The 42,652-nt window shown below is 67.3% G+C and carries 38 protein-coding genes and 13 pseudogenes; 23 read left to right on the top strand and 28 right to left on the bottom strand.

Features of this window, described 5'->3' with window-relative positions:
- The 3 genes from ACH4DZ_RS43755 to ACH4DZ_RS43745 all read left to right on the top strand — a co-directional run.
- Nucleotides 1-999, top strand: a 999-nt coding sequence (locus ACH4DZ_RS43755) for a DEAD/DEAH box helicase family protein (RefSeq protein ID WP_398295258.1), incomplete at its 5' end; no start/stop codon positions are given.
- Between the two features lie 903 nt (nt 1,000-1,902).
- The gene (locus ACH4DZ_RS43750; protein ID WP_398295256.1) at nt 1,903-2,325 is read left to right on the top strand and encodes a MarR family winged helix-turn-helix transcriptional regulator; all 423 of its coding nucleotides are present in this window, start codon (nt 1,903-1,905) and stop codon (nt 2,323-2,325) included.
- A complete protein-coding gene (locus tag ACH4DZ_RS43745) occupies nt 2,322-3,623 on the top strand; it encodes an MFS transporter (RefSeq protein ID WP_398295254.1) in 1,302 nt (433 codons plus the stop codon). The genes ACH4DZ_RS43750 and ACH4DZ_RS43745 overlap by 4 nt, the downstream gene beginning before the upstream one ends.
- 138 nt (nt 3,624-3,761) lie before the next feature.
- On the opposite strand, the gene ACH4DZ_RS43740 is transcribed toward ACH4DZ_RS43745, so the two are convergent.
- The 8 genes and pseudogenes from ACH4DZ_RS43740 to ACH4DZ_RS43705 form a co-directional block, all read right to left on the bottom strand.
- The gene (locus ACH4DZ_RS43740) at nt 3,762-3,917 is read right to left on the bottom strand and encodes a hypothetical protein (RefSeq protein ID WP_398295252.1); all 156 of its coding nucleotides are present in this window, start codon (nt 3,915-3,917) and stop codon (nt 3,762-3,764) included.
- Nucleotides 3,914-4,297: a hypothetical protein gene (locus ACH4DZ_RS43735; protein WP_398295250.1), complete on the bottom strand. Its 384-nt coding sequence runs from the start codon at nt 4,295-4,297 to the stop codon at nt 3,914-3,916. Before ACH4DZ_RS43735 ends, ACH4DZ_RS43740 begins: the two co-directional genes overlap by 4 nt.
- Nucleotides 4,298-4,364: 67 nt before the next feature.
- Nucleotides 4,365-4,859, bottom strand: a complete 495-nt coding sequence (locus ACH4DZ_RS43730; protein WP_398295248.1) for a hypothetical protein — start codon at nt 4,857-4,859, stop codon at nt 4,365-4,367.
- 380 nt (nt 4,860-5,239) lie between these two features.
- The gene (locus ACH4DZ_RS43725) at nt 5,240-5,743 is read right to left on the bottom strand and encodes a hypothetical protein (RefSeq protein ID WP_398295246.1); all 504 of its coding nucleotides are present in this window, start codon (nt 5,741-5,743) and stop codon (nt 5,240-5,242) included.
- Between the two features lie 114 nt (nt 5,744-5,857).
- Nucleotides 5,858-6,034, bottom strand: coding sequence for a hypothetical protein (locus ACH4DZ_RS43720; protein WP_398295244.1), 177 nt, complete (start codon nt 6,032-6,034; stop codon nt 5,858-5,860).
- A 19-nt stretch (nt 6,035-6,053) separates the two neighbouring features.
- Nucleotides 6,054-6,746: an aldo/keto reductase gene (locus ACH4DZ_RS43715; protein WP_398295242.1), complete on the bottom strand. Its 693-nt coding sequence runs from the start codon at nt 6,744-6,746 to the stop codon at nt 6,054-6,056.
- Between the two features lie 113 nt (nt 6,747-6,859).
- Nucleotides 6,860-6,994: pseudogene (locus tag ACH4DZ_RS43710) on the bottom strand (SAM-dependent methyltransferase); the annotation flags it as partial.
- 659 nt (nt 6,995-7,653) lie between these two features.
- Nucleotides 7,654-8,274, bottom strand: coding sequence for a VanZ family protein (locus ACH4DZ_RS43705; RefSeq protein ID WP_398295241.1), 621 nt, complete (start codon nt 8,272-8,274; stop codon nt 7,654-7,656).
- A gap of 18 nt (nt 8,275-8,292) precedes the next feature.
- Here ACH4DZ_RS43705 and ACH4DZ_RS43700 point away from each other — a divergent pair, with 18 nt between their 5' ends.
- The 3 genes and pseudogenes from ACH4DZ_RS43700 to ACH4DZ_RS43690 form a co-directional block, all read left to right on the top strand.
- A complete protein-coding gene (locus ACH4DZ_RS43700; protein ID WP_398295261.1) occupies nt 8,293-9,618 on the top strand; it encodes a sensor histidine kinase in 1,326 nt (441 codons plus the stop codon).
- The gene (locus ACH4DZ_RS43695; RefSeq protein WP_398295239.1) at nt 9,615-10,268 is read left to right on the top strand and encodes a response regulator; all 654 of its coding nucleotides are present in this window, start codon (nt 9,615-9,617) and stop codon (nt 10,266-10,268) included. The genes ACH4DZ_RS43700 and ACH4DZ_RS43695 overlap by 4 nt, the downstream gene beginning before the upstream one ends.
- A 529-nt stretch (nt 10,269-10,797) precedes the next feature.
- Nucleotides 10,798-11,264 (top strand): annotated as a pseudogene (locus ACH4DZ_RS43690) (IS5 family transposase); the annotation flags it as partial.
- A gap of 48 nt (nt 11,265-11,312) precedes the next feature.
- Here ACH4DZ_RS43690 and ACH4DZ_RS43685 read toward each other — a convergent pair.
- Nucleotides 11,313-12,548 carry an MFS transporter gene (locus ACH4DZ_RS43685; RefSeq protein ID WP_398295237.1) on the bottom strand — a complete coding sequence of 412 codons (1,236 nt, stop codon included), beginning with the start codon at nt 12,546-12,548 and terminating at the stop codon, nt 11,313-11,315.
- 387 nt (nt 12,549-12,935) lie between these two features.
- Between ACH4DZ_RS43685 and ACH4DZ_RS43680 the strand changes: the two genes are divergently transcribed.
- A complete protein-coding gene (locus ACH4DZ_RS43680; protein ID WP_398295235.1) occupies nt 12,936-13,733 on the top strand; it encodes an alpha/beta fold hydrolase in 798 nt (265 codons plus the stop codon).
- A 124-nt stretch (nt 13,734-13,857) separates the two neighbouring features.
- Here ACH4DZ_RS43680 and ACH4DZ_RS43675 read toward each other — a convergent pair.
- The 5 genes and pseudogenes from ACH4DZ_RS43675 to ACH4DZ_RS43655 all read right to left on the bottom strand — a co-directional run.
- Nucleotides 13,858-14,249 (bottom strand): annotated as a pseudogene (locus ACH4DZ_RS43675) (transposase); the annotation flags it as partial.
- Nucleotides 14,247-14,591 (bottom strand): annotated as a pseudogene (locus ACH4DZ_RS43670) (ISAzo13 family transposase); the annotation flags it as partial. The pseudogenes ACH4DZ_RS43670 and ACH4DZ_RS43675, both read right to left, overlap by 3 nt.
- Nucleotides 14,574-14,714, bottom strand: a pseudogene (locus ACH4DZ_RS43665) (IS701 family transposase); the annotation flags it as partial. The pseudogenes ACH4DZ_RS43665 and ACH4DZ_RS43670, both read right to left, overlap by 18 nt.
- A gap of 495 nt (nt 14,715-15,209) precedes the next feature.
- Entirely contained in the window at nt 15,210-15,929 is a 720-nt protein-coding gene (locus tag ACH4DZ_RS43660) for an alpha/beta fold hydrolase (protein WP_398295233.1), read from the bottom strand.
- Nucleotides 15,930-16,125: 196 nt separating this feature from the next.
- Nucleotides 16,126-16,724 (bottom strand): annotated as a pseudogene (locus ACH4DZ_RS43655) (IS5 family transposase); the annotation flags it as partial.
- A gap of 225 nt (nt 16,725-16,949) precedes the next feature.
- Between ACH4DZ_RS43655 and ACH4DZ_RS43650 the strand changes: the two are divergent.
- From ACH4DZ_RS43650 to ACH4DZ_RS43625, 6 genes and pseudogenes are all read left to right on the top strand, one after another.
- Nucleotides 16,950-18,146, top strand: a pseudogene (locus ACH4DZ_RS43650) (IS110 family transposase).
- A 151-nt stretch (nt 18,147-18,297) separates the two neighbouring features.
- A pseudogene (locus tag ACH4DZ_RS43645) lies at nt 18,298-18,640 on the top strand (transposase); the annotation flags it as partial.
- Nucleotides 18,641-19,360: 720 nt separating this feature from the next.
- On the top strand, nt 19,361-19,744 hold the full coding sequence (locus ACH4DZ_RS43640) for a hypothetical protein (RefSeq protein ID WP_398295231.1): 384 nt from the start codon (nt 19,361-19,363) through the stop codon (nt 19,742-19,744).
- Nucleotides 19,745-20,047: 303 nt separating this feature from the next.
- The gene (locus ACH4DZ_RS43635; protein ID WP_398295229.1) at nt 20,048-20,218 is read left to right on the top strand and encodes a hypothetical protein; all 171 of its coding nucleotides are present in this window, start codon (nt 20,048-20,050) and stop codon (nt 20,216-20,218) included.
- A 115-nt stretch (nt 20,219-20,333) separates the two neighbouring features.
- On the top strand, nt 20,334-21,110 hold the full coding sequence (locus ACH4DZ_RS43630) for an alpha/beta fold hydrolase (protein ID WP_398295227.1): 777 nt from the start codon (nt 20,334-20,336) through the stop codon (nt 21,108-21,110).
- Between the two features lie 380 nt (nt 21,111-21,490).
- Nucleotides 21,491-21,631, top strand: a pseudogene (locus tag ACH4DZ_RS43625) (IS5/IS1182 family transposase); the annotation flags it as partial.
- Between the two features lie 13 nt (nt 21,632-21,644).
- Here ACH4DZ_RS43625 and ACH4DZ_RS43620 read toward each other — a convergent pair.
- Nucleotides 21,645-22,431, bottom strand: a pseudogene (locus tag ACH4DZ_RS43620) (IS5 family transposase); the annotation flags it as partial.
- A gap of 102 nt (nt 22,432-22,533) precedes the next feature.
- On the bottom strand, nt 22,534-23,148 hold the full coding sequence (locus ACH4DZ_RS43615; protein WP_398295225.1) for a TetR/AcrR family transcriptional regulator: 615 nt from the start codon (nt 23,146-23,148) through the stop codon (nt 22,534-22,536).
- A gap of 77 nt (nt 23,149-23,225) precedes the next feature.
- On the opposite strand from ACH4DZ_RS43615, the gene ACH4DZ_RS43610 reads away from it, so the two are divergent.
- Complete coding sequence (locus ACH4DZ_RS43610; RefSeq protein ID WP_398295222.1) at nt 23,226-24,086, top strand: SDR family NAD(P)-dependent oxidoreductase; 861 nt, start codon at nt 23,226-23,228, stop codon at nt 24,084-24,086.
- A gap of 328 nt (nt 24,087-24,414) precedes the next feature.
- On the opposite strand, the gene ACH4DZ_RS43605 is transcribed toward ACH4DZ_RS43610, so the two are convergent.
- Together ACH4DZ_RS43605 and ACH4DZ_RS43600 are read right to left on the bottom strand one after the other, a co-directional pair.
- Entirely contained in the window at nt 24,415-25,365 is a 951-nt protein-coding gene (locus ACH4DZ_RS43605; protein ID WP_398295220.1) for an IS630 family transposase, read from the bottom strand.
- 65 nt (nt 25,366-25,430) lie between these two features.
- Nucleotides 25,431-26,350, bottom strand: a pseudogene (locus ACH4DZ_RS43600) (IS5 family transposase).
- A gap of 186 nt (nt 26,351-26,536) precedes the next feature.
- On the opposite strand from ACH4DZ_RS43600, the pseudogene ACH4DZ_RS43595 reads away from it, so the two are divergent.
- Nucleotides 26,537-27,211: pseudogene (locus tag ACH4DZ_RS43595) on the top strand (cupin domain-containing protein).
- Nucleotides 27,212-27,286: 75 nt separating this feature from the next.
- Here the strand turns inward: ACH4DZ_RS43595 and ACH4DZ_RS43590 are convergent.
- The 3 genes from ACH4DZ_RS43590 to ACH4DZ_RS43580 all read right to left on the bottom strand — a co-directional run bounded on the left by ACH4DZ_RS43590 (nt 27,287) and on the right by ACH4DZ_RS43580 (nt 30,012).
- Nucleotides 27,287-28,330 carry a cupin domain-containing protein gene (locus tag ACH4DZ_RS43590; RefSeq protein ID WP_398295218.1) on the bottom strand — a complete coding sequence of 348 codons (1,044 nt, stop codon included), beginning with the start codon at nt 28,328-28,330 and terminating at the stop codon, nt 27,287-27,289.
- A gap of 117 nt (nt 28,331-28,447) precedes the next feature.
- A complete protein-coding gene (locus tag ACH4DZ_RS43585; RefSeq protein WP_398295216.1) occupies nt 28,448-29,476 on the bottom strand; it encodes a hypothetical protein in 1,029 nt (342 codons plus the stop codon).
- 68 nt (nt 29,477-29,544) lie between these two features.
- Nucleotides 29,545-30,012 carry a nuclear transport factor 2 family protein gene (locus tag ACH4DZ_RS43580; protein ID WP_398295214.1) on the bottom strand — a complete coding sequence of 156 codons (468 nt, stop codon included), beginning with the start codon at nt 30,010-30,012 and terminating at the stop codon, nt 29,545-29,547.
- A 485-nt stretch (nt 30,013-30,497) separates the two neighbouring features.
- Between ACH4DZ_RS43580 and ACH4DZ_RS43575 the strand changes: the two genes are divergently transcribed.
- Nucleotides 30,498-31,306 (top strand): IS5 family transposase gene (locus tag ACH4DZ_RS43575; protein WP_398295212.1). Its coding sequence is split into 2 segments (ribosomal slippage): nt 30,498-30,842 and nt 30,845-31,306, totalling 807 coding nucleotides; the frame shifts between segments, so codons are not numbered across the junction.
- Between the two features lie 75 nt (nt 31,307-31,381).
- On the opposite strand, the gene ACH4DZ_RS43570 is transcribed toward ACH4DZ_RS43575, so the two are convergent.
- The gene (locus ACH4DZ_RS43570; RefSeq protein ID WP_398295211.1) at nt 31,382-31,732 is read right to left on the bottom strand and encodes a hypothetical protein; all 351 of its coding nucleotides are present in this window, start codon (nt 31,730-31,732) and stop codon (nt 31,382-31,384) included.
- Nucleotides 31,733-31,924: 192 nt separating this feature from the next.
- Complete coding sequence (locus tag ACH4DZ_RS43565) at nt 31,925-32,161, bottom strand: hypothetical protein (protein ID WP_398295209.1); 237 nt, start codon at nt 32,159-32,161, stop codon at nt 31,925-31,927.
- A gap of 476 nt (nt 32,162-32,637) precedes the next feature.
- Here ACH4DZ_RS43565 and ACH4DZ_RS43560 point away from each other — a divergent pair, with 476 nt between their 5' ends.
- Nucleotides 32,638-33,171 carry a TetR/AcrR family transcriptional regulator gene (locus ACH4DZ_RS43560; protein WP_398295207.1) on the top strand — a complete coding sequence of 178 codons (534 nt, stop codon included), beginning with the start codon at nt 32,638-32,640 and terminating at the stop codon, nt 33,169-33,171.
- Nucleotides 33,172-33,208: 37 nt separating this feature from the next.
- Complete coding sequence (locus ACH4DZ_RS43555) at nt 33,209-34,039, top strand: class I SAM-dependent methyltransferase (RefSeq protein WP_398295205.1); 831 nt, start codon at nt 33,209-33,211, stop codon at nt 34,037-34,039.
- Between the two features lie 13 nt (nt 34,040-34,052).
- Here the strand turns inward: ACH4DZ_RS43555 and ACH4DZ_RS43550 are convergent, their stop codons facing one another.
- Both ACH4DZ_RS43550 and ACH4DZ_RS43545 read right to left on the bottom strand, forming a co-directional pair.
- Complete coding sequence (locus ACH4DZ_RS43550) at nt 34,053-34,181, bottom strand: hypothetical protein (protein WP_398295203.1); 129 nt, start codon at nt 34,179-34,181, stop codon at nt 34,053-34,055.
- Nucleotides 34,182-34,376: 195 nt separating this feature from the next.
- Nucleotides 34,377-34,664: a hypothetical protein gene (locus tag ACH4DZ_RS43545; protein ID WP_398295201.1), complete on the bottom strand. Its 288-nt coding sequence runs from the start codon at nt 34,662-34,664 to the stop codon at nt 34,377-34,379.
- A gap of 694 nt (nt 34,665-35,358) precedes the next feature.
- Here ACH4DZ_RS43545 and ACH4DZ_RS43540 point away from each other — a divergent pair.
- From ACH4DZ_RS43540 to ACH4DZ_RS43530, 3 genes and pseudogenes are all read left to right on the top strand, one after another.
- Complete coding sequence (locus ACH4DZ_RS43540; protein ID WP_398295260.1) at nt 35,359-36,375, top strand: IS630 family transposase; 1,017 nt, start codon at nt 35,359-35,361, stop codon at nt 36,373-36,375.
- Between the two features lie 130 nt (nt 36,376-36,505).
- Nucleotides 36,506-37,293 (top strand): annotated as a pseudogene (locus ACH4DZ_RS43535) (transposase family protein).
- 487 nt (nt 37,294-37,780) lie between these two features.
- The gene (locus ACH4DZ_RS43530) at nt 37,781-37,915 is read left to right on the top strand and encodes a hypothetical protein (RefSeq protein WP_398295199.1); all 135 of its coding nucleotides are present in this window, start codon (nt 37,781-37,783) and stop codon (nt 37,913-37,915) included.
- A 158-nt stretch (nt 37,916-38,073) separates the two neighbouring features.
- On the opposite strand, the gene ACH4DZ_RS43525 is transcribed toward ACH4DZ_RS43530, so the two are convergent.
- Nucleotides 38,074-38,760 carry an alpha/beta hydrolase gene (locus tag ACH4DZ_RS43525; RefSeq protein WP_398295197.1) on the bottom strand — a complete coding sequence of 229 codons (687 nt, stop codon included), beginning with the start codon at nt 38,758-38,760 and terminating at the stop codon, nt 38,074-38,076.
- 66 nt (nt 38,761-38,826) lie between these two features.
- Between ACH4DZ_RS43525 and ACH4DZ_RS43520 the strand changes: the two genes are divergently transcribed.
- Nucleotides 38,827-39,647 (top strand): IS5 family transposase gene (locus tag ACH4DZ_RS43520; protein WP_398295195.1). Its coding sequence is split into 2 segments (ribosomal slippage): nt 38,827-39,168 and nt 39,171-39,647, totalling 819 coding nucleotides; the frame shifts between segments, so codons are not numbered across the junction.
- 374 nt (nt 39,648-40,021) lie between these two features.
- On the opposite strand, the gene ACH4DZ_RS43515 is transcribed toward ACH4DZ_RS43520, so the two are convergent.
- Nucleotides 40,022-40,930, bottom strand: a complete 909-nt coding sequence (locus ACH4DZ_RS43515) for an enoyl-CoA hydratase/isomerase family protein (protein ID WP_398295193.1) — start codon at nt 40,928-40,930, stop codon at nt 40,022-40,024.
- Between the two features lie 184 nt (nt 40,931-41,114).
- Complete coding sequence (locus tag ACH4DZ_RS43510; RefSeq protein ID WP_398295191.1) at nt 41,115-42,017, bottom strand: helix-turn-helix transcriptional regulator; 903 nt, start codon at nt 42,015-42,017, stop codon at nt 41,115-41,117.
- Between the two features lie 281 nt (nt 42,018-42,298).
- Between ACH4DZ_RS43510 and ACH4DZ_RS43505 the strand changes: the two genes are divergently transcribed.
- Nucleotides 42,299-42,652 (top strand): transposase (locus tag ACH4DZ_RS43505; protein ID WP_398295259.1); only part of this gene is annotated, 354 nt, incomplete at its 3' end.

The following is a 42,652-nucleotide window of genomic DNA, read 5'->3' as shown; positions in this document are numbered from 1 at the left end:
CAGGCTGAGGCAGTCGATAACGTCGTTCGTATTCTCGGTGTGCCGCCCGGTGGCCGTATGCCTCCTGAGGGTTTGAGGACTCAGGTAATCGCCGCTACCGGCTCCGGAAAAACCCTGATTGGTGCCAAGTCGGCGCACCGGCTTGCGGCCCGGCGTGTGCTGGTGTTGGTGCCGACGCTGGACCTGCTGACACAGATGGCCGGCGCCTGGCGCAGGGCGGGCCGTTCCGGGGCGATGGTCGGGGTGTGCTCGCTGCGGGCTGAGGAGAGCCAGGGGCTGCCGTGCACGACCGATCCGGATGAGCTGGTCGCTTGGATGGCTGGCTTGGAGACCATGACGGTCTTCGCCACCTATGCGGCGGTCGGGCTCGGCATTCTGCAGCGCGCTCATGCCGCGGGCTTGGGGGTGTGGAGCCTGATGGTGGTGGATGAGGCGCACCGGACGAGTGGGGATGGTCTGAAGCCGTGGGCGGCGGTGCATGACCAGGCGCAGTTGCCTGCGGAGCGTCGGTTGTATATGACGGCGACGGCGCGGGTGTGGGAGGCGGAGGGTGAGCGGCCGCGGTTGGTGGCGTCGATGGAGGACGGTTCGCCGGTGTTTGGGCCGGTGGCGTACAGGCTGACGTTGTCTGACGCGATCAGTCGGGGCATCGTTGCCCCGTATCAGGTGCTGTGTCTGGATATTCGTGATCCCGACCTCTATGCGGCCCTGGCGACAGAGGCGACCGGTTCGGACGCCGTACGTGGGGCCCGGCTCGCGGCGGTGCAGACGGGGCTGATGCACGCGGCCACGAAGGAGCGCTTCCGGCGCGTGCTCGCCTTCCACAGCCGCGTCACCGAGGCCGAGGCGATGGCCGTGTCGGTGTCGGCGGTCGCGGCCCGGCTCGCCGAGGACGACCCCGACACCTACCCGCCCACAGGGCAGGTGTGGGCGGACTGGCTCTACGAACGGACGGCTCAGCAACAGCCGACCCTCCCGGCCGTCGACTGCGGCGTGTAGGCGGCCGACCCGCAGGAGCTCGGGAAGCAGTGGGCGACCCGGCATGCCGAGTGGCGGCGCGTCGCCGCCCTGGGCGAGGAAGCGGCAAGGGCTCGTTCCTGCTCTGGCGCAAGGACGCGGCAAACCGGGTACGTACCGCTCAGGTGGCCTGTGCGTCCACCAGTGCAGCCAGGTCGGCGGTGCCCCCTGTGGACGTTCGCGCGAAAAAATGATCGTCGGCATCCCCGGCGGGTGGGTCCTGACGCTGAACGGCTCGTTGATCTCAAGGAAGGTGACGGCCAGGTCGATAGGGTCGCCGACGGCGGGCTCAAGCGGCTCTCCGTCGGCGGTGTAAAGCATCTTGTAGGTCGCGCCGCGCATACGGAACTGCTTGGCGCGCCCGTCGCCGTCGATCCACAGGTCCATGTTGAGGTTCTTGTCGAGCCTCAGCCCGTAGAAGTGATCAAGACTGTCGACCTGGCGCTCCCGGGCCGCCTTGCCCATGACGGCGTCGCGGCTGGCGCGCATCCCCTCGGGGGTGACCGTTCCTCTGTAGTACGTGGTCGGGTGCCGTCGACGGCCTCGTTCCCGATCTTCTTCGGATTCCTGGAACCGGTCAGGATCGTGGACCGTACTGCCCCTTTGTCCGTTCCGCAGGCGCGGTGGCTGGTCCTCTTGTCCTGCGTCCCGTCACCGACGAGGACAACGCTATGGGCTCGGGGATCGACTTGCGCCCGGGCGACTGTCGACACTGACCGCGAGCGGGACGCTGTCCCAGACGCGGGGACCAGGGATACGGTCGCAGGCTCTTGAGGTGTTCCCTGAGCTCGATTATCGCAGCGCTGTTATATTAGCGCTGTGACATTTTCTGATCCCACAGTAATACCCGATCCCTGGCGCTCCCTGCACGAGCTTCTGGCAGCCATGGACGCCGAGATCGAACAGGTCTACGTCGAGCGGGGCATCGAGGGGATGCGGCCCCGGTTCGCCTATCCGCTGATCCGCCTCGCCCACACCGGACCACTGACCATCCGTGAGCTTGCGAAGTCCCTGAACCGCTCGCACTCCGCGATCAGCCAGACCATCGCCGCCATGCGCAAGGAAGATCTGGTCACCTCCGAGCCGGGGCCCGACGCCCGCACCCGGCGGATCGACCTGACCGAGCGGGGCCGGTCGCTGGTGCCGTTTCTTGAGGCGGAGTGGCGCGCCACTCACGAGACGGTCACCGAGCTGGACAGCGAGATCCCGTACGCGATGACCACCGTTGTCGAGGAGGTGCGGCGGGCGCTGGAACGCCGGTCGATGCGGCAGCGGGTCCTCGACCACCTTGTTGAGCCCCCGCGATGAGGGGGCGTGTCCGTGTCCGGTTCCTCGACACCCGCCCGCTGCGTAGCAGTCAGTCGTTTCGTGTCCTGTGGATCGGTACCTCGGTCTCTCAGCTCGGCGGACAGATAGCGAACGTGGCGGTGCTGGCCCAGGTCTGGGACCTGACCGGCAGCCCGGTGGGCACCGGCACCATTGGGCTCGCCACCGGTTTGCCGATGGTGCTGTTCGGGCTGCTCGGCGGCACACTGGCCGACACCGTCGATCGCCGTGCGCTGGTGCGGGCCACCGCCGCAGGCCAACTGCTGGCCGCTGCGGGGCTGTGTGCCCAGGCCCTGACGGACAACCGCAGCGTGCTGCTGCTGCTTATCCTCGTCGCCCTGGGGGCCAGTTGCGGCGCTCTGGGAGCTCCGGCCCGGCGCACCTTCCCGGTCCGGCTGTTGCCCGGCGACCAGGTCTCGGCCGGTCTCGCGCTGACCAACGTCTCCTTCCAGGCCGCGATGCTGGCCGGTCCCGCCATGGCGGGGCTCATCATCGCCCGCTGGGACTCTTCTGCCGCCTACGCCACACAGGCCGCGGCTGCGGCGGTCTCGATGCTGGCGGTGATCCGTCTGCCCGCCATGCGGCCCGAAGGCGCCGGCCCGGCGAGCGGCAGGCACCGGCCGGAGCGCGGTGGCTGGCGAATCGTCCTGCGCCGTCCGACGCTGTGGGGCTCCATGGCCACCGATCTGTCCGCGACGCTGCTGGCTATGCCCATCGCACTCTTCCCGCTGGTCAACGAGGTTCGCTTCGGGGGAAACCCGCAGACTCTCGGTCTGTTCCTCTCGGCTGTCGCGGTCGGGGGGATCACGGCCGGTCTGCTCTCCGGAACGGTGACGCGCTGGCGCCGTTCCGGCCTGGTCCAGCTGTCCGCAGCCGGTGTATGGGGCCTGGCGCTGGCCTGTTTCGGTCTGGCGGGGCCGTTGTGGCTGGCGCTCGGCTGCCTTGCCGTGGCGGGCGCCGCCGACACCGTGTCCGTCGTCACCCGCAGTGCCCTGGTCCAGTTGGAGACCCCGGACGCGTACCGAGGGCGGGTCTCCTCGGTAGAACACGTCATCGGTGCCGCGGGCCCCGAACTCGGCAACTTCCGTGGCGGCCTGTTGGCGTCGGTCACCTCCGCCCCCTTTTCCCTCATCTTCGGCGGACTGGCCGCCACCCTGGTGATCGCCGCCGTGGCCGCGGCCAACGCACCCCTTCGCGCCTACCGCACGCCGCCTGCTGCCGCGAAGCCGACCGTCCCTGGGGTCGCCGACGCGGCGCCGGCCACTGGTTCGGTTCCCTGACCCGCTTCAACCTCGGCGAGCCCGGTATGCAGGCTCGTCAGCGTCCTACGCCGCTGACGACCCTCACAGGGTGCCGTTCCTCCTCAGCGCCTGGAGTCAGCGGGACGGAACAACGTTCATGCACGCAAGCTGGCGTGATCACTTCGCGGACGTACGCGTACAGTCAGCGCTCACCCCGACGCGTCCGACAGGGAAGATGACGCCCCCGTCTTCGTCGATGGTGGCCCAGTGCTCATCGGCGCGATAGGTGAGGACGATCCGAGTGTCGGCCTTCAGGACCTGAGCCTGGATCATTTTCGCGACGTCCGTACGCCGGCCGCCTGGCCTGCGCCGCGGTGCCGGTGAGCGTGTGGAGGTGACGGGTCGTGCGGGGCCGTCCAGCTCAGCCAGACGTCCCCCGCGTCCCAGCCTCCGAGGAAGTCGGACAGGGCACGGCGTTGCTGTTCCTCGCGTTCCATCTGTTCGGCGAGGACGTCACGGTCGACGTACGGGGCGACGGCGGCGAGGACCAGGCGCTGGAGTTCGTCGGGTTCGAGGGCTTCGACCTCCCATTGGACGGGACGGTCGATGTCGAAGCCGTAGCGGCGGGCGAAGGCCGACCAGCGCGGGTCGCCCCGTTTCCCCTCGGTCGCGGGAAGCCCGTACGCGCGTACCTGGTCAAAGGTCAGCAGCACCCGGGTCACCTGGCTCCAGCAGCCGGTGCGTACTGCCCAGTCCCGCTCAATATCCTCACCTGAACAGTCAATCACCGACCACCAGGAGCACCACCTCGCGCGGGTCGGTGGCGACGCGGCCGCGGACGACGTCGGCGTAGGACTGCGACCCGAAGCCGCGGACCACCAAGACTGGAATGCCTGTCTCATCAAGCCACTCGGTCAGCTGCTGCCGAAGCGTGTCCTTTTCGGCGGCGACGTACAGCGCATGCTCCTGGCCCTCGGTACGGTCCAGGCGGAACCAGTCGGGTATCTGCGTCACGAACGCATCCACGTGCGGCCAGGCCGACGGCACGTGGACCTCGCGGACGGTGTCGATCAGGTCGGGGAACCGGCCCTCGCGGCGGACCTTGGACAGGCGCGACGAAAGCCGCCGGTACATCGGCGGCGTGTGCGGCAGGACGCCCTCGGAGGCCAGGCGGTACATTACCTGCCGCAACGTGACTTTCAATGGCGCGTACACCAGCACGATCTGCCTCGCACGGTCCACCACCGCTGGCCACCGCACCCGCTCACCCGCCATAGCGGTACTTGTACCCCTCGCCACCGTCCAACGTCCGGAGCATGCCCGATCCGGGTTATCCACAGGCCGGAACGTGATCGGTGGTTCCTCCGTACGCTGCTGCCCAAGTCGATCACACGGGGGTATGCGGGATGCGGTACGGCGTGGTGGTGGAGGAACTCGCGGTCGAGAGAATGGCGCAGCTGCCGAATGACCGGGCCCGCAAGGAGGTGATGGCGCTCGTGGAGGTTGCGCGGATGGATCCGCAGGCCTGGCCCGACATCCGCGATCCGGGCTCCGTGGAGGAGATCCGGGAGGCGTTCGAACGGCGCTGCTGGATCCAGTACCGGCCGCACGCCGGGCGATCGAGGTCCGTGACATCGGTTGGGCGGGCTGATTCGTCAGCGGTGGCGGAGTTCCTCGGACCAGTTCCGGAGCTGGTCTTCGAGGGTGAGGTTGTCACCGCGGGCCACGGTCTGCAGCAACTGGGCGCAGACGGTCGCTTCGGCGGCGAGGCCAGCCGGGCTGTCCAGGACGGGGAAGGCGTCGCGGACGCGGGCTGCGGTGTCCTCCTGGAGCAGCGTGTAGGCGTAGAGCGTGGCGGCGTCGAACCCTTCCGGAGCTTGCCCCCAGCCGTCCCAGTCAAGAATCCTCAGCGGCGCGGTGACGTTAGCCCAGTGCAGGTCGGAGTGGGCGGCTGTCCAGCGGGTCACGGCCGGGGCCGGTATACCTACGAATTCGGGGATTGCCCGGTCCATGTACTGCTGTCGTACGGCGACGCGGTCGGTGTCGGCGGCCGCCACCTTCTCCAGCGTCCCGGCGAGGTCCTCCCACCAGGGGTCCGGCAGCTGGAGGTGGTGCTGGAGAAGTGGGTCGTCTGACAGGACCGGCTGGTCAACACGCACCGACAGTTCCGCCCGGTAGGCGGTTCCGTCGTCGACGCCGTCGTGGACAGTCAGCAGGGTGGGCCGGTGCCCGTCGAGGTCCCCGAAGACGTGCTGTGCGTCGAGGGCGCCGTCCTACAGCTTCCCCGACGCCTTGTCCTCCGGTGCGGACACGAGCCGCAGCCACGCCGGTTGGCCGGTGGTGGTGCGGGCCGGGGCACCCAGAGTGCGCCCTGCCCAACCCCAGAACTTCCTGCCCGGCTCGACTCGCACGTCCAGTGCCTGGGCGGCGAGGGCGTGGCGGGCGCGCATGCGCTGTTCGGTGTCCGGGTCAGGGGGAGGCGAGTACACCAGTGATCTCCCGCAACTTGGCGGCGGTCAGCGAGGGTTGGGCGACGGCGTCGGCCGCCTGACTCCAGTGTGGCGCACTGGAAGCGGCGATGAGGACGTCCGTCACTCCTGGGCATGACGCGACCGCCAGAACACACGCCTGGGCGGGGGTCAGGCCCGGCCGGATGAGGTCGGCGAGCTCCTGGTCGACGATGCCGGGCAGTTCACCGCCGTGCAGCGGCGCGGAGGCCATCACCCGCAGCCCAGCCCCGGCGGCGGCCGGGAGCGGCCCCCGGCCGTCCAAGGCCTGGACGATCGGCGTCACCATCACCAGGCTGACGGGCATTTGGACCGCGATCAGGTGGTGCCGGCCACCCGCGGCTTCGGCGGCCAGGGCAAGCAGTTCTCCCACCGTGAACGCCTCCTCTTCAAGGCCCGCCCACGTGGCGATGCCGTACCCGGCCACGTGCCCGGCTGCCACAGCTTCCTCCAGGACGACGAACGCCTCCCGCATTGCGCGGTGCAGGGCCAGGCGGTCGCCGGGGTGGGCGCGCTCCGGGTTGTGCAGCAGGACCAGGTCCAGCCGCTCGCGCCCGAGTTGCTCGCAGTTGCGGCCCATCTGCCAGCGCACATAGTCCGGGGTGAGGCTGTGCCCGGCCACGGCCTGGTCCTCGGTGAGGACACCGTCGTTCACGGCATCGGCACCGGTCGCCGCGGTGAAGTACCCGGCCTTCGTCGCGATCCGCAGGGACGGGTGGGTGGAACGGATTCATGCCGCCGTCGCCGATCGACGCGCACCAGCGGAACAGGGTCGCTGTTGAGGTAGGCGCCCAGCGTGGAGAACACCAGCCTCCCACTCGGGCGCAGAGCGGCAGCAGCTGCTGGCAGCAGGTCCCGCGGATCGGTGAAGTCCACTGCACCAAAGACGCTGTACAGCACATCGATACCGCTCCCCGTGCCCGTGGTACGTCCTCGCTGTACGTATCGAGCGCAACGTAGGTCGCCCACTCATCTCCTTGACCGCCCTCGTTGGGCGACGCTCCCCGTCCCGGAGGTTGTCCGCCGACCGGCAACTTCGGCAGGCAGGGCGGGGTATCGGTGCCAGACGTCATACCGACGGCGGTGGTGCACGCCGCTGGAGATCAGGCTTCAGGCAGTCCAGCTTTGGCCATATCGCGCGGGTCTGACGGACGCCGTCCTGGACGCCTCCAGACGGTCCGTAGTCTTGGCATGCTCTTGTCCTCTCGCGCTTTCACGTTCAGGTAAGCCAGGTGGCCCGAGAACATTCCTCCAAGCTCCTCCCGATTGAGCCGGGTATACAACGAGGCGCCTCACGGCGCACTACCGGCAACCACGTTACGCAGAGGTCCACCCGGTCATGGCTCCGGCGTTGCACCGGGGCGGGGTGGCCATCAGGCCCCTCATCAGCGGTCAAGCGGTGCCCCGGGCCCGATGACACCACCCTCCCGGCCATGCCTTCGGCAGGGGGACACAGTCATGCCGGGCCCGGGGGCCTGGAGCCCCATTGCGGGGCCACGGAAAAGGTGACGGGGGCGGGTGCGCCCTGGTGGCCGGTGGGATCGGGCTTTGGGCGCCGTCCCTCACCGTGTCCGACGCATTTCAGGGGCGGGCTGGGTTTCGGCGGTGGGGTGGCTGAAGGCGGTGCCCGGGAGGGCGAAGGTGCGGGTGAGGGCGGAGAAAGTGGTGGAGCGGAGGGCGAGGTGGAGGAGGAGGCAGCCGAGGGCGGCGCCGAGGGTGTTGGTGACGATGTCGTCGATGTCCGCCCCTCGGCCGTTCCTGAAGAGGATGTACATGCCGAGCTGGGTGAGCTCGATCGCGGCGCTCACGGTCAGGGCGCGGAGGGCTGCCCGCCCCGGGCCGAGTTCCCGGCGCGTCATGAGGGGGAGCAGTACCCCGAACGGGAGAAACAGGAGCACGTTGAGCGGGAAGGAGACATCCATGCCCAGGAGGCCCAGGAAGGGGATCGGCTGGACCTGGCCGGTCCAGGGGGAGCTGTTCTGGGCCCGGTCCACGATGATCGGGAACAGGGCGAAGTGCAGGAAGCCCGTGGCGTACAGGGCCGCCACGAGCCGGGTGAGCGCGGGCCTGCCGTGCCAGCCCGGGTGTTGACGGGTGGCACGAACGGCGAGGAGCACGATGAAGGCGGCGAGGAGCGGCCCGAGCACCTCGACGGATTCGATGCGGAAGGTGAACCCGCTCATGTCATGCTCCTGGGTGTGATGGATCGCGAAACCGGCCTGACGGAGACGACTCTGCCCGGAGGGCCGGAGCACCGGATCCGGCGAAAGGCAGGTCTCGCGCCGCCCGCTACTACTTTCGGCAGAGCGGGGCGCGGCGCCCGGTGGCCCTGGGCGGCATGGTTGGCGTGGACGGCGCTGGTGTGCTGGGCGTTGTGGTTCGACCACCAAGCGTGGGGCATCGATGGATTCGGTAGCCGCGCCGCCCAACTGGCCTGCGCTCTGCTGGCGGTGACCGCCGTCGCAGGGTCGCCGTCGCTCGGGGCGAGGGCTCTCCCGGTGGTCGGCGCCCTGGCGGGGGTGACGTCGCTGGCGGTCTCGATCCTGCTGCGCGCCGGGCCCGGGAGTTCCCCCGATCCCGTGGCCTCGGACGCGTACGGGCTCGCCGAACCGGCTGCGCTGCTGTGGCTGTTGCTGCTCGTCCCGCTGCGCGGGCGGCGGGGGTGGGTGGCGTGGGTGGCCCCTCCGGTGCTGTGGGCGGCCATCGTGCTGCGGCCGTTGGCGGTCGCGGTGCGGGAGAACAGCGTCATCGTGGCGCTGTTCCTCGCCGTGGGGTCGACGGCGGTGCTGGGCGGCGGCGTCGCCTGGCGGCTGGTCATGGCGGACCGGCGGCGGCGGGCGGCGACACTGCGCCTTGAGCAGCGGGCCGAGTTCGCCCGCGATCTGCACGACTTCGTCGCCCATCATGTGACCGGCATCGTGGTGCAGGCGCAGGGTGCTCTGGTGATCGCGCAGCGACGACCGGAGTTGGTGCCACCGGCCCTGGAGCGGATCGAACGGGCCGGGTCGGAGGCACTGATGTCCATGCGGCAGATGGTCGGGATGCTGCGAGACGCCGACGGGGAACCGGCCCTCGTGCCGCTGGCCGGGATGGCGGAGGTGCGCTCGCTCGTCGAGGGATTCTCGACGGTCGGAGGTGCGGGGGTCCGGCTCGAACTGGAGGGTTCGTTCGACGACCTGCCGGTGGAGGTGACCACCACCGCCCACCGCGTGGTGATGGAGGCGCTGACCAACGTACGCAAACACGCCCGGGGCTGCACCGAGGTGCGGGTGCGCGCGGTCCGGGGCGGTGACGGCGTCACGGTGCGGGTCAGTGACGACGGCCGGTCACGCCACCCCTCCGGCGGTGGGTTCGGGCTGCGAGGGCTGGCCGAACGGGTGAACCTGGTTGGCGGCGGCCTTCGGACGGGCCCGGCCCCGGAGGGTGGCTGGAGCGTCGAAGCCACTTTCCCGGCAGCTCCGGTACCGGCCTCGGCTCCGGTACCGGCCTCGGCTCCGGTCCGCATCCCCGGCGGAGGGACCCATTGACCATTCGGGTGCTGATCGCCGACGACCAGGCGATGGTCCGCGCCGGATTCGCGATGATCCTCGCCGCCGAGGACGACATCGAGGTCGTAGCCGAAGCGGCGGACGGTCTCCAGGCATTGGAGCTTGCCGAGCGGCACCGCCCCGACGTGGTGCTGATGGACATCCGGATGCCCCGCCTCGACGGCCTCGACGCACTGCGTCGGCTGAACCGCCCCGGCGCCGTGGACCCGCCGAAGGTCGTGGTGGCCACGACCTTCGACGACGACGAGTACGTCCACCGAGCCCTGCGCGACGGCGCCTGCGGGTTCCTGATCAAGGACTCCGGTCCCGCCCTGCTCGTCGAGGCCGTCCGGGCGGCGGCCTCGGGCGAGGCGCTGGTCAGCCCTTCCGTCACTGTGCGGCTGCTGCGCCGTCTGAGCCCCCCGGCGTCCGGCCGCCGGACGGCGCCGAGCCCCCTGTCGGCCCGCGAGCTGGACCTCGTACGCCTGGTGGCCCGAGGGCGCACCAACGCGGAGATCGCTGCCCAACTGTCCATCACGGTGGGCACGGTGAAGACCCACTTGGGGAATGTGCAGGCCAAGTTGGACGCCCGGAACCGGGTGGAGATCGCCGCTTGGGCCTGGGAATCCGGCTTCGTTGGCCAGGAGTGACCGCCCCGGCGGTTGCCTCTCTCCATAGTGTTGAGGTTCTCTGCCAGGGCAGTCCGGGTGGGAAACCATCACCCAGCAAACGGGAAGCGATCACCAACAACTCCTGACGCAGCAGGCCAAGGGCACTCGTGAACACCCCCCCCAACAGGAACTGGCCCGCCATCGTACGGACGAACTCGGCAGGAAGGCGGTGACCCTCGCGGGCGAGGCCCGAGCTTCCCGGCGGGGTCGCCTTCTCGTCGAGTCCGTCACCGACATCGCCCCCGACGAACTGCGCTCCCTGGCCGCCGACACGGTCGCGCGCCTGGAAACCGAGGTGGCCATCGTCATTCTGGCTACTGAACATCAGGGCAAGGCCCTGCTGGTGGCCGCCGTCTCCCCTGCATCTCCATCAGCACGCCGCCGGTGCGCGGAAGACGGCGCCCGCCGCGGTTTCTCAAAGGGGGGTCCGCCCGCGGACGAACCAGGTCGATCCGGTGCTTGGGAGACTGACCGTCCGGCTGGAGGAGGTGGTCAGATCGGCGAGTGCCTGGGACGCTCCCGCGGCGGCTTCACCACCAAGGTCCACCTCGCAGCCGACGGACGATGCCGGCCGCTTGCCGTCCTCCTGACACCCGGACACTACGGAGACGGCCCCCAGCTGCAGCCTGTCCTGGAGCAGGTGTCGGTGCCCCGCATCAAAGCCGGCCGCCCTCGCACCCGACCTGACCAGGTCCTGGCCGACAAGGCCTACACGTCCCGCGAGAATCGCGCTACCTGCGACGACGCGGCATATCGCACATCATCCCCGAACGGCTCGACCAGCACAGGCACCGCCACAACCGCGGCCCCCGCGGCGGTCGGCCCACCGAATTCGACCGCGACCGCTACAAGAAACGCAACACCGCCGAACGGGCCAACAACCGCCTGAAAGGCTTCCGCGCCGTCGCCACACACTACGAGAAACGCGCCTACACCTACCTCGGCACCGTCACCCTCGCCGCACTCATCATCTGACTCCGCACATGATCCGAGAAACAGCGCCTCGGCGGCGACTCGGCCGATTCAGGAGGCGGGGCGGGTCATCCGTCGTGTCGGCCAGGCGAGCAGGGTCGTGGCCAGGGCGCAGACTGCGAGCGCCGCGCCGGTGATCAGGACGAGTGCCGGGTCCCAGAGTCCGCCCAGGAGCTGGACGAGTGCGGGGAAGGCGAATCCGACGTAGGTGAGGCTGTAGAACACGGCGATCACGGTCGAGATGTTCTGCGGACCGGCGAGGGACTCCGCCAGCTGGAGCCCGCTCACCAGCAGCAGACCGTAGGCCGAGCCCAGGACGACCGCTGCCGCCAGGAGCAGGACCAGCGAACCGGTGGCGACAGTGAGCGCCGCGGCGAGCAGCCCGGCGATCACAGCAGCCATACCCACCCGGAACGGCGCCGCCGGGGAGCGCCGGGTCAGACGCCGCGCCCAGGGCTGCACCGCGATGCCGCTGCCCAGGGTGACGGCGGCGACCACACCGCCACCGACGGCGCCGTAACCGCCCAGAGGTACGAGGACGGGCAGCGCCGCGAGGGACACGGTCGCGGCCCCGAAGACCCACGGTGCCGTGGGAAGCACGGCGGTCAGGAAGAGGCGGCTGGTCAGCACGCTCATCGCACCCGCACCCGCACCACGCCTCGGCCCGCCATCGGCGCGGCCCGCGGGCCAGGCGGCGGGCGGAGCCGACTCGTGAGCGCGCCACACCAACGGCAGCGTCAGTGCCACCAGGGCGATGTGCACCAAGTAGGCCGTGGTCTGCGGAGAGGGCAGCCACTGCACGACGACCCCGGACAGCAACGGTCCGACGGCGAACCCGGCAGTCAGAGCGACGGCCGACCGCCGCGCTCCCGCCCCGGACCCCGATCCGGATCCGGTGCCGGTCTCGGCGGGCTTCCCGGTGTCGGACAGCTCCTTGATCCACGTCGTTCCCGGCCCGAACGCGGAACCGGCGCTGACCCCCACCAGGATCCGCCCGGCCAGGATCGTCCCGAAGGCTCCGCCGGAGAAGAGGATCACCGCAGAAGCGAGCGCGCACAGCAGCAGCGCGGCCAGCAGAACGCGCCGCCGGCCCAGCCGGTCGGAGACCCTCGCCATCACCAGCAGCGCCGGGATGAGCCCCACCGCGTAGGCCCCGAAAAGAGCGTTGACCTGCAAACCACTCAGACTGTCCCGGTAGACCTGAAGGACCGAGGCGAACATGTTCGCCCCCCACCCCACCGTGAAAACAGCCGCCGCGGGCCGCACCCACGCCATCTGTGAAACCACCGGAGGCGTCTCCGCCGCGGTCGGCGCTACGGAATGAGGGTGAGGGGAAGCCTTGATCTTCGAAATACCCATGCCACAGCCCCAAACTATGAGCAGAACGGTCGTGCGAATGTGGGCCTAGAAAGGTCCACCCTTCCCGCATCGCCCCTATCTGTAACCATCTCAGCTACGCTCACGTAGCCGCAGCGGTGGCAGAAAGGGTGAGGTCCTCGCCTTCACGCAGGTGACAGCGGCGGCTTGGGGAGCCTCCGCACCGGCTGGGCGCGTCTGACGACCTGCCCAGCACCGCCCGTGCCGACATGCCAGGCACCACCCCGGTCCGTGCCCGCGGAACAGCAGGACCTGCCGCTCGAACAACGAGAACTTTCTCGAAGAACGATACCTCTCATGGAGATACAGATGAAGGCGGAGATGAAGAGTGCGCTGCGTCCTTCCCGTCGGCGTGTTTCCGCGCTCGCTGCCGGTGCGGGGGCTGCTGCCCTCAGTTGGTCGGTCATGCCGTCGGCTTCTGCGGCCAGGGCCGAGTCCGCCGAGCCGGCAGCGAAGCCCACGGTCGTGCTGGTGCACGGAGCCTTCGCGGACTCCTCCAGCTGGACCAGTGTGATCACGCGCCTGCGGCACGACGGCTATCCGGTCGTGGCTCCCGCCAACCCGCTGCGCGGGGCGGCGAGCGACGCAGACTTCCTGGAGTGCTACCTCAAGAGCGTGAAGGGACCGGTCGTCCTGGCCGGCCACTCCTACGGTGGTTCCGTGATCAGTGCTGCCGCCGTCGGCAACCCGGAGGTCAAGGCACTCGTCTACATCGCGGCGTTCGTCCCCGACAAGGACGAGACCCTGGCCGAACTCGGCGACAGGTTCCCTGGAGCGACCCTCCCCCAGGCCCTCGACCCGGTGCCCTACCCCCTGCCCGGCGGAGGCACCGGCACCGACCTCTACGTCCAGAAGGACAAGTTCCACGACGCCTTCGCCGCCGACGTACCCCGGTCGGTCACCGACCTCATGGCCATCACCCAGCGCCCGCTGGCCGCCTCCGTCTTCGACGAGAAGAGCACGAAGACCGCCTGGAAGACCATCCCCTCCTGGGACCTGGTCACCACCCAGGACCACGCGATCGCACCGGCCGAACAGCGCTTCATGGCCACACGCGCCCACGCCCACACCATCGCCCGAGCCACCTCCAAGTAACCCTTGGGACATCCGTGCCGATCACGACCCGCCGCCTCCGGCCGTCGGTGAGATCATCGGCGGACCTGGCAGGCGGGCACGGCCGACGGGTGTGGGCCCTCTCCCCACAGGGACGGCGTTTCTATTTGTGCCGTGGGAGGCCGGGGAACAGATTGTGGACGGGGTGGTTGAGTGCCCAGTGGGTGACGACCGTGTCGTGTCTCGTTGTGGCTATGACGTGGAAGATGTCTGCTTGCTCAAGTTCGAATCGTCGGCCCTCGGTGAAGCGATAGGCGGCGTCCGCTGTCACCCGGCCGAACGGGACCTTGTCGGCGATGGCGCGGCGGACCGTCGCCTTGGCCATGGCCACCTTCGTCTCGAAGTGGACTGTGTCGTCGATGCCGGCCCGGCGGCAGCGTTCCCGGTCGTCCGTCCAGGAGGAGGGCAGATACATTCGCCGGTCGATCAGAGTGCGTCCACGGCCGGTGGCGTAGGCGAGGAACACACCGACCTGGCTGTTCTCGGCGCGGCCGGGGCGCGTATTTCAATACCTGTCAGCGACGGGGTTCCGCGGGGGTTGTTCGGGCGTGTAGCTGTTCCCATGTGTGGGCGGGCGATCCGGGTATCGGCGTGATGAGGATCCGGTGAAGGTCCAGGAGTCGTTTTGCGTCTTGGTACTGGATGGACAGGTTGGTGCGGTTGACGCCCAGTAGTTGAGCCAGGAACGTCATGGTCACCGCTCTGCGGCGGCGCAGGATGGTTGCCAGGAACCGGTGGGTGTGGTCCACGCTGGTGGCGGTAGCTGCGCGGGCGGTGGAAGCGTCGCTGGAATGCTGCCTCGGCCAAGGCGTCCCAGAAAGGCTCCGAGACCGCCACCAGCCCTCGCATGTAAGCCAGCGCCCACTTACGCGGCTCCTCCCGGTTGAACCGGTGCACGAACCGCTCATGCAGTACGTCCAACTCTCCGGCCCACAACCCGACTTCCGCGAGGTCCCCACCCATAACCACACCAACGAATGAACTGGCCAGCAGTCACGGCAAGCACCGTTGCAGTAGTCGGCGGCGTTTCCGAACCGGTGAGCCAGACAGTCACACTTCAGCGTGACTGAACTGGACTGGACTGCCCGGCCCTGAACACGGAACACTGCGGCACCAGGGCCTCCTGATGCTACTCGGCGACTCGACACCAACGAGCTGTTCAGGAGGCCCTACTCGTATGCGCCGAGCGCCCCACCACCACCCAATCGGGACTCCCGTTCGATCGACAAACCCCAAGATCGGTACGACAACAGCTGCTGAGGCCATAGTGGGAACCTCCGCTGGCGCCCTCGTCGGCGCGCTCCTGGCCGGCAAACGTGCCGTCACCGGCGCACTTACCGTCCTGGCAGCGCTCGGACAGAGCATCGCACCCGACCGCTTGGCGGCAGGCTCCGAACCTTCCTCAGCGCAAGACGTCAGACCGCGGAGCAGGCCCGCGGGCCGGGGTTCTGTACCGGCTCAGGCCGCGCCAGCCGCCGACTTGATCAACCTGGCGATCTGCTGGGGGTGAGTGACGAGGGACAGGTGGCCGGCGTCGAGTTCGACGGTGGTTGCTTTCATGCGCTGGGCCATGAAGCGCTGCAGATCGGGGTCGATGGTGCGGTCGTCACGGGAGACCGCGTACCAGCACGCCTTCTCCTGCCACGCGGCTGCGGACGTCGTCGGCACGGCGGTCGACAGCAGGCCCTGGGCTGCGTAAAGGGCGAGGGCCTCCTCCTTGGGCACGCCGTTGGCGAAGTCCCGCAGGAACGCGTCCTGACTGATCCACTTGTAGCCGCCCGAGCTGACGATGCCGGATGTGACCGGCGGCGACGGGTACTGGGCCGAGAGCGCTGCGTAATCTTCCCCTGCCTCGGGGGCCCGGGCAGCGACGAAAACGAGAGCACTCACCTGCTCGGCGATACCAACCTCCGAAATGACCGCCCCGCCGTAGGAGTGGCCGACCAGGACCGTAGGTCCATCCTGTTGATCCAGCGCGAAGGAGACCGCCCTGGCGTCGTCTGCCAATGACGAGAGCGGGTTCTGCACTGAGGTGACGCGCAACCCGGCCTGCTGGAGCAGCGGTATCACCTTCGACCAGGACGAGCCGTCGGCATAGGCCCCGTGCACGAGAACCACGTTGCGCGCACCGCTGCGCGCCGATGCGTACTTCGCCTCGGCCGCCTGGGCGGCAGGCATTAAGGAAAGGGCGGACCCGGCAATCGCGGTACCCACAGTGGAAAACTGACGTCGGCTGATCAAAGTGTTCCCTTTCAGGGACTACGGACTGAATGATGATCACGGTAGTCCCGCTAGTGTAGTGACGGCGTATGTGGACCGTGTCCCAAGTGGTGAGGCGGACGAGCCGTTTGTAGCAGCACAGGGCGGCGGCGAGTCAGAGAAATGCCAGGTAGACGCAGGGATTTCGCTCGTAGCGGGGGCTGAGTATGCGGTAGCCGGACAGCCAGCTCATGGTTCGCTCGATGACCCACCTGCGGCGCCCTAACCTTTCGCTGGACTCGATGTCTTTGCGGGCGATGCGCACTCCAATGTGCTTTCCTCATAGCCATCTCCGCAGGTGGACACGTCATAGGCCTTGTCCGCGTGGAGGCGTTGGGGCTTGAAGTACCGGTCGCGGTAGGGGTCGTGTTGCGTTTGGGTGGCCCGCCGTCATGGGCTTCAACCCCTCGCTGTCATGGACGTTGTCGGCCGAGATCCCGACGACGAGGGGCAGCCCGTTCGCGTCCGACAAGACATGCATCTTGGAGCCGGGCTTGCTCCGGTACACGGGGCTCGGACCTGTGTGCTCGCCCCTTTTGCGCGAACATGGGCGGTGTCCAGCACGACGCGGGTGACGTCGACTCCGGCTCTGGACCAGATCAGGAACCGGCGGTGCGCGGTTGACTTCGATATGCCGGAGCAGAGCGGCAGTTGACGCCAGGTACAGCCGCTGACCAACACGTAGATGATCGCCGCGAACAGCGTCTCATCAGGCTCTACCTTCTTGCTGGGCCCGCCCCAGCCATTCGTAGGGTTGAGGTACCCAGGGGAGCTGGATGTGGCTTTCATCAGGCTGCCGTTCGTGGCTTGACACGCTTGGCCGCCCGGCTCCCCACGATGACTCGGCCGCCGATTGGGAAATGCGAACAGGTCGCTGTGTAGAGCAATGCCGCGAGGTCGTCTGTGCTCTGTACTGCACGTACGACGAGCTGGAGCATGATGAGCCGGATAGGGGCCGGAAGCGACTGCGGCAAGACCCATCACCACACGCTGGTCCTGGACACTGAGGGTGAGACCCTGCTGTCGCGGCGGGTGGCCAACGACGAATCCGAGCTGCTGAAGCTGATCGGCGACGTCCTGGATCTCGCTGGTGGCCGGTAGGTCACGTGGACGTTGGACATGGCGGGCGGCGGGCCCGGCCTGCTGATCGCCATGCTCGTCAAGCACAGTCAGGAACTCGTCTACATCCCCGGTATCGCGGTCAACCGCGCCTACGACAGCTACCGCGGAGCGGGCAAGACCGACGCCCGGGATGCGCGAGTGATCGCCGACCAGGCCCGCATGCGGCGAGACTTGCAGCCCATCCGTCCGGGGGATGACGCAGGCATCGAACTGCGGCTGCTGACCGAACGCCGAGTGGATCTGGTCGCCGGCCGCACTCGCATTACCAACCGCCTCAAGGGCCTGCTGAACGGTATGTTCCCGGCGCTGGAGCGCGTATTGGACATCGGTACGAGCGGGGCACTGCATCTGTTGACGGGCTACCAGGCCCCGGCGGCGATCCGGCGCACCGGCCTGCGCCGACTGACCACCTGGCTTCGCAACCGGAAGGTCCGTTCCCTGGCGGCTCTGACGGCGAAAGTTGTCGAGGCAGCTGAACAGCAGCACACCGCCGTGGCGGGCGAGAGCCCCATCGCGAAGATGGTGCCCACGCTAGCCGAGGAGCTGATAGCCCTCAACGAGAAGATCGCCGAGACTGACAAGCTCCTCGAAGGTCGGTTTCGCGAACACGAACTCGCTGAAGTGATTCAGTCCCTGCCAGGCATCCGCGTGGTCCTCGGTGCGGAGTTCCTCGTTGCTGTCGGCGGCAACCTGGACGCCCTCCCCACCCCGGACCGTCTTGCTGCTTTCGCTGGGGTGACCTCCGTACCCCGTGACTCTGGGAAGATCAGCGGCAATCTCCACCGACCTCAGCGACACCACCGACGCTTGCAACGGGTCTCCTACACATCCGCGTTGGTAAGCATCCGGTTCGACCCCAACTCGCGAAAGTATCACGACCGCAAACGAGCCGAGGGCAAGCGTCACGTCCAGGTCGTGCTCGCGCTCGCTCGACGCCGCGTCACCGTGCTGTGGGCCCTGATTCGTGACCGCAGGTACTACCAAGTCGCACCATTTGGGACTGCCCGGGCTTGATTTCAACATCGGGAAGCGTGTCCGGCGTCCCGCCACCCTGCCGTCGCACCCACGACGCAGGGATCAACGGCTCCGCTATCCCCCACACCATCCGGAACGATCCAACTCAAAGTTCCCCGCCCCATACCGAATTTTACGTCCGCCTCACCACATTCCGGGGGTCGCGGTCAGGACCGCTACCACCTTGCTGGTCACCGTCGGCGACGGCACCAGCTTCCCCACCGCCGCCCACCTGCCTCCTAGGCAGCCTTTCACCCACGACCAAATCGTCGGGAACCTCGATCCACGGCGAACACGCGCCAGGAGGCGGCAACCGACAGCTCAACCGGGCGATGTTCCTGTCCGCGCTCGCCGCCCTACACGACCCCGCCTCACGCTCCTACTACGACCAATGCCGGGCCCGAGGAAAGTCCCACACCCAGGCACTTCTCCGTCTGACCCGACAATGCAGCAACGTGCTGTTCGCGATGCTTCGCGACGCCACCTTCTACGAAGAACCCCACGCCTCGCTTGACGAAAGACATAGAGGCACCCCCGCGAGCGCAGCCGAGCGTGGGGAGCCGGCGACCGACGACAATGCCGCCGGGGGTCCCCCTCTGGGGGGTACGTGCCAGACCCCGCGCCTGCGGCGTGATCCACACGACAGCACCTACGGTTCGCTGACACGAACATTACGGACAGAAGCCGAAGGTGCGAAGCCGCTCAGCCACAAGCGTGGCCAACCGACCTGTTGCAGCGGTGCCAACGGCCACTCAGACTTCTCCTGCGATGCGCGCAGGGCCGACCTGACCCCGTCCGTCACCGCAGGGACTCGACGGCGCAGCAATGGAGCCCGTCCAGTCGCCCCCTCATGCGCTGCGGACGAAGGCCAGGGGGCAGTCCCGAGAGGATGCCGGCGATGAACCGGAGGAAGCCCGTGAACGTTGTGTCTTGCCCAGGCGACATTCCCGCCAGCAAAAGCAGAACGAGAACCGTGGAGAGGAAACCAATATGCCAAGGTATACGCACAAACCGGACGAGCCGCATAATCAGAATACAAAAGCGCGATCTTCTTCCCCCGGAACGGAGCCCCACCCTATTCCTCCGCGACGGACACACAGTATCTCAGAACGATGGTCGAGAAGAAGAGTTCCTGGTAACCACCAACATTCCCTAAATCTTGGAGACGGATGCACCCGGTCGGTCTTTGCTTGGAGAATCCGAATCTCCCGTAGTTGAAAATCAGTTCGCTCCGCGCCAGCAATGTGCATCCCACTCAATCCAGCCAATCCGATGCAGATTGCGAGCCAGATATGAAAAAGGCAATAGAACTCAGCCTGCAACAACCCGGCGACTTCGGCCACGCGGAATCGGCCGCCGAATCCTCCAGAGCCACACAGGCCAGCTCGTCCGCCGCGCCATCCATGTTTGATGACATGGCAGCCGCACTGGACACGATGGACAGGATGATTACGATTCATCCTCGGAGGGCCGTTGCACAGGCCGGTCAGTCCGAGGACCAGTTCGAGTCGGATATACAAAGAGCAATAAAAATGAGCCCGAATCAGGTCGACGTCCGCTTCGGGGAAGCCTCAGGATCCGGGCAGGCCGACCAATGAACGAATCACCCGCGTCGGACGATATCGACGAGTTACTCAACCTTTACAGAGACCAGGATTCCGCTTACGCAGACAATCCGTTCGCCGCCCCCAGCAGAGAACGTCTGCCCGCGACACAGCCACACACGACGCCGCGCTCTCCTGAAGGGATGCCCTCAGAGACCAGAGGCGGCGACAGCAGCAAAGCAGAAGTAAGGGAAAGGGACGGGCTTCCTGACCTCAGGCTCGGCACGGTGCCGGATGCCGCTACAGCACCTTCAGAAGTCGCGCAAATAGGCCGCCAGACAGTACAGCGCCTACGGCATGACCACCGGAGTGTGCACCAAGGCGGAGGCTGCGGAGTCCTTCGACAGCCTGGAACTGGTGGAGTCGGGGATCGTTCCCGCGCATCGCCGGCATCTCGACACCAACGTGTCAACGTCGATCCAGGACACGGTCATCGCTGCCTTCGGGGTGCTGGTCCGCAAGCCTTGAGTGCCACGGCCGCGCCGGGGGCCGGGGGCGCCTGTTGGGAGGGCGCGGAGGGCGGTGTCGGGTTTGAATTAACATTACCTCTGTTCGCGGATCATATTGCTGATGAGGAGTTGGCGTGACAGCGGTCTTTCTGCATGGCGTCCCGGAGGCAAGTGTGATCTGGAACGGCGTCTGCGAGCAACTCGCGGACGACGGGGTGAAGGCGTTAGCACTCGACCTCCCCGGTTTCGGCACGACACGGCCCTCGGATTTCGGTGCGACAAAGGACGACTACGCGGCGTGGCTGGCCGAGATGCTGCGTGGTGTCGAGGGCCCGGTCGACGTGGTCGGGCACGACTGGGGTGCCGGAATTGTCCTGCGGACGGTCACGGCCTTCGACGTGCCGGTGCGCAGCTGGGCGGTGGACTGCGGCTCCGTGTTCCACCCCGACTATGTGTGGCACGAGATGGCGCAGGTGTGGCGGACGCCTGACCGCGGCGAAGAGTGGATGGCGTCCTTCGTGGCCAGTGAGCCTGGCGAGCTTGCCGCGCCCGGTGAACCCGGCTGGTTGAAGAGTGCCCTGGTCGCGGCGTGCCCGAGCCAGGCTGACGCGGCTGAGCTCAAGGCAAGCATGGACGACACGATGGGCGGTTGCATTCTCGATCTCTACCGCTCGGCGACGCCCAACATCTTTGCCGACTGGGCTGCGGAGCTGTCCCTACCCGCACCCGTGCCCGGCCTCGTGTTGCGGGCAACCGCCGACGACTCCGACGACCCGGTCACCTCCGCGGAAGTCGCCGCCCGGCTCGGGGCCCGTACCGCCGAGCTGGAGGGCCTCGGCCACTGGTGGATGATGCAGGACCCGGCGGCGGTTGCAGAGGCATTGCATTCCTTCTGGACGACGCTGCCATGAGCGGCGCGGGTGCTCGTACTGCAATCACGCCCCACCTCGTGATGGTGATCGCAGTACCAACCCTCCGGATTGCGGTGGGCCAGCACAAAAATCCGGCCCCAACCACCTCGTGGTCCGTCATTGAAAGTCCCATGCCGACATGATCGCGCCATCGGGGAGGCGCGAACGACTGGCGCGCTCTCTTGTTGATCATCCACACATGGCACGCTGACTCGTTGTCAGTTCCTTCTGTCATCACGAAGGGTTTAACAAGGAGTTAACGACGAAGAGAAGGTGCACAGGTCCTGGTCATCACGGAGTTGCCACCGTGATCACAAGGAGAATCTGCGCCCGCGCTTCCTTTATGGCTTACCGAACCGCTTTGGGACTAATTCGCGGTCCTGGTGCGCAGGCGGCCCGTGTTCCACCCGAACCATCCACTGAGATGCCACCGTCGGCGGATCAGCGACCGGATTGTCTTCGACAAGATGCTGCAACTGCTTCGCTTCGGCTGCTCCTACGAGGCGATCGCCGACACGACGCCTCGTAGCGGACCGCGAGCTTGTCGTTGCGCGTGGCGACAGCGCGGTTCCGCTTGAGGCGGTTGATCGCGCATTCGACCGCATGGCGCTCGCGGTAGTCGACCGCGTCGAAGCGCGGCGGCGGCCGCCGCGGGAGCCCAGCTTCTGGCGGTTGCTGGCCTGGTCAGCCTTGTCCGGGATAGTGCAGCGGATCCCGCGGCGGCACAGGTAGGCGCGGTTCTTGCGGGAGGCGTAGGCCTTGTCGGCCCGCACGCGATCGGGACGGACGCGTGGCCGGCCCCGCCCGATGCGGGGGACGCGAATTTTCTTCAGCACGGGTTCGAACTGCGGCGAGTCCCCGCGCTGCCCCGCGGTCACGACGATCGACATGGGCTTTTGGCCTTGCTCGGCGGCCAGGTGCAGCTTGGTGGTGAACCCGCCGCGCGAGCGTCCCAGCCCGTAATCAACGGGCTCGGTGCACACGCCGCCCGGTGGTTCCTTCCGCAGGTCGCCTTACCTTCGCGCCCCGGCAGCATTCTGGTGGGCGCGGCAGACCGTGGAGTCGACGCTCAGGTCCCACGCAATCGCACCCTTCGAGTCGGCCAGGGACTGGAGTCTGGTGAAAATCCGGTGCCAGGTGCTGTTCCGCTGCCATCGGCGGAACAGGTCGTAGACCCGGTCCCACGGCCCGTACTCGACGGGTGCATCCCGCCACGGCACACCGGTCCGGACCCGGAACCGTATGCCGTCCCCTTTGTCCCCTTCGGCAACAACGGCTCCAGCGCCCTCCACTGCTCGTCTGTGAGACCTGCCCGCCCCATGAACCGTGAACATTCATCGTTCAAGATCCACTTTCGGCACACGACCTCGGCCGCGTGGTCGTCCGCCGGCGACGCCAGGGGGCCGCATCGTGATCGGGGGTCCTATTGCGGCCGATGGGGGACGAATGCCACCCCCATCGCTTGGTCCAGTATCTCCGACAGTGAGCGTGGCCGATCGCTTGCGGTCCACGCGGCCAGCGCGGCCTCGACGCAGCCCAGAGCCGCGGCGATCACGGCGTTGGCGCGCGGGTCGGCGGCGTCGGCCGGGTCGGCCCCCAGGCGGCGGGCGATCTCGGGGCGCAGGAGTTCGTGCCAGCGGGCGTTCTTCTCGCGGTGGCGGGCCGTCAGCGCCGGCGTGTTCACCATCAGGCGGGTCAGGCGACGTGTGCGCTCGTCGTGGCCCTCGTACTGGTCGATCATCGGATTGAGCGCGTGCCGGATCGCGACCCAGGGTGCTTCGTCGGCCGGGCGGGCGGCGAGCGCGTCCCGCAGGTATTCGGGGGCTTCGGCTGTGGGGCCGAAGAGGGCCTCCTCTTTGGAGTGGAAGCACCGGAAGAACGTGCTGCGCGAGATCTCGGCGGCCGCGCAGATGTCGTCGATCGTCGTCTCTTCGTAGCCGTGTGCGAGGACCAGGTCCTGGACGGTCACGGCCACCTCGGCACGCATGGCCTGGCGTGCTCGCGCTCGCGCGCCGCCTGCGGTTCGGTCCCGGTTCATCACCTCACGGTACTACAGCCCATCGTTGGTATTATGTCTCACTAATGAGACTCAGTACCTCTCCAAGAGGAGTGACAATGAGTGACACCAAGGTGGTCGTGATCACGGGCGCGAGCGACGGTATCGGGGCAGCAGCCGCGCGGAAGCTGCACGCAGACGGGCAGACCGTCGTCGTCGTGGGCCGCTCTGCCGAGAAGACCCGCGCCGTCGCCGCGGAAATCGGGGCCGACAGTTTCGTCGCCGACTTCACCCGCCTCGACGACGTCGAGCGTCTCGCTGCCGAACTGCGCACCGCATACCCGCGGATCGACGTGCTCGCCAACAACGCCGGAGGGGTGTTCGGCACCCGGACCAAGACCGTGGACGGCTTCGAGAAGACCTTCCAGGTCAACCACCTCGCGCCGTACCTGCTTACACGGCTGCTCCTGGACGTCCTCACCGCCTCGCGGGCGTCGGTGCTCCAGACCTCAAGCACGGTGCGGTTCGCCAAGGAGATCCACCTGGACGACCTGGACCACGACCGCGCCTACGACCCGGTCCGCGCGTACGGTGCGTCGAAACTGGAGAACATCCTCTTCACGACCGAACTCCACCGGCGCCACCACGCCGACGGCCTCGCGGCGGCCTGCTTCTACCCGGGCAACGTCCGGACGAACTTCGCCTCCGATACCGCCAGCGCGACCATGCGTACAGTCCGCTTCCTCGGCACCAAACCGGGCATACGGAACATCCTGCTAACCACACCCGAGCGGGGCGCGGACCAGATCGTGTGGCTCGCCGAGGGCACACCGGGCAAGGACTGGCGGTCAGGCGCCTACTACTACAAGCGCAAGGACGTGCCGCCCAAGAACCCGCAGGCCCTCGACGCCGATCTCGCCCGCAGACTGTGGGAACGTTCCGAGGAACTCCTCGCCGGGCGGCTGCGCGCATCGGCCTGACAGCCACCGCGAAGGTGACGCGCAGTTCCTCTGGCTGCAGCGCGATGGCCGCGGACCTGCTCCCACCAACCAGGGCTTCGGCATAGTTCGGTGTCGTCCGTCTTGATTATGTGAGACCGAGGAGTGCGAGGGGCCGGGTGTGGTCTCGTGCTGCCCGCCGGAGAACGGCGGCGATGCGGTGGATGCCTGCGAGGCGGAAGGATCCGACCGCGAGGTTTCTGCAGATGGCCACTGCCCGGGGGTATTTCCGGTCCGCAACTGGGAGGCAGCCCGCTACGCTCGAAAGACTGCCTATGACCAGCGGGAATGGTGAAGTACCACTGGAGTACTAGTGTCCTGCGCCAGAGATCCGTTGGCAGAAGCGGGCGAGTGGGTCGAGGATCTCTTCGGCTGTTTCGGTCCAGGTGAACGGGGGCGGGTTCTCGTTCCACTGTTTGACCCAGGCTCGGATGTCGGCTTCGAGGGAGCGCACGATTTTGTATGCGCCACGGCGGATCTTCTGGTCTGCGAGGGAGCCGAACCATCGCTCGACCTGGTTGATCCAGGAGGAGCCCGTGGGTGTGAAGTGCAGGTGGAACCGCGGGTGTTTGGCAAGCCATGTCTTGATGGCTGGAGTCTTGTGGGTGCCGTAGTTGTCACAGATCAGATGAACTTGCAGGTGCTCAGGGACCTCACTGTCGATCTTGACGAGGAACTTCTTGAACTCCGCGGCCCGATGCCGGCGGTGCAGGGATGTGATGACTTCGCCGGTCGCGACATCGAAGGCCGCGAACAAGGTGGTCAGGCCGTTGCGGACGTAGTCATGAGTGCGGCGTTCGGGCATGCCGGGCATCATCGGCAGGACGGGCTGTGAGCGGTCCAGGTCCTGGATCTGGGACTTCTCGTCCACGGACAGGACCACTGCACCTTCAGACGGGTCGTTTTTCGGAATCTCCTCCAGCGTGCTGACCACGACGGCCTCCACCTGGTCGACGCTGATGGTGGGCGGCCGGCCCGGCCGCGGCTCGTCCACCAGCCCGTCCAACCGTGCGGCCAAAAACCGGCGACGCCACTTGCGGACCGTGTCCGCCGCAATGTGCAACTCGCGCGCCACCACAACAATCAGCGGCACATCAGCGCCATCACATGCCAGCACAACGCGAGGCCGTAAAGCCACTGCCTGCGCAGATGACGCCCTATGGGCCCAACGCTCCAACACCACACGCTCATCAGGCGACAACACCAACGGTTCCAGCTTCGGGCCGCGCCGTGGCACCGGAACATCCGCAGAAGCACTCATAAACGAATTAACGACGGATCTCTGGCGCAGGACGTTAAGCGCTGTTTCTCGGATCATGTGCGGAGTCAGATGATGAGTGCGGCGAGGGTGACGGTGCCGAGGTAGGTGTAGGCGCGTTTCTCGTAGTGTGTGGCGACGGCGCGGAAGCCTTTCAGGCGGTTGATGGCCCGTTCGGCGGTGTTGCGTTTCTTGTAGCGGTCGCGGTCGAATTCGGTGGGCCGACCGCCGCGGGGGCCGCGGTTGTGGCGGTGCCTGTGCTGGTCGAGCCGTTCGGGGATGATGTGCGATATGCCGCGTCGTCGCAGGTAGCGGCGATTCTCGCGGAATGTGTAGGCCTTGTCGGCCAGGACCTGGTCAGGTCGGGTGCGAGGGCGGCCGGCTTTGATGCGGGGCACCGACACCTGCTCCAGGACAGGCTGCAGCTGGGGGCCGTCTCCGTAGTGTCCGGGTGTCAGGAGGACGGCAAGCGGCCGGCATCGTCCGTCGGCTGCGAGGTGGACCTTGGTGGTGAAGCCGCCGCGGGAGCGTCCCAGGCACTCGCCGATCTGACCACCTCCTCCAGCCGGACGGCCAGTCTCCCAAGCACCGGATCGACCTGGTTCGTCCGCGGGCGGACCCCCCTTTGAGAAACCGCGGCGGGCGCCGTCTTCCACGCACCGGCGGCGTGCTGGTGGGCACGCACCGCCGTGGAGTCAACGGACACGTCCCAGTCGATCCGCCCGGCGGCGTCCTCGGCGGCCTGCACCTTCTACAGCAGCATCTGCCAGGTCCCGTCCGCCGACCAGCGACGATGACGCTTGTAGACCGTCTCCCACGGCCCGAACCGCTCCGGGAGATCCCGCCACTGCACCCCCGTACAGACCCGGTACAGCACCCCGTTGATCACCCGGCGGTAATCACTCCACCGGCCCCCACGCGCACCACCCGGAGGTAAGAACGACTCCAGCCGATCCCACTCCGCGTTCGTCAGGTCTCCGCGTCCCATGCAGTCAGCCTGCCCCCAACACCTCACTCACGGAGAGATATCCGAGAAACAGCGCCTAGGGCCGGTGCCGTTCTCTCATGGCATTCACTGAACCAGCAGCTGACGCGCGGGGACATACGCGGTCGGCACGGCCGCATACGAGTTCGTACGGCGCCTGGAAGGTCCGTTGGGGTCGAACGGGTGGACATGGTCAGTCAGGCGGTCTCCAGCCTCCGGGGCGGACGGGGAACCGTCAGACGCTTCCGGCAGTCGGACGCGTGGGGCATGCGGTTCTCCGGTCTGGTCGGGAGCGGTTTCCACGTGGTCCTCCGGGGCAGCGGCTGGCTCCTGGCCCCGAGCGCGCCGCTCGTCGCACTGCGACCGGGCAATGTCGTGCTGATCACGTAAGGAACGGCACGTGCTCAGCCACGCTCCGCGTGCTCTCCGCGTGCTCTCCGCGGACTTTGCCAGGTCGCGCTGAGCCTGGAGCGGCCGGTGACCGGACCCGCCGGCTTCGAGTTCCTCGGCGGCGCCTACCGGTTGGACCACGGTCAGGTACACCCGTACCTCGCGGCCCTACCGGACCTGCCGGTGATGTCTCCCGACTACGAGCGGTCCCCGGCGTTGCGGTCGGTCGTGAGTCTGCTGGACGACGACGCGGCGCAGGCCGGAACAGATACGGGAGTGACCCGGGCGGCGATACTCGATCTGATGCTCGTTCACATCCTGCGCCAACGGCTGGAGGACCAGGGCGCGCGCGGCCGCCCCGCGATCCCCGACCCGGCGGTCATCGCCGTACTGCGCGCGATCCATGACAGCCCGCAGACATGGAAGCCGGCCGCGTCTGCTGGACCAGCCCGAGTTACCCCGCCGAACCGCTGACCCCGCTGACCCGCCAGCCTCGCGGGACCGCGCCGCACACGGGGCGGGACAGGGATGCCTCCCGCCGGGGGCCGGTCAGCGCGGAACCCGCTCGCGGTAGTGGGCGACCTGTGCGGCATCCCACCACTGGGCCGACACGTACTCCGGCGCCCAGCGCGGGAGCCGGTGGCTCACCAGCGTCGAGATGTGTCGGCTCCTTCCCACCGCGATGCTGGTCGCCGCGACCCCGACCGGGACCCGCACGAAATCGCCCGGCTGGAGTTCGATGCTGCCGTGCTGGCTCACCAGCAGGCGGGTGCCCGACACCTGGAACTGGATGTCGTCGGCGTTGCGGTGGCGGGTGTAGACGAGCCCGGGTTCGCGGTCGAGGTCGACCACCTCGATGAGGGCTGTCTCTCCTCGCCAGATCACCGACGTGGCGGGGGTGCTGCCCGCCGCCGGTTCCGGTACCCGCAGGACCGCGAGACGCTCCGTCTCCTGATGGACCTGTTCGAGGATCAGCCGCTCGTCCGAGCGGTGTGCGGCCACGTCGTGGTCCGGCTCATTGCTGCCCAGGCAGTCGGTGATCATTTCGTTGACTGTCGCAGGTTCCCAGCCCTCGAACGGCGGGATCCTCGGCTCGGAGACCGACACAGGGTCGCGCTCCTCGCTGTAACCCTCGGGCAGGTACCAGATCACGTGAATGTCGTCGCGGCCCCAGTTGTCGTGGCACACGCCGCAGGGGATGCGCACGAAGTCGCCGGGTCGCAGCTCGGCGGTGCCGAGCTCCGTCATCAGCGTGCGATGGCCGGTGACCTGGTAGGTCATCTCGTCGACGTCGAGGTTGCGGTGGTAGATCGGCTGTCGGGAGTTCATGTTGGTCCACTCGATGCGGCCTCCGGGCCCCTGGTAGATCCATCGGGGCGGCGCGAACTCCTGGTCACGGAACGTGGCCCCGGCACGCACGACCTGGACGGCCTCGACGCCGGACCACATGGCGCCGTGCGGCCCCGGCCCCGGTTGCGCGCGCTCCAGCAGCAGCCGCTCGTTGCGCCGCAGGGTGCGGGCCGGGGTGGTGTAAGGGAATACCGCGAGACGTTCCTGGACAACGGTGTCCTCGGTGTCCTCGGTGTCGGACATGGATCAGCACACTTTCTCTCTGTGCGGCAAGTGGCGGTTCGCGTGAAGGGGGCTACTGCGGTAGGCGCGTTGATCGCTCGTGTCCCCCTCCGTGCGACGCGGCCCGGCCCTCCGCGCTCATGCCTGCGCGGACAGGGGCCGGAGGATGTCCTGGACGCTTTCCCAGATCATGTCGCCCCGCTCCCACGGCGCCGCGTGTCCGCCGCCGCACCGGTGTCCCTCGACGAGGCGCAGCCCGTCCACCCGCCCGAGCTGCGCCGTGAACCGCTCCCGCTGGTTCATGGGCACGAGTTGGTCCTCGGGGCTCTGGTCCAGCACTACCAGCCGCGGTGCCCTGCCCTCCCGGATCCGCCGGGCGATGTCCGCCGGGTCGAAATGCGCCGGACTCGCCGCGTCCCACGTCTTCGGGTCCGCCGAGAAGGCGTGGGACAGCAGCGTCCGGTACTCCTCGCGCAGATGCTCGTGCGAGTCGCCGAGCCCGTCGGTCAGCTCCGGAAGGGCGTACAGGCCGTTGAGGCCCAGCAGCGCGGCCGGGCAGGGCGCGTCGGGAAGGTCCAGCCCGTGGTGGAGCGGAGCCTGGAGGATCGCCTGGAACGCGATGCAGGCGCCGCAGCTGTGGCCCGAGAGGATGTACGAGCGGTCGGTCAGGCCGAACGAGCGCAGCAGGGCGAGCCCGCGCAGGACGTCGCTCACATGGTCGGGGTGGGTGGCCTCGCGGGCGGGGTCGGAGTGGTTGTCCTTGACGGCGTCATACGGCAGGGACGGGTGCGTGGGGAACTGCGAGACCCGGTAGTTGAGCGAGGCGACGGCGGCGATCGGCTGCGCGGGGCCGGAGAAGGCGTGGGCGACGGTCGGCTCGATCGACGCGGAAGTGAGCTGGGGGTCGCGCCAGGCGCCCCCGTGGATGTGGACGTGGTAGCGCGGAACGGCGGAGTCGGGACCCGCCGGAAGCCGCTCCGCCGCGGTACCGACGAGTTTCAGCGTCTCCGGCGTCGAGGGCAGATAGATACTGAGGGTCTGGAAGCGGTCGGCGCCGGGGAAATACGGGATGTCCTCGGCCACGACAACGGGCACGCGCCCATCGAGCCGAGGGCTCGCGACCTCGGCGGACCGCCACTTCACGGGGCCGGATCCTTCGACACTCATCGCGATGCTCGCTTTCTTCGGAGAGTTCATGTTCATGAACGGCGCGGAGGAATCGGAGCGCCGGGGAATCAGAAACCGGCGGGCAGCTGGAATGCGTTGCCGGTGAAAGGAGACGTGTCGAGCCAGAGGTACTGGAACGAGCGGCTGGTGAAGACCCAGCCGTTCTCCGAGCGCCTCAGCCGGTCCGCGGTGACGCTGTGGTTCCGGTAGTACGTCTCGCCCGGTCCGCGCGCCGCCTCATGGCAGATGATGCTGGTGGTCGCCTCGTCACCGGAGATCTCGATCGGGCCCTGGACCGCGAACTGCACGAAGAAGTCCCGTTCATCGCGGAGTTTTTGGAACGTGGAGACGATGTCGTCCATGCCGACGGCGTGCACCCGCTCACCGATCGTCCATTCCGCGTCCTCGGCCCAGGTCGCGCGGAAACGGTCGGTGTCACCTCGGGTGGCGGCGTCGGCGAAGCGGGCGATGGTGTCCCGGACCGCCGCTTCGTCCAGCAGACGGGAAAGCGCGTCCTCGTTGTGTACCGTCGTCATGTTTTTCTCCCTGCGGGGTGAATGGCCGGTCCGGCCGGGATAGTCGAATGGACCGAATGGGCCCGGTCCGGTGTTCGTGACGTCATTCATGGTGACGTGGCCATGGGATACCCACCAGAGACGCTTCGACGGTAGGAAGAGCAGTACCACCCTCGCGCCGCGCGGGTGCCCGCGCTTGCGGGAAAAGGGAAGGGCCACCATCCCAGGGCTGACGCGTTCTCATGCGGCGAGATTGAGCATGGCGGCGGTGTCGTGCTCGGAGCGTGACCTGTAGTGATCAGCTGCGGCGGCGATGTTGGTCCAACCGGTTTTGCCGACTGGGACATCCCGGTCGACTCCACCATCGTGCGGGCTCACCAGTACGCGGCTGGTACACGTATCGATCCGCCGCCGGCACCCGCGTCAAGGAGGGCCGAAGCAGCAGAACACCAGGGCGAAACTCCCTGGCTAAAAGATCATCTCATTTGGCTGGCTAGACTTGTGGCATGTCGAAGATCGTTGAGCGGCTGGTGCCGGACGAGCTGTGGGAGCTGTTCCAGCGAGTGGTTCCGGAAGCGCCGTCGCGGCCGCAGGGTGGCGGCCGGCGTCGGCACGGCGACCGCGAAGTCCTGGCTGCGATCGTCTTCGTGGCGACCTCGGGCTGCACGTGGCAGCAAGTGCCGACCGCCTCGTTCGGCCCGTCCGGTGCGACGGCCCACCGGCGGTTTACCGAGTGGACCAAGGCCCGGGTGTGGGCCAAACTCCACCGCCTGGTCCTCGACGAACTCGGATCCCGCGGGGAACTCGACTGGTCCCGGTGCGCGATCGACTCCGTCAACATGCGAGCCCTGAAAAAGGGGAGCTGACAGGCCCGAATCCTGTAGACCGGGCCAAGTACGGGTCAAAGAACCACTTGATCACGGAGCGGACCGGCCTGCCCCTGTCCGTCGGCATCTCGGGCGCCAACACACACGACAGCCAGGCACTGATCCCGCTCGTGAGGGGCATCCCACCGATCCGCTCACGCCGCGGCCCCCGAGGACGCAGACCCCGCAAGCTCCATGCGGACAAGGGGTACGACTACAACCACCTGCGACGGTGGCTGTCCAGCCGGGGCATCCGACATCGCATCGCCCGCAGAGGTATCGAGTCCTCGACCCATCTGGGCCGGCACCGCTGGACCGTAGAACGCACGATGTCCTGGCTCGCCGGATGCCGCCGACTGCACCGGCGCTACGAACGCGAAGCCGACCACTTCCTCGCCTTCACCAGCATCGCCTGCACCCTCATCTGCTACCGCAGACTGGCCAAATGAGATGACGTCTAAGTGGTCGGCTCCGGAACTCCTTCGGGGGTTGGCTTCGGAGCCTCTGTCGTGTGTGGCCGTCAGTCAGGTCTCGGGTATGGCGAGGTAGAGGCTGCAGGCACAGTCCAAGGCATCCTCGGGGCCGCCGGCGAAGCTGCCGGTGGGCAGGACTGTGTCTTCGTACTTGTCGCTGCTGGCGAGGTAGAGGGCGAAGCCCCAGGTGCTGGCGCAACCGCCGTAGCGCAAGCGCATCAGCTTGATGGTCTGTCCGTCGGCCAGTTCGCCGTCGACATAGGCGAACTGGCCACGATGGCGGATGACCAGGCCGGCGAGCCGGGGCCAGGAGGTGCGAGCGGACGCGAGGTCGCAGCCCGCTGTACCGCCTTGTCGCGCTCCTTCCGTGCATTCCGTAGCGTCCGTACGGCTGCGGAGCACGTCAGGTAGACCTTGATGTCCTCGATCGTCGCCACGACCTGATCGTCGGTGAGCAGGTCGAACACCCGGCCCTGGAAGAAGCTGCTGCAGCCCCGGTGAGTCTCAGTGCACAGGCGTCCAGAAACTCTCTGTCGACACGGGATTGCGGTTCGTACGCAGGGCCCGGGGAGAGGCGGGAACGTCCGTTTTTGATCATGGGATGCCGTGGAGGGTGAGGATGTCTTCCGGGCGGGTGTGGGCGCGTCGTGCGCTGGCGACGTTGGCCCAGCCGGCCCGGTGGAGGGTCGCCTGGGCGAGGTCGCGGAGGGAACTCATGACGGCAGGTGTGCGGTGGCGGCGGACCTGGCTGGTGTCCTTGGCGAAGGTGACGTCCTTGCCCCAGTGGATCTTGTTTTCACTGATCCAGTGTCCCCTGCTCCAGGCGGCCAACTCAGCCGGGGAAGCTTCGTGGGTTTCGAGGTCGGTGACCGCGTAGACGGTCTCGTTCGACCACTTCCGGGTGCCGATCCGGCGTCGCTTGCGGCGGATGCGGACGACCTGCCGGGCATGCGGGAACAGGAGGCCGTCGACCGTGACGACCTGCAGTTCGCGGGTCTCTTCGCGTCCGTGGCCCCGGTCCCGGGGCGGTCCATGACCGAGGGCTGCTTCCAGGGAGGCTGCTCAACTGGTGGGCCGGTTTGGGCTGGTTGGACTTCACCGAGAGCACGTAGTGGGCCTTGTGCTGGAGGGCGTCGACCGTGACCAGGGCGTCGCTGAGGTCCCGGTCGTCGACGGTGTCGAGGAGCGGGTGAACTCGGGGATCTCGTTGGACGTCAGGTGAACCTGCGGCCCACCGCCATAAGTGGAGATTTGAACTATCGGATGTGCTACTTTCGAGGTGTTGAAGCGAGCGAGGAGGCAGATCGATGCGACGCGACGCGCTGGAGAATCGGGGGCGGATCGTCGCCGCAGCCTCGCGCTGCTTCGGCCGTGACGGGGCTCTGTGCGATATGGCCGCGGTCGCCAAGGAGGCCGGGGTCGGCACCGCCACTCTGTTCCGGCATTTTCCTGCCAAGCAGGACCTGTTCGAAGCCGTCCTTCTGGGCTGCATCGAGAAGTCCGCAGAAGCGGTCGTGAAGGCCCAGTTGGCGGACGACCCCTTCGAGGGCCTCACGGAGCTGCTGGCCCATTTCGTCCAGTCGCAGGTCCAGAACAAATACCTGCACCAGATCGCGGGACACCGTCTGATTGGCCGGCCCGAGGTCGACAAGCGGAAAGCCGGCGTGTTCGAAGGCAGCGCGGCACTGCTGCGCCGCTGTCAAGAAAGCGGCCAGGTCGAAACCGACGTGCAGATCACCGATCTGTTCGCTCTTACCGAGGGCATCGCGGTCGCCACCGACGCGCAGGGTTGGGAGCGGCCCCTAGCGCTGGTGCTACGCGGCATCGCCACAAGGCGCTGACCGCATGCTGCGGTGCCCCACCCGAAAGGAGCCCCACATGACATCCACCGACGAGCAGACAGCCGCGGTCGCGGCCGCCCATGACCTGATCCAGTCCTACCTGGTCGCGATCAACAACCCCCTGCTCACCTCGTTCGACTCCCTGCCGGACAACGCCCACGTCGTCGACCTCGGCAGCGGCACCGGCGAGCCAGCCCTCCCCCTGGCACGGCGCCGCCCGGACCTGCGGATCACCGGCATCGACATCACCCCCACCCTGCTGGACACCGCCCGCGCGAAAGCCTCCGCCGAGGGAATCACGACGGTCGACTTCCGGACGATGTCCATGGAAAAAATGGAATTCGCCGATGGCAGCGTCGACGGCATCGTCTCGCGGATGGGCCTGCTCATGGCGGGCCTGACCCCCTTCGGTCCCACGCTGGCCGAAGCGGCCCGGGTGCTGCGCCCCGGGGGACTGTTCAGCGTCGCCACCTGGACCGACGTCGCCTCGAACCCGTACACCGGTATCGCGCTTCCCGTCCTACGGCAGGTGCTCCCCGAGGGCACCGTCCCTGACTTCGAGGCCCACTTCGCCGAGTCCGCGCAGGAGGGCGCGCTGGAGCGACACGTCGGCGACGCCGGATTCACTCAGATCGAAGCCACCTGGTTCACCTGGCAGACCGAATGCCCCGACTTCGAAACCTGGTGGCAGTTCGAGGCCGGAGCCGGGCGGCTCAAGTCCTTCTTCGGCAACCTCGACGATCACCAGCGCACCGCCGCCCGCCAGGCAATGGCCGACACCATCAGCCAATACCGGACCCCTTCCGGCAGCTACCTCATGCCGGCGACCTGCCGCATCATCACCGCCCATGCAGGCCCACGCGCCTGACCCGTGCCACATGTCAATCGATGGTGTCCACGATGCGCCAGCTGATCGCCCGCAGGCTGCCGCTGGGCTTGGTGAGCGGGCTGGTCACGTGATGGTGAACGGCCCGCGCGTGACTTGGGGCGGTGGCGGTGACCTTGTCCAAGCCTTCGTCGGTCAGCGAAGCGAGGGTGTAGCGACCGTCGGCCGGATCGGGAAACTCACTTCACCGGGAGGCGTCGCTCCCGTTGAGACCGGGAGCCAGGTCAGGAGTTGTGTTCTGCTCGTAGGGACGCCCGGCCAGACAGTGGCGTTGTGCAAGCGGCTGGCGGCCGTCTCACTTGACCGGTGACGGCAAGTGTCACGCCTGGACGGTGGGGCGAACGTTGATCTCGCCGATCTCGACGTCGCTGGGCTGCTCGATGGCGAAGGCCACCGCGCGGGCGACCGCCGCCGCAGGGATGCCCACCGCGTCCATGTTCTTCTGCGTCTGCTCGCGGATGTTCGGGTCTGCCATGGAGTCGGCGAGATCGGTGCGGATGTATCCCGGCGAGATGGCTGTCGTGCGCACCACCCCGTCGGTGGACTCCCCGCGCAGCCCCTCGTGGACGGTGCGCACCGCGTCCTTGGTCGCGGCGTAGACAGCCATCAAGGGGGGACAGCCGGACAGGCCGGCCACCGGAGCGTGGGCGGTGAGCCTCTGGGAGAGGGAAGTTTTGGTCGACTCCGGCACTGTGGGCATGAGCCCATCCTGCCCCTCCGTCGTGGCGGGGGGGCAGACTCCCAAGGCCAGGCCAGGGCGGTGCGGTGGGGTGCGCTAGGCCCGCTTCGCTACCCTCACCGGCTTGCCGAAGAGACTGCGAGCACTGGTGAGGGATTTTAGGCACTTGATCGCTACATGGGAGGCAATCAACCGACAACCCGTTTCCAGCGCTTTGTTGGGCGCCACCCCCTGGCCCCGGCTGTCGCAGTCGGTTTGCTCTTCCCTGCACTGTTGGTTGCGCCCCCTGGCACGCAGACCGTGGACGTTGTGGTTGGGATCGCCTTCGGCGCTCTCCTCGGCCTGACGTACTACCTTACGGCGATTTACGAGCGGGCTCGTCGGCGAAGCCTGATTCGTGAAGGCATCCGGGAACCCGCGCCGCCGTCTGCGAACCCTCCCGAGCTGTAGCTGGACAAGCGGCGGACCTGCCTTGCCCGTTGCAGCCGCCTGTCCGATATTCCTGACCGCCTCGCAAAGGCAGCACCTGAAGAAGGCGGCCTACGGTCACAAGACCCCTCACCAGGCCCGGATACGCGCGTAGGTCGTACTACATGCCGCGCGGGGACACACCAATGCCTGAATCGCCCGGGAGACGGGCCTGCACCTGGACACGGTCCGTCGGTGGCGCGGCCGGTTCGCCCGCGGCGGCCTGCCGGCACTGGCCGACTGCAGACGCTCCGGGCGCCCCGCCCGCTTCACCCCAGTGCAGGTCGTCGAGGCAAAGGCCCTGGCCTGCCAGTTACCGGCCGAGACCGGCGCCCCGCTGTCGCGCTGGTCGTGTCCCGAACTGGCCGCTGAACTCACGGCACGCGGCATCACCGGCCCGGTCTCGGCATCGACCGTGCGCCGCTGGTTGCGCCAGGACACGATCAAGCCCTGGCAGCACCAGTCCTGGATCTTTATCCGCGACCCGGACTTCCGCGCCAAGGCCCAGCGCGTCCTGGACCTGTATGCCCGCACCTTCGAGGATGTTCCGCTGGGCGCGGACGAGTACGTCGTCAGCGCCGACGAGAAGACCTCGATCCAGGCCCGGTGCCGCTGCCACCCCACGCTGGCCCTCGGAGCAGCCCGCGCCGTGCGGGTGAACCACACCTACGGTCGCGGCGGCGCACTTGCCTACTTGGCTGCCTACGACGTTCACCACGCGAAGGTGTTCGGCCACACCGAGGCACGCACCGGCATCGACCCGTTCATGGTCCTTGTCACCCAGGTCATGACCCAGGAGCCCTACGCCAGCGCGAAACGGGTGTTCTGGATCGTCGACAACGGCTCCTCCCACCGCGGCAAGAAGGCCGCCGCCCGGCCGGCCGCGGCATTCCCCACCGCAGTCCTGGTGCACACCCCGGTCCACGCCTCCTGGCTGAATCAGGTGGAGATCTACTTCTCTGTGGTGCAGCGCAAGGTCGTCTCGCCCAACGACTTCACCAGCCTGACCCAGGTCAGGGACCGGCTTCGAGGCTTCGAAGACCGCTACAACGCCACAGCACAACCGTTCCAGTGGAGGTTCACCACCTCCGATCTGGACGATCTGCTGGCCAGACTCAACCGGCACACCGCCGATCACCAGGAAGAATCCTCTCCCGCCCAGGCAGCCTGACTCAACCCCCGAAGGAGTTCCGGAGCCGACCACTAAAGCCTTCGTGCCCGCCTGGTGGAGGTGGTGCAGGAGGTGAGGGCCTGGGTCGCTCGCGGGGCGGGTTTCACCAGCAAACTCCACCTGGGGGCCGATGGCCGCTGCCGCCCGCTGTCCCTGGTCGTCATCGTGTGCTGAACAGGTGTGGGTGGAGACGTTCACGGGGCTGCGGTTGACGCAGTTTTCGAGGTTGCTCAAGGCGGTGCGGGAGCGCGGTGGCAACGGCACGATGCAAGGCAGGCCGTGGAGCCTGCCGCTGGCCGAGCGGGTGCTTGTGGTCGCGGTGTACCGGACGAACGTGACCATGCGGCAACTGGGACCGCTGTTCGGAGTGTCCTCGTCCACAGCGTGCCGGGCGATCCAGCGGCTCGGGCCGCTGCTGGCCCTCGAAGCCGTCCCTCGTCCGGCCGGCGCCGCGGACCGGTTCTGGATCGTGGACGGCACTCTGGTCCCGGTCCGCGACCGCAAGGTCGGCACATCCAGCCGCAACTACCGCTTCTCCGCGAACGTGCAGGTCATCGTGGACGCGGAGACTCGCCTCGTGATCGCAGCGGCCCGACCGGCACCGGGCACCACAGCCGACGCCCACGCCTGGCGCGCCTCCGGCTTTGCCGGGCACTACCATGACGTGACCGTCCTGGGCGACGGCGCCTACCGCAACTGCGGGATGGTCGTGCCGCACCGCAAACGCCCCCGTCGGCCGCTGCTCCCGGGCGAGGAGGAGGACAACGCAGCCCACCGCAAGGTGCGTGCCCGGGTGGAGCATGTGATCGGCCGCATGAAGAACTACAAGATCCTCCGCGCCTGCCGACAGCACGGCGACGGCCGGGCCATGCCGTCCAAGCCGTCGCCCACATGCACAACCTCGCCCTCACATCATGACCAGAAGACTGCGTCCACAGGACCTGACCTGCCCGAACGATGCCTTGTGCAACACCCTTTAGCAGGGGCCATCGGCCGGGACAGGCAGAAGATCCTGACCGCCGCGTGGGCGGCCGACGCCCCGACCAGGTTCCGGACATGACGCGGGTGGAGATCTTGCGCCGGGTCTGGGTGCACCACTAGTACGCGACGCCCGCGGGCGTCTGCACTGGCGCGACGGCCACGCACTGCCACCCGCGTCCCTGCGGTTCGATTCCCCGTACGACACCGATGCGCACTACTGCGTCAAACGGCACACCACCTGCTCCGGCTACCGCACCCATTTCACCGAAACATGCACGTCAGAACTGTCGGAGGTGGTCGTGCACGTATCCACCACGATCGCCCCGGTCCAGGACGGCAAGCTCAACGCCCAGATCCACGACGACCTCGCGGCGACCAACCTCACTCCGGCCGAGCAGGTGGTCGACGCCGCCTACGTCAGCCCGTGCAGATCGAACGCGCCCGGCGGGTGCACGGCATCACCCTGCTCGGCCCGATCGCACCCGACCACAGTCACCAGGCCAAAGGCAGAGCCGGGTTCGACAAGGCCGCCTTCTCCCTCTGCGCCGCCCCCAACTGACCCCCAACAAGATCGCCAACAGAGTCACGGCATTGCGTCTGAGCTTGCCTTGCAACCACTGGACTCGAACGGGGCGTCATACGCCTTTACTCGCCTGGGGATTCGCAGGACAGGCAAACGGTCCTGCTGCATTCACTCAGCGGGTGTCACGCTCTGCCCTACGGCTGTGAGGCACCCCTCGGGTAGATACGGCAAATAAGGTCCAGGACGAGGTCGGGTCGGCTGAGGTACGGGGAGTGACTGGTCGGCCAAGCCAGCGTCTCGCCGCAGCGGGCGGCGAACTGTTCCTGGATTTCGGGCCGCAGCGCACGGTCCTGCTCGCACTGCACATAGGTGCTGGGCGTGACATCACGGTTGACTTGTGTCGGAGTCCACTGTCCGATGTCGTCCCGCTCCGGCCGCAGCAACTGCGCGGCCGCCTTGGCGTGTTCAGGGCTGCAGTCTGCGTAGAACGTCTCTATTGCGCTCTCCGGATCAACATGTGTGTACCCGTCTGGACCAGGCCTCATCACTGCTAGCAGTGGATCAGGGGTGCCCGTCTGTTCGATCGCCCGGACAGCGACGTCGATGGCGGTCTCACCCGGGTCGAGCACGTAGGACGCGAGATGGATGATGTGTCGGACTCCGGTGAGCGACCCGGCCACCAGGCCACCGAAGGAGTGCGCGAGCACGAGCGGCGGTTCTGGGCAGGAGTCGACAACCTGCTGGGCGGCGGCTACGCGGTCCGGCAGCGAGTCCTTGTCCAGGTCGGGGGCGAGGACGTCGATTCCGGTGTGCGTGAGGCGGCTGGTGAGGTCGGCAAAGTGGGCGGGCTGATGCCACGACCCGTGTAGAGCGATCAACATATAGGAAGGCTACGGGAAAAAATCAATAAGAGGATGTCCTACGTGTGGTAGCTCGATGGTCCGTTCATGGGGCGGGGTACGTGGAGTTGGATTGTTCCGGACGGCTTGTGGCAGCTTGCCAGGCCATTGATTCCAAAGGACCGGGTGCGGCCGCAGGGGGGCGGGACCCGGACCACGCCTGATGAGACGCGGTTCGCGGCGATCATCTACGTGCTGGTCAGCGGGTGCGCCTGGCGGGCTAGGCCTCCGTGTTTCGGCATATCGAAGTCGACGGCCCACCGCCGGTTCATGATCTGGTCCAGGGCCGGGGTACGCGGCCGGCTCCACGAAGCGGTCCTGCAGCAACTCGACAATGCAGGCCTCATCGACGTCTCCCGCGTCGTCCTCGACTCTGCCCACGTGAGGGCCAAAAAAAAGGGGGCGAACACGCAGGTCCGAGCCCCGTGGACCGGGGCAAGCCGGGTTCCAGGATGCACATCCTGTCGGACGCGAACGGACTGCTACTGGTCGTCGGCGTCTCCGCCGCAAACGTCCACGACAGCGAAGGGCTGAAGCCCATGGACGAGGGTCACCAAACGAGACACGACCCCCACAACGGCCGCTACTTCAAGCCCCAATGCCTGCATGCCGACAAGGCCTACGACATTCCCCACCTGCAAAAATGGTTACGCGGCAAACGCATCGGAATGCGCATCGCCCACAAGGGCATCGAGTCCAGCGCACGATTGGGCCACCGTCGCTGGGTGATCGAACGGACCATCTCGCAATTGTCCGGCTACCGCAGACTCAGCCCTCGCTATGAACGCAATCCACGCAACTACCTGGCCATTCTCGGTCTCGCCGCAGCCATCTGCTGCTACAAGCAACTCGTCCGCCTCACCACGTAGGACACCGTCTAAGCAGACGCGTCAGCTACGCCACATCCGAAGTGTGTTTCGCGTTCCGATATCCAGAACTATACGGACCGGCCTACTCGCTCGTCGACGATCAGGCTGCGAGGCATTGGCCGCGTACGCCGCCCTGTCCGGCCGGCCACGGCCTGGTACGTGACGGTCATGCTGACGGCCAGACGATGAAGGCCAGTTTCATGACGGCCACTGCGAGCACGAACAGAGGCCGGGTTCTCTACAGTGCTCACTCCGCATTGGGACATGTTCATGGAGCGACGGGCCGACCCGGGGGGCACGGTGCTCGGTCCCAGTCCGCTCGTCGGGTCGGCTCGTCGGTCCCATGAGGTCACCGATCTGACCAGGTGGCGGGCCTATGTCTCCTGGTTGGCAACACCGAGGTAGTCGCCGAGGTTTCGTTCGACCTCGTCGATACCGATCTCGGCGATGAGCTCCGGGAACAGCGTCAGTCGTGCCTGGAAGCCGGGCCACGCGACGGACTTCGAGAACTCCGTCCAGGACGTCCGCAGATCGCTCTCCGGCGGCAGGCTTGCCCTGTTGATCTGCGACTTGGCGCCCATCACGGCCTGCTTGTCGAACAAGGCGATGCGAGCCGCCACAGCGTCCACGAAGTCGTCGAGCTCGGCATCGGCAAGGGCCCTGGTCACCCATCCGTACCGCTCCGCCCGCTCAGCGTCATAGTCGTGGCTGGTGAGGATGGCTTCAAGTGCTCGGTCCCGTCCGATCAGCCGCGGAAGCCGGTCGGCGCCACCACCGCCGGGCACCAGACCGGTGGCGACCTCGGGCTGACAGAAGACCGCCTCCTCACGGCTGGCGTAGCGCAGGTCGAAAGCCAGGGCGATCTCGGCGCCACCGCCCCGGGTGCGGCCGCGGATGGAGGCGATGCTGATGAACGGCGCGTGTGTGAGGCTTGTGACGAGGCCGATCCAGGAGGGAGTGGAGTCCGTACGGGTCGATGTCGCCAATTCGTTTATCTGCGCGAGGTCGGCGTGGTTGAAGAAATAGCCGGACGTGCTGCTGTCGAAGATGACCACCTGAACCTGCTCGTCACTTGACAACTCGTCAATGATGCATGCTAGTTGGGTGACGGTGTCCGGGCCGACAAGATTCAGTGGCGGATTCGAGAAGGTGACCCGGCGGATCTTGGACGTTTCGGCCTTGACGTTGAACGTACTGTGTTGGGACATGTGACCTCCAGTGGTGAGGTACTGACGGCGAGAGGGCTCGCCTGCCCCGTTTCGGGGCAACGTGTGGGTGGTCACGCGGATACTGCGTCCTCGGCCGCGCGCCGGATGGTGTGTGCGTGTCGTGGACTGACGACGCCAATCAGAGCTCCAGCCGCCTTGACTTCCGTGACGCCGACCGGAGTGCAGAGAACGTGACGATGTCAGCCGAGTTACTGATCGACTGGTCGTCGCGCCCCGCACCGGCGAGTAACCGCCGGTTTCACCGCGAGTTGTCGGAGGCTTCCGTCCTTTGAGGCGGTGTTGCCGACCAACTGGCCAGAAGCCTGATCTTCTCCTCTGAGGGGGACCCGGGTTCGGCGGTGTAGACGGTCAGCACCTGGACGGCGTGCGCCGGCATATAGAGGTCGAGGTGCTGATAAGTGAGTTCCACAGTTCCGACATCGGGATGATGCACGGCTTTGGCGCCGCGGTGATGGGTGCGTACCTGGTGGGCAGCCCACAGGGTGCTGAATTCGGCACTGAGGGTCGACAGCTCACCGACGAGGGAACCTAGCCCCGTATTGCGAGGGGAGCGCGCGGCCTCAGCACGCAGGCGGGCGACAATGATACCGGCGGCAGCATCCCAGTCGGCGTAGAAGCTCCGTGAGCCGTGGTCGAAGAAGGTGTAGCGCGCGATGTTGAGACGGTTGGAGTCTTTGACCGTGTGGCTGTCGAGCAGCGGAGCGAACAGGGCGCGGCTGAGCGCATTGGTCGACACGACGTTCTGACAGGCGTCCGTTACGACCGCTGCGGACAGGGTGATGGAGTCGAGCAGCCACTGGACCGAAGGCGGGATCTCGTCGGCGATGCGACGGCGTGCTGGTATCGAAGGGTGGGCTGCGGCTGCCAGATCGTAAAGGTAGGTGCGTTCGTCCTCGGTCAGTTGCAGGGTACGGGCAACGGCATGCAATACCTCGGGTGAGACGCCGCTGATGTGCCCCCTCTCCAGCCGCTTGTACCACTCGGTGCTCACTCCGGCCAGGACCGCGACTTCCTCACGGCGCAGTCCAGGGACGCGTCTCCGCCCGCCCGCAGGCAGCCCCACCTGTTCCGGGGTCAGTTTGGCACGTCGACTGACGAGAAAGTCCCGGATCTCGGTGCGGTTGTCGGAGCTGCGGTCCATGTCCCCCACGCTAGCCCCGCCAGCGCGGCCGTGGGGGTGCGAGTCTGTACCCCCACGGAAGGTCAGTCCGTCCTATCCAAGGCGTAGTTTTTTATCAGTAATTAACCCTGTACGCAGGTGTAGGCGCAGTAGCCGTGTCCGAGGTCGTAGTGCTGCACAATCGTGTTGTTGATGTAGCTGGTGGAGACGCGGCGAACGTAGAGGGCGAACAGCAGCTCGACGTGCTCGCCGGCGCGGCGGTCGGTGAACTTCGGCTGGTCCGGACGGACGGTCTGCCAGGCGTGAATAGGACTCCGTCAGGTCTTTCTGTTGGTGCTGATCAGAAGCATGTTGGGTTTGTGGACTTACATGAAGTGGAGTGTGTTCGGGCGACGTTGACGTTGTTCGTGGCTGATGTGTTTGCTTCGGTGCCGCGGAAGGAGCAGCGGGCCAAGGGTGACTGCTGTCTGCGGGGGCCGGTGCTGGACGGCCGCCGCAAGTCGATCCAGGCGATGGCGGCGCGGCTGCCGGGCGGCAACGGGCAGAACCTGCAGCAGTTCGTGAATCAGTCCACTTGGGATCCGGTGCCCGTGCAGCGGCGGATCAACGGACGGCTGCTGCCGCTGGTCGATCCGGTGGCGTGGGTGATCGACGAT

This window comes from Streptomyces sp. NPDC017991 (assembly GCF_044328075.1).
In the GTDB taxonomy this organism is placed as follows: domain Bacteria; phylum Actinomycetota; class Actinomycetes; order Streptomycetales; family Streptomycetaceae; genus Streptomyces.
This window is presented reverse-complemented; position numbering and strand designations above follow the sequence as displayed.

Coding starts and splice junctions, on each gene's coding strand:
- ACH4DZ_RS43750 (WP_398295256.1), top strand. CDS start 1,903: ATGGACGCCGAGATCGAACAGGTCTACGTCGAGCGGGGCATCGAGGGG.
- ACH4DZ_RS43745 (WP_398295254.1), top strand. CDS start 2,322: ATGAGGGGGCGTGTCCGTGTCCGGTTCCTCGACACCCGCCCGCTGCGT.
- ACH4DZ_RS43740 (WP_398295252.1), bottom strand. CDS start 3,917: ATGATCCAGGCTCAGGTCCTGAAGGCCGACACTCGGATCGTCCTCACC.
- ACH4DZ_RS43730 (WP_398295248.1), bottom strand. CDS start 4,859: ATGGCGGGTGAGCGGGTGCGGTGGCCAGCGGTGGTGGACCGTGCGAGG.
- ACH4DZ_RS43720 (WP_398295244.1), bottom strand. CDS start 6,034: ATGCGCGCCCGCCACGCCCTCGCCGCCCAGGCACTGGACGTGCGAGTC.
- ACH4DZ_RS43705 (WP_398295241.1), bottom strand. CDS start 8,274: ATGAGCGGGTTCACCTTCCGCATCGAATCCGTCGAGGTGCTCGGGCCG.
- ACH4DZ_RS43700 (WP_398295261.1), top strand. CDS start 8,293: ATGGATCGCGAAACCGGCCTGACGGAGACGACTCTGCCCGGAGGGCCG.
- ACH4DZ_RS43680 (WP_398295235.1), top strand. CDS start 12,936: ATGGAGATACAGATGAAGGCGGAGATGAAGAGTGCGCTGCGTCCTTCC.
- ACH4DZ_RS43660 (WP_398295233.1), bottom strand. CDS start 15,929: ATGCCTGCCGCCCAGGCGGCCGAGGCGAAGTACGCATCGGCGCGCAGC.
- ACH4DZ_RS43635 (WP_398295229.1), top strand. CDS start 20,048: ATGACCACCGGAGTGTGCACCAAGGCGGAGGCTGCGGAGTCCTTCGAC.
- ACH4DZ_RS43615 (WP_398295225.1), bottom strand. CDS start 23,148: ATGAACCGGGACCGAACCGCAGGCGGCGCGCGAGCGCGAGCACGCCAG.
- ACH4DZ_RS43610 (WP_398295222.1), top strand. CDS start 23,226: ATGAGTGACACCAAGGTGGTCGTGATCACGGGCGCGAGCGACGGTATC.
- ACH4DZ_RS43605 (WP_398295220.1), bottom strand. CDS start 25,365: ATGAGTGCTTCTGCGGATGTTCCGGTGCCACGGCGCGGCCCGAAGCTG.
- ACH4DZ_RS43590 (WP_398295218.1), bottom strand. CDS start 28,330: ATGTCCGACACCGAGGACACCGAGGACACCGTTGTCCAGGAACGTCTC.
- ACH4DZ_RS43585 (WP_398295216.1), bottom strand. CDS start 29,476: ATGAGTGTCGAAGGATCCGGCCCCGTGAAGTGGCGGTCCGCCGAGGTC.
- ACH4DZ_RS43580 (WP_398295214.1), bottom strand. CDS start 30,012: ATGACGACGGTACACAACGAGGACGCGCTTTCCCGTCTGCTGGACGAA.
- ACH4DZ_RS43560 (WP_398295207.1), top strand. CDS start 32,638: ATGCGACGCGACGCGCTGGAGAATCGGGGGCGGATCGTCGCCGCAGCC.
- ACH4DZ_RS43555 (WP_398295205.1), top strand. CDS start 33,209: ATGACATCCACCGACGAGCAGACAGCCGCGGTCGCGGCCGCCCATGAC.
- ACH4DZ_RS43545 (WP_398295201.1), bottom strand. CDS start 34,664: ATGGCTGTCTACGCCGCGACCAAGGACGCGGTGCGCACCGTCCACGAG.
- ACH4DZ_RS43525 (WP_398295197.1), bottom strand. CDS start 38,760: ATGTTGATCGCTCTACACGGGTCGTGGCATCAGCCCGCCCACTTTGCC.
- ACH4DZ_RS43510 (WP_398295191.1), bottom strand. CDS start 42,017: ATGGACCGCAGCTCCGACAACCGCACCGAGATCCGGGACTTTCTCGTC.